Consider the following 44,654-nt stretch of genomic DNA (forward strand, 5'->3'; position numbering starts at 1 on the left):
AAACCAAGGAAGAAATGCCTGAATTCAGCCTGAACAGCAACATCGAAAAAGCAGAAATTTCTGAATTTAATGATGAAAGTAGTATTCTGGATGCACATCTGCATGAGCAAAAAATAGTGGATGAAGAAAGTGCTTTGTCCAATGCTGAAACCATTATTTCTTTGCATATCTATCCGCAAGGCCGTGTACTTTCGGGTGATAAAACCTTGAAGGTTTTATTGAAATATGGCCTGCGTTATGGTGAATTGGCCTGTTTCCACCGTTATAGTGAAGATGGTTCAAAACTGCTGTTTTCGGTATTGCAAATGACCGATACCGGAATGGAAGGCTTTGATCTGGAAACCCTGTCGACTCAGGAAGTGAAAGGTCTGGCATTCTTCCTGGCTTTACCGCATAGCGATGTACAAAATGCGTTTGATACCATGGACAGTATTTCACGTTTGATTGCCCGTGAAGTCGATGGTCTGGTCTATGATCAGAACCAGCAGGAATTTACTCCACAATTACGTGAATTCTGGCGCCATCAGGCTATTGATTATCGTGCTGGACAAGGTACGGAAGTTTAAGGCTGCTTTGTTCAATCTCCAAGTTGAATCTGTAGACTGCAATTTTTATAATAGCCAAAAGCTGAATATTCTACAGGGCGGATTTTCCGCCCTTTTTTATGGTGAAATTATGACCCAAGATGCCACTGTCATTGCGCAAATGCGTCAACTGATTCAACTGCTTGCCAAGCATAACCATGCTTATTATGTGATGGATCAACCGAGCATTGAAGACAGTGAATATGATCAGCTCTTTCATCAGCTCAAAGCCTTAGAACAACAATATCCTGACCTGATCCAGTCCGATAGCCCGACAGATAAAGTGGGTGGGCAGGCGCTTTCAAAATTTGTGACCGTAACACACGCTGTGCCGATGCTGTCATTAGGCAATGTCTTTAATCAGGAAGATCTGCTGGCTTTTGCCCGCCGTATTGAAGAACGTTTGCCAAATCAAAAAATTGAATATGATGTGGAACTGAAATTTGATGGTCTGGCCATTTCACTCTGGTATGAGCATGGCGTATTGACGCGTGGGGTGACACGCGGCGATGGGGAAACCGGTGAAGACATCACCCAGAATGTCAGAACCATTCGCAACCTGCCGAAACTTTTATCTCCGGTGAATGGCATCATTCCCGATTTGTTGGAAGTCCGCGGCGAAGTGTTGATGCCGAAATCCGGTTTTGAAAAACTGAATGCAGCCAATGCCGCCAAAGGTGAAAAGACCTTTGCTAATCCGCGTAATGCTGCGGCAGGAAGTTTGCGTCAGCTGGACCCGAATATTGCTGCCTCGCGGCCATTGGCTTTTTATGCTTATGGGATTGCTCAGTGCGTGCCGCATCATGGACAAACCACTATGTCCGCCAGTCTGGAATGGTTACATCAGTTCGGTTTTGCGGTTGGCGAGCGTCACTTTATTTGTGACAGTATTCAGGACGTGCAAAAGGTCTATGAACAGATTATTGATGAACGTGCCAGTCTCAGTGTCGAAATCGATGGCATGGTAATCAAGGTCAATGACCTGAAACAGCAACAACAGCTTGGTTTCCTGAGCCGTGAACCGCGTTGGGCCACCGCCTATAAATTTCCGGCAGTTGCAGCACTGACCACAGTAGAAAATATTAACTGGCAAGTGGGTCGTACTGGAACATTGACGCCGGTTGCGCGTTTAAATCCAGTTGCTGTCGGTGGAGTAACAGTTTCCAATGTGACGCTGCATAATATCGGCGAAATTCACCGTCTGGATGTGCGTATTGGCGATACAGTTAGTGTTTATCGTAGTGGCGATGTGATTCCTAAAGTTGAAAAAGTCTGGCCGGAATTTCGCCCGGTTGATGCAGTTGAAGTGCATTTGCCTGAGCAATGTCCAGTCTGTGATTCACCCGTGGTGATGCCGGAAGGTGAAGCATTGGCCCGTTGCTCTGGCGAACTCTATTGTGCTGCGCAGCGGATCGAAACCATTCGTCACTTTGTGTCGCGTAAGGCCATGGATATCGAAGGGCTGGGTGATCGCTGGGTAGAGTCACTGCTACATCTAAATCTTTTAAAAGATGTCTCAGATATTTACCATCTGCATGAACATCGTGAGACTTTGCTCGGTATTGAAAAGATGGGCGCCAAATCGGTTCAGAATCTTTTGGATGCCATTGAAAACAGTAAAAAGACCACACTGGCTGCTTTTATCTATGCACTCGGTATTCGTGGGGTGGGTGAAACTACGGCGCGGATGCTGGCCAATACTTTCCAGACGCTGGATGCCTTGCGTCAGGCCGATCTGGAGGCTTTAAAGAAAACTCCGGATGTAGGTGATATCACTGCGGAATGGATTCTGGATTTCTTTCAGGCACCGCATAATCTGGAAGTTCTGGATCGTTTACTGGCTGCCGGTATTCACTGGGATGCACCGATCGCACCGACTCGTCAGCCGTTAAACGGCGAAAGCTGGGTGGTCACCGGGACTTTAAGCAGTATGGGACGAGATGATGCAACCCAGTTATTGCAAGCCTTAGGTGCACGAGTCAGTGGCAGTGTATCCAGCAAAACCAAATGTGTGGTTGCGGGTGAAAAAGCTGGCTCAAAACTGGATAAAGCAGAAAAACTTGGTATTCCAGTGATCAATGAACAACAGTTTATTGGCTTGATGCAAGACTATGGTCAGCTTGAAGCCTAAATCTCTGCACATTTCATGAAAGAATAAGAGTTAAAAAAGCCACCTTCAGGTGGCTTTTTGCATAAAAAGATTAAGGAATATATTTTTTCACAACACCATCATCGAGCAGCTGCTGGAAATGTTCTACCAGACTTTCTTTCACCGGACGATACTCAATACCGAGCTCATCTTTACTTTTCTGCGCATTAAAGAAAATTGGATAACCCATATTCAGTTCTACAAATTTGCGGCTAAAACCTGCTACAGGCCCGAACATTTTGAAGGCTGCCTTCGGCAATTGATTGCGCGGGAACGGAAACTTATTGCCAAAATGTGCCCGCAGAATTTGGCCCATTTCCAGCAGGCTCAAGCTTTCACTACAAATGATATAACGACCGTGCGCTTGCGGATTAAACGCAGCACGGATATGCGCTTCAGCAACATCCTGAACATCGACCACGCCATTCCACATCGGTGGAACGCCAAGTAAAGTCATACCATTGGCAAACTGTTGCAGGACTTCCACACTACCGGATTGGGTATTTGGCGTTAAGGATTGACCAAAAACCAGTGCAGGATTGATACAGACCAGATCCCAGCGATCCTGTGCTTCAGCCATTTCCCAGGCTTTACGCTCTGCCATGACTTTAGAATAAGGATAAGGCTGATGTGTGGCTGAACTGGTGGTATTCCAGCATGATTCATCAAAACTGTTATTTTCAGTTTGTAGAATATCAATGGCATCGCCATAGGTGGATGCGATACTCGATGTGACGATCACGCGTTTCACTGATTCGGTCTGATTGACACTATTCAGTACATTTTCAGTGCCTAATACCGCAGGTTCAATAATATCTTTGACTGCATCTTTATAGTTGGTGACCACAAAAGGTGAGGCCATATGAAAGACAATTTCACAACCTTGCATCGCCTGATCAAAGGAACCCGGGCTTAATAAATTGGCCTGAAATAACTTGAGAGTTCCCGGAGTGCTGTCGGCAATTTTTTCTAAATGGGCAAAGCTTTTACTTTTATTCAGGTCACGTACCGTGGCATGTACGGTATAGCCTTGCGTGAGTAATTTCTGGATAACCCAGCTGGCAATATAACCCGATGCACCGGTAACCAGAACAGGCGCTGTTGTTTGTGGATGTGTCATATCGGAACCGTTGTTGTTTTAAATTTGTGTGAATGATAAGCGAAATTTAAGCATGAAGTACGCCAATGCAGTGATGTTTATACAAAAAGAATGAATCTGTCTGGTCAAAATTAAGATTTACAAATTTTAACGCATGTGTTTATTTGCCAGTTTTAGGTTATTGCCAAGCGTAATGAAAATGCAAAGTGTTGTTTTATAAATGGGATTTCATTAAGAACGAAGTGTAAATGCAAGTATTTCTCATTTTAATTATATAAAAATCAAATATTTAACCATGGTTAAGCTTTGCAAATTTAATTGCTTTTCGCCATAATAGCAAAATATAGGTAGGGAGTTATTCAAATGCGCGGAAATCCAGAAGTCGTAGATTATTTAAATATGTTGATCGGTGGCGAACTGGCTGCTCGTGACCAATACTTGATTCACTCTCGTATGTATGAAGATTGGGGCTTAACCAAAATCTTTGAACGTATCGATCACGAAATGCAAGAAGAGTCCCAGCATGCGGATGCGATTATCCGTCGTGTTCTGTTCCTTGAAGGAACGCCAAACATGCAGCGCGATGACGTTGAGATTGGCGAGGATGTGGTGAGCTGCCTGAAAGCCGATCTAAAACTTGAATATCATGTGCGGGAAAAACTGGCGCAGGGCATCAAACTGTGCGAAGAGAAAGGTGACTATATCAGCCGTGATATGTTACGCCAGCAAATGTCGGATACCGAAGAAGACCATACTTACTGGTTAGAAAAACAATTGCGCTTAATCGAACTGATTGGTCTGCAAAATTATATTCAGTCACAGATGTAAAACCGGATGAATAAAAAACCCAGCACATGCTGGGTTTTTTATATCTTGAAAATACTTAGTTGTTATTACTCATAATGCCAATTTTTTTGACCTCCAGCCTTTGAGCTGCCGCCATGACCATAGCGATATGTTTATATTCAGTGGCACGATCCGCCTTGATTTTAATCTGATCCTGATCCGCTTTTTGCGCTACTGTCTTGAATAAGTTTTCCAGAGCTTGGGTATTTGCTACCGGCTGTTCATTCCAGAAAATCTTACCTTGTGCATCCAGACGTAATTCTACCAGCTCAGGCGGTTTTTCATCGGTTACAGGAGGCGTTCCATTCGGTAGATCGATATTAATCGAGTTATTCGGCAAAGGAATTGTGATAATAAACATAATCAGCAAGACCAGCATGACATCAATCAGTGGCGTCATGTTGACATCTAACATCACATCATCATCTTGATTTGAACCAACATTCATACCCATAAACTTAATCCCTCTTTGTGCTTAAGGTGTAGCGGGCGGAGTGGTGACAAAAGCAATTTTGCCGATACCGGCCTGTTGGGTGGTACTAATCACCTGATCAATTGCTTCATAAGGCGTTATCTGATCACCACGGATATGCACTTCAGGCTGAGGTCGCTTTTGAGCTTCTGCCTGTAATCGGCTCAGTAAAACCGTCTTATCCGGGATATAAGACTCATTCCAGAAAATATCGCCGGTTTTATTGACGGCCAGCTGAACATTTTCTGGCTTGGTTTCATACGGGACATTACGTTCTTCTGGCAGATCGACTGGTACGGTATGAATGGCAACCGGTACAGTAATCAGGAAGATAATGAGCAGAACCAGCATAATATCAACCAAAGGTGTGGTATTAATGGTTCCAATTACCTCATCATCGCTGTCGTTTGAATTGACCATCATTCCCATGGCTGATACCTCACTCTTACTTCACGTCACGATTAACAGGATTGTTGGTCGTAATTTCGCCGCTGAGTAATACTGCGTGTAAATCAGAACCAAAGGTACGTACTTCTTCCATGACCGCTTTATTACGGCGAGTCAACCAGTTGTAGCCGAGTACCGCAGGAACTGCGACTGCCAGACCGATCGCTGTCATGATCAGTGCTTCACCCACTGGACCTGCTACTTTATCAATCGAAGCCTGACCAGAAACACCAATCGCGGTAAGTGCGTGATAGATACCCCAAACCGTACCAAACAGGCCAACAAAGGGCGCAGTAGAACCTACTGTCGCAAGGAAGGCCAGGCCACCACTCAGATGGTTCTGGATTTTGTCGATCGCACGGGAAATTGAGATAGTGACCCAGGTATTGAAATCAATACGCTCAAGTAGTGTACCGCCATGATTTTTAGTTGATTTAATCCCTTTTTCCGCAATAAAACGGTAGACGCTGGCTTCGTCCAGATTCTCGGTTGCATTATCTAGAGAAGATGATTCCCAGAATTGGTGTTCAGCTTCCTTGGCTTGCTTACGGATCTTACTTTGCTGTAAACATTTGCTGATCATGATGTACCAGGTACCGATCGACATAATGACCAGAATGAACAGGGTGACTTTAGATACCATGTCACCTTCTTTCCACATGGCTTCCAGACCATAAGGATTGTGAGCAGGTTCTTCAGCCGCAGCAGGTGCTGGAGGCGTCGGTTCAGCCGCTGTCGCTGGTGTTGCCGCTGTATCCGTTACGGTACTGGTTGGCGTAGCAGACGGTTCGGCAAAAACTGCTTGCAGGGGCAATAAAGTGCTCATGGCAATCACACCAGCAGCAGTCATATTTTTTAAAGGTTTTAGTGATTTTTTCATCATAGATCTCCTGATTTTTTTCTTTATCTGTTGTATCTGTTAGTCAAGGACAAATTCATAGGGAATGTCATACCAAGATTCTTGCGGCTCGCCATTTTTCATTGCTGGCTTGAAAGTACATAAACTGAAGGCCTTGGATGCTGCACGATCCAGCGCACGACTACCGCTCGACTTTTTCACTTTGGCATCCTGGACCTTGCCGGTGGTATTTACATATACAGAGATCAAGACTTCACCTTGTTCTTCATTCATTAGTGCATCACGTGGATAGTCTGGGCGTTTACAACCTGCTTCACCTTGTGAAACACCACGAGTGACACCAGCGGGTGGAGGGGCTGGTGCTGGAGCGGCTGCGACTACTGGAGCCGGTGCTGCTATCGGACTTGGTGAAGGATTCGCTGCAACGGGAGTAGGCACTGCAACAGTTGTCGGTTGGGTTGGCGTTGGAAGTGTTTTCTGTACAGGAACGACTTTTTCAACCGGTTTCACCTCAGGCACTTGTGCCACTTTTTCCACGATTTTTGGTGGTTCAGGTGGTGTTTCTTTTGGTGGCTCAGGTTCAGGCGGCTTAATATCTTGAATAATCATTAGCTCAACCGGCTGTTCCGTCGGTTTAATAATGTCTTTTGCCATACCAGCCATGAGTACCAGGCCAACCAGGATATGCAAAAAAACAACGACCCCAATACCAGTCAGTTTTTTGGCGGAGTTTTTTTCTAAGTCTTCAAACTTTGTGCCCATCATGACTCCTAGAATTTAAGACAAACAGGAAATAGTGCACTGATGAGAATTTTTTTTGATTACAGGCAGCATTATTTTTTGTTTGGCTAAAATTAAACGGGGAAAACCGCAAACACCGCTTGGCAGCAGTGTTTGCGAAGTAATTAATTAAAAGAATTTATAGGTACCACGTAAGAAGTAAGCGCGGCCTGTTGGATCGCTATAACGTGGGTCATAACCGTATTGGAAGTTATCCATTACGTCAGAGGCAGGTGGTTCTGCATCGAACATATTTTTAATACCGGCAGTTAGCTCCAGATTTTTAAATCCTTTGTAAGTGCCAGAAATGTTGTATACGGTGTAGTCAGCAACATCGCGTTCTTCTGAATAGTCTTCATAACCACGAACGAACTGTTGTTCAAACACCATTCTCCAGTTTTCATAAGACCAGTTCACGTTTGCAGTATGTTTCCAGCGAACCACTGCTGGGTCATCATAAACACCGACATAACCTTCCCACTCGCCGCCTGGTTCACTTTGGTAATCCATTTTGATCACATAAGTACCGTCAATACCAAAACCGAAGCGGCCAGTTGCCGTCATTGGAGAAAGATAGTTCAAACTCAAATCAATACCTTGGGTTTTCAAGCCACCGGAGTTAATCAAGTTAGTTGAGATATGATCGATACGACCTTCTGCATTACGAACAAAGTATTGAGCATACTTTTCTGGATCACCAAAAATTGATGCTTCACCAATCGTTCCCACTAAGTTTTCAATTTCGATATTGTAGTAATCGGCAGTGAAAACTAAGTTTTTGATCGGTTCAAAGACAAAACCAGCCATGTAAGATGTTGACTCTTCTGGACCTAGTTCAGAATTGCCGCCTTGTGTACGGATAAACTGGGTATTACATTCAGTTTGGTATCTGGTTTCAGTTGGTGTACCACCCGGGCAAAGAATCGGGTCATTATATCTTGCACCAGTCCAAGTTCTGACCGAAGGAGCATTGACCTCATATAAGCTTGGTGCACGGAAACCAGTACTGTAAGAAGTACGGAACATGAGTTCTTTAGCTGGTTCCCAACGTAAAGCCACTTTAGGATTAAAGGTGTCACCAAAATCGCTATAGTCATCATAACGAGCAGCTAACTGTAATTCCAGGTTGGTCAATAAAGGTACTTGGAGTTCAGTAAATACTGCACTAATGTCACGATCGCCTGAGCTTTTTGGTTTATTTGGATCAATACCACTGCCTGGAACTTGAGCAACAATTTCAGAATTTACAGTTGCTTCCCAGTCTTGTTTGGAGAAACTGCCACCGAGTGCAAAACCGACATCACCTGCAGGCAGTGTGTAGATTGGACGACTCACGGTAAAGTCAATTGTAGTGGATTCTAAAGATGCCTGATTGGTATCGCCTTTGACATCAAAAGTGTTCCATAAGCCGGCATTGGCTGCTGCTTGTGGGCCAAATGGGTTTAAAGTTCCATTATCAAGTGCAGCCTGAACTCTACTGCGGTTTAAATAACCACTTACGAAACTGTCAGTCGCATCACTTTTTGCATAAGTAACACCACCATTCATATCCCAACCGTATGCTTCACCTTCAATCCCTGCAAAGATACGGTTCGATTCGTTAATTGACTTAGAAACACGGTTACCGCCTTGTGAACGTAGATACAGTTGTAATGTGTTAGTCGCCAAGCCATCAACTGCTGGAGTAATACCTTTGCCAGGGTAATATTGACTGGCATAAGGCAAGGTCACACTACGACTATAAACATCAGGCGCAATTGAAGTGGTTACTTCATCACGTGCATAGATATACTCACCAATCGCATTAAAGTTATCTGACAATTTGAAAGTTGCGCGACCTAACGCAGAAAGATTCTCTTGTTCAGGCACAATACCAATAACAGTTTGGGTATTTAAATAACAGAAACCATCTTCAGCAACAGTATCTTTGGTATTTAAACAATTATCCCCATAAGGGTTACCCAAAATACCTGTGATAGGATCGTAGAAGTTTGCAGGGAAAGCATTTGCTGAACTGCCATCAATTCCTAATTCAGGAAGTACCCCACCACGGCGGCTGACTTTACGGTCTTTTGCCCAAATCGTATCTTGTTTTCGGTAATCGATCACACCGTAGACATTAAAACCTTGTTCATCTAGATCGCCATATCCCCCAAAAAGCGAAACGTCAATTTTTTCGCCGCCTTTTTCTTCAGGAATTTGACCACCTAAAGTAATGCCCACGCCTTCATATTGCTTTTTCGTAATAAAGTTGATTACACCACCCACTGCATCTGCACCATAGACTGCAGATGCGCCGTCACGTAAGACTTCAATGCGCTCTACCAATGCGAGAGGGATGTTGTTTAAGTTGGTTGAATCGGTACCAAATGCACTGCTTGCAACACGGCGACCATTAATTAAAACTAAAGTTTTATCCGAACCAAGACCACGTAAATTTGCTGTTGAACCACTGGTATTACTGGCACCGACATTTTGTGCTGTGACATAACTTGCTTGGTTGGCACTGACTTTCATCAATGCTTCTTCTACAGTGGTTACCCCCTGATTCACCAGATCTTCACCTTTAATAATCGTGATTGGTGAGGCGCTTTGTGCAGCTACTCCTTTAATAGATGAACCTGTCACTGTCACTTTTTGAACCTTGGTAGGTTGAGCGGCAGAGTTTTCTGGTTCATCGGCTGCATGTGCCAAAGACAAGCACATCATACTTAAGCTGAGTGCGCTTAACTTGAGTAGTCTTTTGCTGACGGTTGGAGCCCCCATAGATCCGACCAATTTATTTTTTTTCATCGTAAATTTCACCCTTTTGTTATGTGAAGTAGTGCTGGGTTGATCTAAGCAAGGCGGATGCCAACTTATAAAATTTTATATTTTTATATTTTTAAATTATTGAAAAATATTGATTTAATTGAATGAGGTTTGAATTTATCGAGCGATACTGAAGAAAAATTAAGAAGTCTGTGTATCGAATCTGAAGAAAGAAGGAAGTGAGACCCCTGTCAAAGCAATAAATAAATATTTAATGAATAAGAAAGTAGTCCAAAAATGAGAGGGAAATTGAATAAAGTTTAATCATGGTGCATAATTTTTACATAAAATATACAATATTTTTTTAAAATAAATTATTTATAATACAATTACTTGTGTTTATTTATTGTTTACCTAAAGGTATACAATAGTGCAATAAGATGAAACAGGGTTGAGTTATTTTTGTGCGAAATGAACTTCAGTAAGAATTTTGAGGATAAAAATTTAATTAATGATTCATGGAAAATATTATGTTATTCATAATGTTTTAAATAATTAATAAAAATAAGCTTTTTTGAGTTAATAACAGGAAAAAATCGTTATTTTTCGAGGATGGCATGAAATTCGCTTTGTTCATTTTATTCCATCTGTCCAGCTTTGACCCATCCATTGAAGCAAATATGGGATGATGTGTTAAAGACTTCCTATAGCAATAAAACTTCAAGATCAAGAATAGGTACAAATTTGAAATCAGCACTTTTCAGCATGACAATTTTGGCCTTGGCCATGACTACGGGGCAAGCCTCCTGGGCAAAATCATCTGCACATCCGGATAAAGTTTTAAACTTGGCTTTCGAAGCACCTGATGATGGTTTTGATATGGTCAAAACCTATAATTTTTATAGTGGTAGCGTTGCTGAAGCTATTTTTGAGCCTTTGTTGCGTTATGACTATCTGGCCCGGCCTGCAATTTTGGCCCCAAATACCGCCGAGTCTTTACCCGTGGTTGAACAGGATGGCAAAGTTTATACTTTTAAAATCAAGCCAGGAATTTATTTCAGTCCGGATCCGGCCTTTCAGGGCAAGAAGCGTGAACTGGTCGCCCGGGATTATATTTATTCCATGCAAAGGGTGATGGATCCAAAAAATCATTCACCTTCTTTTTCCTTTATTGAAGGCAAAATTCTTGGCGCAGATCAAGTCATTCAGCAGGCCAAAAAAACGGGTAAATTTAACTATGATGCTCCGATTGCCGGTTTAAAAGCTCTAGATAAATATACCTTACAAATTACCTTGACCCGTTCAGACCTGAATTTTCCTTACATTCTGGCCTATGTTGCTTTTAGTGGTACCGCACGGGAAGCGATCGAACATTATGGTCATCGGGCAGGTCAGCATCCGGTTGGAACAGGGGCGTATCAGTTACACAAATATGTGCCGCGTAGCCGTATTGAACTGACTGCCAACCCGAATTATCGCGGTTTTGTCTGGAACTTTAAGGGCGATGGTTCCGAATGGGATCAACGTATTGTCAAAGCCATGCAAGGCAAGCAGATGCCGCAAATTGGCAAGGTCAAAATCAGTATTATTGAAGAGGAACAGTCTCGCTGGCTGGCTTTAAAGTCTGGACAACTGGACTATGACAAACTCACTGCGAGCGGTGCCGAACAGGCACTGGAAAATAAGCAGCTGAAAAGTGAATACAAGAAAAAAGGCATCCTGCATTATCCGAATAAAGAACCGGAAATTACCTATACCATCATGAATATGCGTGATCCGTTAATTGGTGGAAATTCACTGGAAAAAATTGCCTTACGTCGTGCTCTTGCCTTGTCCTATAACCAGAAAGAAGCTATCCAGCAGCTGTACAAAGGTCATGCCGATAAAGCTGAAATGATTTTGCCAGAGGGAGTAGGTGGACATGACCCGACGTATAAAAGCAGTATTGCTTATAACCCATTACTGGCCAATAAACTGCTTGACCGCTTTGGTTATAAGAAAGGCGCTAATGGTTACCGTAGCTTGCCTGATGGCAAGCCTCTGATACTAAAAATGAATTCAACCAGCTCAAGCTCTTCGGTGATTTCTGCAGAATTATGGAAAAAAAATCTGGATGCGATCGGGGTGCGAATTGAGTTCAAGGTCAGTAATTTTGCTGACAATTTAAAGGAAGCCACCCAATGCAAGCATATGATGTGGGGTGGAGCCTGGATTGCGGACTATCCGGAAGGGGAAAACTTTGCCCAGTTACTGTATGGGCCAAATGCGCAGCAAGGCAACCTGAGTTGCTATACCTCCAAAACTTATGATGCACTGTACCAGACCGCGATGAAACTGCCGCCGCAGCAGCGGGCGCCATATTATGAGCAGATGAACCGTCAGATGGAGGCCGATAATCCATGGATTCTGCACAATACTCGTATACGTAACTGGTTGATTCATCCGCATGTACAGGGTTTTAAGGCCCATCCGGTGACCAGAGCAGTTTGGCAATATATGGATATTGAACCTGTTAAAAAATAACTTGAGAAGATTAAGAACCAGTATGAATGTGAATAAAAATACTTTAAAAAAACTGGCCAGTGGGGTGCTAATGGCTGGTTTGATGATGGCAGGGGGCGCGTCCACATGGGCTAGCAATCCTGCCAACCCGAATAAGGTTTTAAAAACAGTATTTCTGGCAGCTGAAACCGGTTTTGATCCTGGTTATATCCATGACCGTTATTCAGCCAAGATTAATGCTGCGATTTTTGAGACCTTATTTACCTATGATTATCTGGCCTCGCCGGCAAAATTAGTGCCATTGACTGCAGTCAGTTTGCCTCAAGTGAGTGCAGACGGTTTGACTTATACCATTAAAGTTAAAAAGGGTATTTACTTTGCCGATGATCCGGTCTTCGGCGGTAAAAAACGTGAACTGACTTCGTATGACTATGCTTATAGCTTGAAACGTCTATTGGACCCAAAGCTGCATTCACCGAACAGCTGGTTGCTGGATGGCCGAATTAAAGGGCTGGACGCATGGATGGCCCTGACCAAAAAGAATGGCAAAGCCTATGAAAATCCGTTTGAAGGTATTCAGACCCCAGACCGCTATACCTTGGTATTAAAGCTGAATAATCCGGATCAGAACTTTCCGATGTTGCTGGCACATGGACCTGCCGCTGCAGTAGCTCGTGAAGTGATTGAAAAATATAAAGACAAGGCGGGTTGGGTCATGAATAGGCCAGTGGGAACTGGCCCTTACGTGCTCAGCCGTTGGACACCAGGCTCACGGATTATCTTAAAACCAAATCCAGCTTATCGTGGTTTTGTCTGGGACTTTAAAGCCAGTGGTGCAGAAGATCAGGCCATTGTAAAAGCCATGCAGGGCAAAAAAATGCCTCAAATCGGCACTATTGATGTGCGTGTTATTGAAGAAGCGCAATCCCGGATGCTGGCATTTAAGAAAAATGAACTGGACCTGCTCGAAATTGAAGGCGATATCGTCGTACAGGCCCTCGATGGTGACAAATTAAAGCCTGAGCTGGCTCAGCAGGGAGTGAAGCTGTCACGTATTTTAGAGCCCTCCATTAGCTACCATTACTGGAATATGCAAAACCCGGTCGTGGGTGGTTTCGCGCCAGAAAAAATTGCCTTACGTCGTGCCATGGCGATGGCATTTTCTGTAGAAAACATGATCAATGTATTACTTAAGGGGGATGGAGCAAAACTGCACATGCCTATCCCCCCAGGAGTAGCAGGCTATTCACCGTCCTATAAAAGCAGTATTCCCTATTCAGTCAAAGCAGCCAACATGTTGCTCGACCGCTATAACTACAAGATCGGTGCAGATGGCTGGCGGAAAACGCCTGAAGGTAAACCTCTGGTGATTGAACTGATTACTGGGAATACCAGTCGGGGCCAGCAACAGGGTGAGTTCTGGAAAAAGACCCTGGACAGTATTCATATTCGATTGACCAGTAAGGCCATGCCATTTGCTGAAGGCATCAAGCTGGAAAAGCAATGTAAAACCATGTTCAAGAGTTCTGCATGGATTGCCGATTATCCGGATGCCGACAATTTTATGCAGCTGTTCTATGGCAAGAATGTCAATGTCACCAACAATGCCTGTTTCAAGCATCCTGAATTTGACCGTCTTTACGAGCAAACCCAGAGCATGCCGCCAGGTCCGGAGCGTGATCTGCTCTATCGCAAAATGACCAGGATTCTCGAAGTCAACATGCCGACCCTGATGCTCTATAGCACCTACCGTAATGCCTTGACCCAACCCCAAATTATTGGACATAAGTCCCATCCGATTCTGTCTTCAGAATGGATGTATATCGATATTAATACGAAAAAGTAAGAAAAAATCTGGAGATGAATATGAAATCAAAATCTTTAAAATTAAGTACCTTATGTTTAATGATGATGGGGGGATATCAAGGTTTAGCGGCAGATACCCAAGTACAGCTGCTGCCATTGTTCAAGGCTGCAGAAATTCCGTCTTTATGTGATGCCAGTCTGGCTTCCATGCAAAAAGATATCCAGATATTTGAAAATAAGAAAATTAAAAATAAAGCCAAGGCAGGGCCTTATCTGGCTGAATGGGATGAGTTGCATGCCAAAGCCCGGGATTTCGGTGCTGCAGTAGGACTATATAGTAATGTCGATCCGGATCCTGCATTGCGTCAGGCAGCCGATGACTGTGAACTTAAAATCAGCAAATACCAGACCACCCTGTATCAGAATCCTAAACTGTATGCCCAGTTCAAGAAACTGAAAGCCAGCGATCCGATTGATCAGAAATTTTTAGAAGATATTCTGGAACAGTTTGAGAATACCGGGGTACAACTCAGTGCAGAAAAACAGAAACGACTGAAAGAAATTATTGAAGAAAGTACCAAACTGGGGCAGGATTTTTCCAAAAATGTGCGGGATAACCCTGAAAAAGTTGAATTTACTCCAGCTGAAATGAAAGGCCTGCCAGAAAGTTACATCGCAAATTTAAAGAAAAATGAAAAGGGCAATTATCTGCTTGGCTTTGATTATCCGGAATACCAGCCTTTTATGGAGCTGGCAGAAAGTGATGAAGCACGCAAACGTTACCAGACCGCTTACACGCGTCGCGGGACCGAACAAAACTTGCAATTCATGAAAAAAGCCATTGATCTGCGTTATGAAATGGCACAACTTTTTGATAAGGAAAGCTATGCCCATTCTGCGCTTGAATTCCGTATGGCCAAAACTCCTGAAGCAGTGAACGGTTTTCTGGATGAGGTTTATGCCAAAGTTGCACCTCTAGAAAAGCAGGATGTAGAACAATTACGCCAGTTCAAGGCTGAAACTTTAAAAGTTCCGTTAGAGAAAGCAGAAATTACACGCTGGAATCAGGGTTATTGGAGTGAAAAACTGCGTCAGGCCAAATACAAGGTAGACCAGGAAAAATTGCGGGATTATTTCCCGACAGAAGCATCGCAAAAATGGTTATTCGCTATTTCTTCGGAACTCTATGGCATTGAGTTCAAGCCGGTGAAAGTCAAGGCCTGGCATGATGAAGTGGAATATTATGCGGTACATGACAAAGCAACGGGCGAATTCTTGGGCGGATTATATGTCGATAAATACCCGCGTGAAGGTAAATATGGGCATGCAGCTGTCTGGGGAGCTTATGGCGGCAGTACCCTGAATCAGCGTCGTCCGGTATCGGTACTGGTGACCAATTTTAACCGTAAGGGCTTGAATAGCAACGAGCTGGAAACCTTTGTGCATGAAATGGGTCATGCCTTGCACGGGATTCTATCGAAAACCCGCTATACAGAACAGTCTGGTACCTCGGTAGAGCGTGACTTTGTAGAAGCACCATCACAGATGTATGAAGAGTGGGCACGCCGTCTGGAAACCTTGTCAAAAGTAGCGGATTACTGTGAGCCGGCATGTCCTCGGGTGGATGCTGCCATGACCGAGCGCTTAAAGAATGTGAAGAATTACGGTCGAGGCCTGCATTACGCCCGTCAGGCTTTATATGCCCAATATGATATGGCCTTGCATGGTAAAGATGCAAAAAACATTGAGCCTTTAAAACTCTGGCAGGATATGGAAGGCAAGACCGCCTTGGGTTATGTCAGCGGTCAGCAGTTCCCGGGACAGTTCGGGCATCTGATGGGCGGCTATCAGGCAGGTTACTACAGCTATATGTGGTCTGAAGTCATTGCCCTGGATATGCTTTCATCCTTTGGTGATCAGCTCATGGACAAGAAAGTCGGTGCGCATTATCGTAATACGGTCCTGGCTCAAGGCGGACAAAAGCATGGCGAGCAAATGGTGAAAGACTTCTTGGGTCGTGATCCGGACAGCAAAGCTTTCTTTAATGAAATCTCTGGAAAAAATTAAGGAAGGCAAGCGATGCTGGCATATATTATTCGACGGCTTTGGCAAATGATCCCGACCATGCTCGGGGTGATTTTGCTGATATTCTTGCTGTTTAACTGGGTAGGCGGAGACCCTGCCTATATTCTGGCCGGTAAAATGGCCAATGCGGAACAGATTGAGAACATCCGTCAGCAACTGGGTGTGGATCAACCGTATTACGTACAACTCTGGATCTTTATCAAGCAGATTTTAACCTTTGATTATGGGGTGAGCTGGAGTACCGGGGAGTCGGTGGCACAGATTATCACCACCCGTTTGGGGCCCTCACTGACCATTCTGATTCCACTGACCATTCTGCAAACCATTATTTCTATCATTCTGGCTTTGGGTGTGGCTTCGGTTCGTGGTTCTTTGACAGATCGCATGATCATGATGCTGTGTACGATCGGCATGTCGATCAGTATTCTGGTTTACATCATCGTGTTCCAGTATTTCCTGGCTTATGAACTGAGTTGGTTTCCGGTACAGGGCTGGAGCGATAATTTCGCTGACAACCTTTTCAAATATGCCTTGTTGCCTGTGCTGATTATGTTGGTGGTAAGTATTGCACCAACACTACGCCTGTATCGTAGCTTTGTACTGGATGAGGTTAATCAGGACTATGTACGTACTGCGCGTGCCAAAGGCCTGGGTGAAAACCGTATCATGGGCGTGCATGTCCTGCGCAATGCCTCGATTCCGATTATTACCGATGTCATGGCAGGACTTCCGGCACTGCTGATCGGTGCTTTCCTGATTGAACGTTTTTTTGGTATTCCTGGAATTGGCCGTGAAGTCATTATTGCGGTAGAACGTTCCGATTTTCCTGTGATTAAAGCCATTACGGTCTATGTTGCTGCTGCGACCATGATATTCAACCTGATTGCCGATCTGATCTATAAATGGGTCGATCCGCGTGTACAGTTGAAGTAGGTGAATTATGCTGAGTGCGATATTTAAAAAAGAACAAGCGGCTGAAGCAGCACCTGAATCGGCTTCAACAGGCTTATGGCAACTGGCCATGCGCCGTTTGAAACGTGACCGGATTGCCATGTTTTCCCTGTATGTGGTGCTGTTTTATCTGCTGCTGCTGGTACTGTCAATGAGCGGCCTGATTGCCAAAGACTGGAATAAAGAAGTAGCGGTCAGCTATGCACCGCCAAGTTTTATCAGTGCAGCGCCAGTTTCGGCTGGATCTGATGCAGAACAGGGTACAGAATCTGTTGCTGTACCGGTCAATCCAGTTGATCCCTTAAAAGATGTCATTGCTGAATTGAATGCTGAAATTGCTGCTGAGCAGGGTGCAGGTGCAAGCATTGATTATTATGGAGTGGTCGATCCGCTGGCAGAAGACATGAAGGCCATTAATCAGGAGCTCGGTGGCCAGCTGATGGATGAAAGTGGGGAACTCAAGCAAAGTCTAGTCTTCGGTGCAGATAAATGGGGACAGGATGTTTTACAGAAAACCATCAAGGGGGCTGAAACCTCGATTCTGGTTGGATTGATTGCAGCCTTTGTCGCTGTACTGATTGGGACTGCACTGGGTGCAATAGCAGGGTATTTTGGTGGTTGGGTCGATGATGTCCTCAACTGGTTTTATAATATCTTTACCTCAATTCCCTATCTGTTGCTGGTTTTGGCCATTGCCGCAGTGTTACAGCAGAAAGGTATTTTATCAATCATCCTGATTTTAGGTCTGACTGGCTGGACCGGGGTCTTCCGTTTGGTTCGTGCCGAATACATGAAACATACGGCACGTGAATATGTGCTGGCTGCCAAGGCGATTGGCGTGAGTAATATGCGTCGTATGTTTGTCCATATTTTTCCCAATGTCAGCCATATTGCCCTGGTACAGATGTCTATTCTGGTGGTGGCATTTATCAAGTCTGAAGTCATTTTGAGCTTCCTTGGTTTCGGTGTGCCTATCGGGGTAGTGTCATGGGGCAGTATGCTAAATGAAGCGCAAAGCGAGCTGATTTTGGGTAAATGGTGGCAACTAGCGGCAGCCTCAATCGCCATGGCGGTATTGGTGACTGCTTTCTCGATGTTTACCGATGCACTCCGTGATGCATTAGATCCAAAACTGAAATAGGAGCGCAACGATGTCTGAAATCAATCCAAGCACAGCACCTGCGCTACTTCGCGTAGAAAATCTGCGAGTCAGTTTTAAAGGTGAAAATAAAGAATATATTGAAACCGTAAAAGGGGTTTCTTTCGAGATTCCGGCCAATACCACAGTTGCACTGGTCGGTGAATCGGGGAGTGGCAAGTCGGTTACTTCCCTCGCCACTATGGGCCTGCTTCCGGCAGAAAGCGCACGTATTTCAGAAGATAGCCAGATCATCTTTGAAGGGAAAAACCTGCTCAAGCTTAAAACCCGTGAAATGCGCCAGATGTGCGGCAAAGACATTGCCATGATTTTTCAGGAGCCAATGTCTTCGCTAAATCCGGTATTTACGGTAGGCATGCAGATTGCAGAAATCCTGCAACTACATTTGGGCATGAATAAAAAACAGGCGCGGCAACGTACCCTGGAGCTCCTCAAAGAAGTGGGTATCCCTACGCCAGAAACTAAAATCGATGCCTATCCGGGGCAGCTTTCCGGTGGACAGCAACAACGGGTCATGATTGCCATGGCCATTGCCTGTGAACCTAAACTGTTGATTGCAGATGAACCGACCACAGCTCTGGATGTGACTATTCAAAAGCAGATTCTGGACTTGCTGGAATCGCTGCGGCAACGTCGCCAGATGTCGATGCTGTTTATTACCCATGATCTGGCATTGGTTGGTGAAATTGCTGATCAGGTGATTGTAATGCGTCATGGGGAAATCCGTGAACAGGGTCCGGTTCGGGAGGTGCTGGACCGGCCTCAAGACATGTATACCAAAGCCTTGTTACACTGCCGTCCACAATTGTCGCAACGTCCGTTACGTTTGCCGATGATCAGCGATTTTATGAAACAGGATGGCTCAACCTGGCTAGAAGATATCCGTCTGAATACTCAGCTTCCGCAACGTTCACGTGGGCTAAAGGGTGGAGAGGAAATTATTCTGGATGTACGGGATCTGAAGAAATCTTTTTATAGTCGTAAAGGACTGTTTGGCAAAGATGAATTTCAGGCAATAAAAGGAGTTTCTTTCCAGCTGGCCAAAGGAAAAACCTTGGGGCTGGTCGGGGAGTCCGGTTCGGGTAAAACCACCATCGGTTTATTACTGATGCGTCTGCAACAGGCTACAGGTGGTAAGGCACTGTTTCAGGGGCGGGATATTCTGGATATGTCGGAAAAGGAATTTACCCAGTATCAACGTAAAATCCAGATCATTTTTCAGAATCCCTATGCTTCGCTGAATCCACGTTTTACTGTTGGACAAATCCTGATGGAACCGATGCAGATTCACAAGATTGGTCAGGATGATGCCGAACGCAAACAAATGGCTTTAGACTTGTTGGAGAGGGTCAGCTTGCCTGCACAGGCTTTTTATCGTTATCCGCATGAGTTTTCTGGTGGTCAGCGTCAGCGGATTGCAATTGCACGTTGTCTGACTTTAAAACCTGAGATTTTAATCTGTGATGAATCGGTCTCGGCACTGGATGTATCAGTACAGGCGCAAGTGCTGAATTTACTACAAGACTTACAGGATGAATTTGGTCTGAGCTATATCTTTATTTCGCATGATTTATCGGTAGTGAAATATATTTCTGATCAGATCATGGTGATGAATCATGGGGAGTTGGTAGAAATCGCCAATTCAGATGAACTGTATCAATCTCCACAGCATGAATATACCAAGCGTTTAATCGGTGCTATCCCGCAAGGGATTCCACAAAGTGCCTGATGCATAAGGCATAAAAAAGTCAGGCAATGTGCCTGACTTTTTTATTTATCTTAATTAAAACTTTTTAAAGCCTTTGTTGACGCCATATGGACGACGCGGCGCATTTTCATCACGCTCTTCACGGCGGCCGAAACCTTGATCAGGACGGTTTTCACGACGTACAAACTGAGTGCCATTCTGGTTTTCAGCTCTGTCACGACGACCATAAGCATTGTCATCACGACGCTCACGGCCAGTATTATTTTGTGGTTGCTCATCACTGTCACGACGTTGCTGACGCAAGAAACCACCACGGCGCGCAGCCATCGGTTTGTCTTGCATACGCTCGTTACGGCGTTTCGCCATACCAAACAAGCCTGTACCTTGACGTGGCTTCAATTCCACAGCTTTGGTCAGGTTGTCGATATCGTTTTTATCCAGTTCAATCCAGCGACCGGTACGCAGTTCGCGTGGCAAAATCACAGTACCATAACGGGTACGCAATAGACGGCTGACTTTCAGGCCTTGTGATTCAAAGATACGACGTACTTCACGGTTACGACCTTCTTTTACTACCACCTGGAACCAACGGTTGATCCCGTCACCGCCCAGTTCAGAGAAAGATTCGAATTTTGCCGGACCATCGTCTAGCACCACGCCTTTAAGCATGTTGTTACGAATTTGTGGCGTTACTTCACCCATGACACGAACTGCATATTCACGTTCGATTTCATTCGATGGGTGCATCAAGCGATTCGCAAGTTCACCATCATTTGTGAACAAGAGTAGACCGGTGGAGTTAATATCCAGACGACCGACCATCACCCAGCGATCGCCCGGAATAGCAGGCAGCTGTTCAAACACGGTCGGACGGTTTTCAGGATCGCTACGTGAGCAGATCTCGCCTTCAGGCTTGTAATAGATAATGACACGACGACGGATTTCGTCTTCAATCTGGAAGGCAACTTTACGACCATCGATGCGAAGCTCATCACCTGGTTCGATTCGTTCACCCACTTGGGCAATTTGCCCGTTGACACTTACACGACCCGCGGCAATGACTTCTTCCATATAACGGCGAGAACCCAAACCAACGCGTGCAAGCACCTTTTGTAACTTTTCACTCATGACAGCATAACCTTAGAAATAATTATCAACAGTTCACCTATTTATGACTTCGGTGCATTCGCATCGAGGGCCATAAAAGCTTCCTTGGCAGCCTGCAGGGGAGGCAATTGGCCCAAACTATTCAGGCCAAACGCATTTAAAAATTGTGGCGTTGTCATTAACAACGCAGGTCTTCCAGGGAGTTCACGAAATCCAGACTCTTTAATCCAGTTCCAGTCAAACAGCGTACGCAAGTTTTGACTGTTATTCGTGACACCACGAATTTGTTCAATATCCGCTCGGGTCACTGGCTGGTGATAAGCAATCACCGCAAGCGTCTCTAGTAATGAAGGCGACAAGCGAGCCGGTCGCTCAGGCCAGGTCTGTGCAATAATATTACGATATTTTGCACGCACTTGAAAACGATAACCTTGTGCTGTTTCAATCAGTTCGATTGAACGGCCATGCATCAGCATGGAAAGTTGTTGTAAATACTGACGTAATTCCTGTTTGCTATAGCGATCTTGAAAAGCTTCTTTCAGACGAGCCAATGAAACCGCAGAGTCGCTGGCAAAAATAATGGCTTCAAGCTGCATTAATACTTCATGCAGATTATCTTCTGCAGATAACAGCGTATTTTGATCGAGTGTCATTGACTGGCTCCTTGAATTGCGAGCGGGGCTTCAATACCTGTAGCAATAATCTGAATTTTTTGTTGTCGGGTCAGTTCCAGCACCGCCATAAAGGTTACCACCATACCCATACGGCCTTGGCTCGGTTTTAACAAGTCCTTAAAGCTGAGTATTGCGCCAGTTTCAATACAACTTTCAATATAGGCAATCCGTTCTTCCAGCAGTACCGGTTCCTGTTGCACCTGATGAATCACGGGTTCAGGACGATTAAATATACAGAGCAAGGCATCACGCAATAAATCGCTTGAATAGCCTTCATTCGGCTGCTGGATGTCTCCCAGACTGACATTAGTGGTGAAAGTGTCTCGTTCCAGAATTGGCATCTGGCCCAGACGTTCTGCTGCCTGTTTAATTCTTAAATAATTTTCTAAACGGTCAATCAGTTCTTGTTTTGGATCCTGCTCAATCGCAGTCAGGCTTTTTGGTTTTGGTAACAGCAAACGCGATTTGAGATCTGCCAGTAAGGCCGCCATCACCATATAGTCGGCCGTCAACTCGATGTTGAGGGATTTCATTGCGTCCATATAAGATAAATACTGTGCTGCTATCGGCGCGATATCGACCTGTAACAGGTCAAAACCGTTTTTTTGAATCAGGTAAATTAAAAAGTCGAGTGGGCCTTCAAAATGTTCTAATAAGATTTCAAATGCCGCTGGAGGAATGTACAGATCCTCTGGAATTGTATCCTGCCATTCATCCAGAACCCGAATGTGCGGAGCAGATTCCATAGTGTTATGGGTAATTTGAGTCATTACAATTATAGGCCACGCGAATTTTCAAAGGCATGCAAAGGCTTGATTTTCGGTATCTGATCGAAAGAAAAGCACAGGATTAAGCGTTGTCATTGTACTGGAAAAGTAACTTTAAATAAATTAAATAAGCCGTCAAAGCCATAAAAACTTAAAAAAATAATGGAATTTATCTACGATTTAAAAATAGCAACGAGAAAAATGACAAAACATAGCTGGAAATGCTACGGTGATTTTTAGATTAAATTGGTTCTCATAATTAAGCGTATCTGGTAGATGATGTGAGTTGATTCACTTCAAAAAAACTCGATCAATACAATGACTCTCATTAAAAGAGAAAATAAGCTAGCTGGCAGGTGTTGAATGATTTTTAAACGGATTTCCCATTAAAAAACATAAAATTAATAAGTATTAATAAAATATTTCCCCGTAATTTTTGGTCAAAAATCCCGCTATACTCTCGAAAAATAGTCAAGAATCACAAAAATCAATAAAAAGGTGAAGAAAGCATGCCACTTATTCTGGTTGTTATTGGGATGATCGCATTCGGGGGATTTTGGGCTTATCCCAAATATCAGATTATGCAGCTTGAAGACGAAGCACGCACAGGACTGAAATCAGGGGGATTCTCGGCTTTTGCCGAACAGGCCCGACCTGTCATGCAGGCCATGAAAATGGATTTTAGTGTGCTGGACCAATATCCCAATATCCGTTTTTACATGCGGCATATGGCCTATGAGGGCGACCAGCTGGATGAGCGGATTAAGCTGGATATGCAAGCCATGTCTTGTGAGTCAATCAATTCCTTTAAAGTCATGGAACCCAAAGCGCGTACAGCGATGCTGAATGTACTGGAAGAAGATCAGATTATTTTTCATGTGTATCTGAAAAATAAACTGGGTGAAGAGCTCATGCATCATGAACAGAAGCTATCGCAATGTCCAAATTTCATTGCGGTTCGTCATTATGAACGTAGTTCAGATTCCTAAACTGTTTTTGCCAGCCACTGCATACCTGCCGAATTGAAAAGAATAAAACTGCAACCTCTCACCATATGCTTTTTTAGATTTTCATGGTGAGGAATGAATGTATTCCTTGGTCGCAAATTCAATGATACGTTGGCAAGTCTCTGCCAGGCATACATTTTGGTTTGAATAGATCTGCAACAACTGTCTCGCTACAGCCAACGTCAGGAAAAATTGGTACTCAGTATGATCAATATTTATAGTGAGATGGGGAGAAGGATGTGCTTCGACCATGACTGCCTTGGATTGCAGTGTCCAAGGCAGTTCTGCATAGATTAAATCCTGTGCAGAAAATTCATGCTGATTTAGCAGGAGATAAAATAAATCCATTCATTTTGACTCCCCGAATGTTTGTAGGAAATTCTCAGACCTCATTTATTCAAAGGCGCTGACATCTCCCATACCACGACGAATCACTTCTGGATGATCACCGGATAAATCTACAATAGAAGTTGTGCTCAACGTGCCTAAACCACTATCTACAAAAACATCAATGCGTTTGCCCAGCTGCATTTCAATATCATAAGGATCATCGAGTGGGTCAGTCTGACCCGGTAAAATCAGGGTAGAGGTCAACAGCGGTTCACCGAGTTCTTTCAGTAACATTTGACACACCGGATTATTTGGAATGCGCAGACCAATGGTTTTTTTCTTGGGATGCATCAACCGACGCGGGACTTCGCTGGTCGCAGGTAAAATAAAGGTCGTGATGGCTGGTGTATTATTTTTCAGCAAACGATACATGGCATTGTCCACCTTGGCATAAGTGGCAATATCGGATAAATCACAGCACAGAATCGCATATTGATGCTTTGGGCCCAGACCACGAATTTGCGCAATCCGCTCCATGGCACTCTTGTTCCCAATCTGGCAACCAATCGCATAGGCCGCATCAGTGGGATAGACCACTACATCACCCGCACGGATACGTTCCACTGCCTGACTGATTAAGCGGGGTTGCGGATTGTCTGGGTGTACGCGTAAATGCAGCATAGAGGCTACTCCAAGCTTGGGCTGATAGTTTATTATGTGGCGCTCAGGCAAGATCTGGCAATCATAAAAAAGGTAGATTTGTGTAATTTAATCAAGTATTTCACGTATAAATTCATCAGATTGTAAACTTTTGCCACCTCTGATGCAGATACAGATACATTGGATAAAGCGCGCTGCATCACGTGGAAGTTTGGCTGTACCATTAAAATAAGCCTGAACTTGGGCATAAACATTATCTTTAAAGCTGGCGCCATCACCGCCATCGCCAGTCAGGTTATCCAAAGAAACCCGGAATTTACGGCCAAAAGCCTGGGCAAACATCCACTCAATTGCCTGTGGCTTGATTTCGACCTGTTCAAATAAAGCCTGCTGTTCGCGGGTACGGCCATCCGGGGCATACCAGTATCCCAGATCAGGCAGCAGACGGCGTTTGTCTCCGGCAATGGTCCAGTGACTGATTTCATGCAGGGCACTATTAAAGAAACCATGCGCAAACTGGATCCGGGCAGGACGGTCTACGCTTGCAGGGAAATATTCTGGTTCAAATTCGCCGCGCACTAAAGTGACATTTAAATGGGAAAACCAGTGATTAAAGTGTAAGATGAGCCAGTCCACCTGCTGCGCTTCTGACGATAAATTCGCCCATGGCGAGAGTTGCACTTGTTGTGTTGAACTGTCAGAATCAAGGCTTGGAATTGTGCTAACGAGTGATGAAACATTCACTTCTGTTTGCGGCTGCAACAGATGCATGACTTGAGTTACCCAAATGGTCTGTCGAAATAAGTACAAAATTGTATCTTAATCTTTGACAGAGTACTGATGAATTTGTAGAATTGCCGCCTTAATTATGTCAGCAAATACCTTTCCGGCACAGATTGAGCCGTTTAAATGGGCTGAACAGGGCTTTAAATGGTCAGGTCAACTGCCTTTATCCCGCTTTGTTCGTATCGCTCGTGAAGCTGTTGGATCAATTGATGATCAATTGATTAACATAGACTGTAAGCTATCAATGGATGCCTATCATCGTATTGCATGGCTAGATGGTCACGTTGAAACAAAAGTTCCTATGGAATGCCAGCGCTGTCTGGAAACCGTAGAAATTGAACTGGTTTCTTCGTTCCATTTGGCACTTGTGGATGATGAGTCACTGATAGAGCGCTTGGATGAGGATGCTGATTTCATCGTCCTAGGTGAAAGTGAAGCAACGACCAAAGGTGATTATGATGCACCGGCGACCGCTGATTTGCTCGCGCTGATAGAAGATGAACTGTTATTGTTGATGCCGTTGTCACCTAAACATGAGTTTTGTGAACATAAGCATCAACCTGCCGTAGAAGAAGTGGCTGAAGAAAAACGGGACAACCCGTTTGAAGTTTTGGCTGCTTTGAAGGGTAAACTTAACTAATTTTTGTGTTATACTCTTGTGTATAAGACAATCGAATTTGTTCTGATCCATTTTTTCGATCTTTGTAAGGAGCCATCATGGCCGTTCAGCAAAACCGTAAAAGTCGCTCTCGCCGTGACATGCGCCGTTCACATGACGCTTTAACCGAGAATGCATTAACTGTAGACCAAGCTACTGGCGAGACTCACCGTCGTCACCACGTATCTAAAGATGGTATCTACCGTGGTCGTCAATTATTCGCTAAAGCATCTGCTGAATAATTGGTGATGTATTAAGCGTCAAGCTTAGTAGAAAAAATGGGAGCATTTAGCTCCCTTTTTTTTGTCTTTGATTTTTAGGTGTATCGGTTTTTTGTTGTATTTGGCAATTACCGCCAGCAAAATTACATGCTAAATTGCGCTCCACAATGATTTAGGTGGTCTTATTGGTCAGTCTTCTGGTTAGGATTGAAGAAGCACACCTCTTGAATGAAAGGATTTTATTATGTCTGCTACACCACTCGAACAAGCAGCACCCGCAACGAAAACTGCATTTGTGTTTCCGGGTCAGGGCTCACAGAAAGCCGGTATGCTGGCTGAGCTTGCAGAACAGTTTGCGAGTATTCGCGAGACATTTGCAGAAGCATCTGAAGCCGTCGGTTTTGATCTGTGGCAGATTGCGCAAACTGGCGAAGGTCTGGATCAAACCGAATTTACCCAGCCGGTATTGCTGACTGCAAGTATTGCCTTATGGCGCGTGTGGTTGGAATCTGGCGGTGTAGCACCGAAATATCTGGCAGGCCATTCACTGGGTGAATATAGCGCACTGGTCGCATCGGGTGCTTTAAGCCTAGGTGATGCTGCGAAGCTGGTGAACCTGCGTGGCAAATTGATGCAAACTGCTGTACCTCAGGGTGTAGGCGCAATGGCTGCCATTTTGGGTCTGGACGATGCCAAAGTGATTGAGCTGTGTGCACAAGCAACTGCAGCAGGCGAAGGCTCTGTCGAAGCAGCGAACTATAATGCGCAAGGGCAAGTAGTCGTTGCAGGCAATAAAGATCGCGTTGAAGCAGTGATGGCATTGGCCAAAGAAAACGGCGGAAAAGCCATTGCATTGCCAGTATCGGTTCCATCGCATTGTTCATTAATGAAACCTGCTGCTGAACAGTTTGCTCCGGCATTGGAACAAACCGCCATTGAGCTGCCACGCATTCCTGTATTACAAAATGTAGGCGCGCAAGCAGCAACCAATGTAGATGAATTGCGTCAGGCGTTGACCGCGCAACTTTATGAGTCGGTACAATGGACTAAAACCTTACAATTCCTTCAAGATGAAGGTGTTGAGTACATCGTAGAATGTGGTCCGGGTAATGTATTGACCAACTTGGCGAAACGCTTGCCGAATATTCAAAAAGCACTTCCGCTGGACAGTCAATCCCGTCTGGAAGATGCATTAAACACCGTATTGGCGGCAGAAGGGAAAAGTGCATGACACAGGAACGTAAAGTTGCTCTGGTAACAGGTGCAAGTCGTGGTATTGGTGCTGCGATCGCACAACAGTTGATTCAAGACGGTTATTTTGTCGTAGGTACTGCAACCTCTGAAGCAGGTGCGGAAAAATTATCTGCACAGTTTGCTGAAAATGGCGCTGGAAAAGTACTAGACGTACGTGACGGTGCTGCGATTGATGCGCTGGTAACGGACATCGAACAGAATTATGGTCCAGTCCTTACGTTGGTCAATAATGCTGGTATTACCAAAGACAATTTGCTGCTGCGTATGTCTGAAGATGATTGGGATGATATTTTAAATATTCACCTGAAAGCAGTTTACCGTTTGTCTAAGCGTGTACTCAAAGGCATGACCAAGGCGCGTTTCGGCCGCATCATCAACATCAGTTCTGTGGTGGCACACTTTGCCAACCCCGGTCAGGCCAACTATTCTGCTGCTAAAGCAGGTATTGAAGCATTTAGCCGTAGCCTTGCCAAAGAAATGGGTAGCCGTCAGATTACCGTAAACTCGGTAGCACCAGGTTTTATTGCGACTGAAATGACTGAGCAGCTAAGCGAAGAAATTCGTAAAAAGATGACTGAGCAGGTGGCATTAAACCGTTTAGGTGATCCGCAGGATATCGCAAATGCCGTAAGTTTCCTGGCTTCAGATAAAGCCAGTTACATTACTGGTACAGTTATGCATGTAAATGGGGGCTTATACATGAGCTAAGCTCAAGTATAAACTTTCCAAATTTTTTAGATTCAATTAAACTAACGGCATTAAAAACGCCACAAGCAATGAGGAGAATTCCTGTGAGCGATATCGAACAACGTGTTAAGCAAGCAGTTGCAGAACAACTTGGTATCAAAATCGAAGAGATTAAAAACGAAGCGTCTTTCATGGATGACTTAGGTGCAGATTCTCTAGATCTAGTTGAACTTGTTATGTCTTTCGAAAATGATTTCGACATCACGATTCCTGATGAAGATTCTAACGAAATCACAACTGTTCAATCTGCAATTGACTACGTTTCTAAGAAACTAGGTTAATCGCCGATTTCAGCTTTGCTGAACATAAAGACCACCCTTGAGGTGGTTTTTTTGTGTCTGCTTTTCACATGAATGAAGGTTTTACAATCCATTACCTTTCTGTCACCAATGACTAACTATCTCTATAGAGTTTTCATTATAAAAATAAGAGTGATGTGACATTAACAACAAGAATGGAGTCCGCTATGGGTCTTTTTGATTTTGTAAAAGGTATCGGTAAGAAAAATACAGCTGCTGCGGAACCACAGGCTGCCCCTACAACGACAACGCCGGCTGCAGCACAACCTGCAGAGCCTTCTGCTCAGGAAGTGGCAAATAAATTACTCGGCCATGTGAAAAGTCTGGGCCTTCCGATCACTGGTTTATCCATCAGTTATAACTCCGCTTCGGATCTGGCGACGGTCAGAGGTCAGGTACAAAGTCAGGCCGATCGTGAAAAGATTGTTCTGGCTGTGGGTAATATTGATCATGTCGCCAAAGTAGATGATCAGCTTACGGTGAGCAGTCCTCAACCAGAAAGTAAATTTTACACGGTGAAATCAGGTGACAGCTTGTCGAAAATCTCAAAAGAATTTTATGGTGATGCCAATCAGTATAATAAAATTTTTGAAGCCAACCGTCCGTTGCTCAAAGATGCAGATGATATTTTTCCGGGACAGGTGCTCCGCATTCCTGCTTGATTTTTAATAAGTCCAATCAATGTTCGATCTCAAAGCCCCGTTTGGGGCTTTGTTGTTTTTGCCAGTAGCTTTAAAAAGCCATCATTACTAAATACCCAAGTCCAGATATAAACTTTCTTTGACTTCTTCCATCACCACATAGCTGTGCGAGGAGGCAGAGGCGGGTAGTTTTTTCAGTAAATCTCCCAGTAAACGCCGATAAGCACTCATTTCTTTTAAACGTGCTTTGACCAGATAATCAAAATCACCGGAAATTAAATGGCATTCCAGGACTTCCGGGATTTCGGTTAGGTTACGTGCCACCTGATCAAAGACATCACCTGATTTGGCAGAGAGTTTGATTTCCAGAAAAACCAGCAAACTACGTTCTAGCATTTCCGGATTTAGACGGGCGTAATAGCCCATGATAATGCCTTCGCGCTCTAGCCGTTTTACCCGTTCTGAACAGGGCGTGGTCGATAGATTGACGCGTGCTGCAAGTTCGCTAATGGCAATCCGGCCATCGCGTTGCAGGATATCCAGAATCATGCGGTCAATGCGGTCTAATTTGCGCATCAATATTTCCCTCTTTTTTTTAATTCTGCCCGAAAAAATATTTATTCCACTGAATATACAGTCTGAATATAGTGAATTTAACTATTAAAGCAAAAATATACTAGTGAAATAAACTGAAAAGATGTTTGAGGGTTAAGGTAATGCGCGTATTAGTTTTGGGTAGTGGTGTGATTGGTGTGGCAAGCGCTTACTATCTGGCGCAGCAGGGAGCAACTGTGACTGTGCTGGATCGTCAGGCAGGTCCGGCGCAAGAAACCAGCTTCGGTAATGCCGGGCAGATTTCTCCAGGATACTCGACCCCTTGGGCTGCACCAGGTATTCCGTTTAAGGCAGTCAAATGGATGTTTCAGCATCATGCACCGTTGGCGATTAATGTCGATGGCAGCTTGTGGCAATTGCAGTGGATGGCACAAATGCTGAAAAACTGTAATGCGCAGCATTATGCAGTCAATAAAGAACGGATGGTGCGTGTGGCTGAATATAGCCGTGACTGTTTGCGTAATTTGCGCCGTGATATTGGCATCTCTTATGAAAACCGCGCGAAAGGTACTTTGCAGATTTTCCGTAAAGATGCGCAGCTGGATGCGGTGCAGCGCGATATTGAAGTTCTGAAAGAAACCGGAGTTGAATTTGAACTACTGGACCGCGATGGATTGGCGCGTGTAGAACCGGCATTGGCACAGGCAAAAGACAAACTGGTAGGCGGTCTGCATTTACCCAATGATGAAACAGGTGACTGCTATCTGTTTACCAATGCCCTGGCAGAACATGCCAAAGGGATGGGTGTAGAGTTTAAGTTCAATCAAAACGTTGAAAAGCTGATTGTAGAAGGTGACCAGATCAAAGGTGTTCTGGTGAATGGTCAGGTGCTCACGGCAGATAAATATGTGCTGGCCTTTGGTAGTTATTCACGTGATTTCCTCAAACCGCTTGAACTGAATTTACCGGTCTATCCGGTGAAAGGTTATTCACTGACCATTCCGATTTTAGATCCGGCCTATGCACCACAATCTACAGTACTGGATGAAACCTATAAAATTGCGATTACCCGTTTCGACCAGCGCATTCGCGTAGGGGGAATGGCTGAACTGAGCGGTTTTAATCTGGGATTAAATGAAGACCGTCGCGGCACGCTGGAAATGGTGACCCGTGATTTATTCCCGGGGGGTGACATGAATCAGGCCAGCTTCTGGACAGGCCTGCGTCCAATGACCCCGGACAGTACGCCAATTATTGGGAAAACCCGTTTTAAAAACCTGTTCCTGAATACTGGACATGGCACGCTGGGCTGGACCATGGCCTGCGGTTCAGGGAAATTAATCAGCGATCTGGTCTTGGCCCGTGATCCTGAAATCAGCACCGAAGGTCTGTCATTGGCGCGCTATCACCAGGCGGCCTAAGACCATCTGAGGCGGAATATTCAAGGAGGAATGTATGCCACGTCCCATTACTGCGATCATTCATCAGCAGGCGCTTGCGCATAATTTAAGTGTGGCGCGCCAATGTATGCCCAATAGTCAGGTATTTGCCGTGGTCAAGGCTAATGCCTATGGGCACGGGATTGAACGGGTCTATGCTGCACTTCAAGGTGCAGACGGTTTTGCTTTTCTGGATATTGAAGAGGGCACGCGCCTACGTGCGCTGGGATGCAAGAAGCCGCTGCTGTTGCTCGAAGGTATTTTCGCTCTCGCGGATTTATTTGAATGTGCGAAGCATGAAATGAGCTTTGCCATTCATTCCCGGCATCAAGTGCAATGGCTAAAACAGTTTGCCGAAATAGCGCCGGATGCACAGTTTGATGTGTACTTGAAAATGAACAGCGGCATGAACCGTCTGGGTTTCGAGCCACAGCAATATGCAGAAATCTGGCAGGAGCTGCACCAGCTAAATAATGTCCGTTCAATCACGCATATGACCCATTTCTCTGATGCGGATGGTGAGCGTTTTGGACAGGACGGGATTCAGCATCAAAACCTGATTTTTAGCCAGACCATTCAGGGACTTGAGGGTAAAACCTCACTCAGCAATAGTGCAGCCATTCTGCGGCATCATCAAACCCTTCATTCCGATATTGTACGTAGCGGCATCATGCTGTATGGCAGTTCACCAGATTATCCAACACACACGATTCAAGACTGGAATCTGCAACCGAGCATGAGCTTACGCAGTGAAATTATCGCCATTCAAATGATCCAGTCAGGTCAGAGCATTGGCTATGGTTCCAAATTTATTGCCACGCAGGAAATGCGGATCGGGATTGTGGCCTGTGGTTATGCGGATGGTTATCAACGACTATCGGCGACGGGTACGCCTGTGCTGGTCGATTCAATGAAAACACAGACATTGGGTCGAATCAGTATGGATATGCTGGCTGTAGATCTGACTGCACTGCCGCAGGCGAATGTGGGTAGTGAAGTGGCGCTTTGGGGGCAATCTTCCCAAGGTGCACTTTTGCCAATTGATGAAGTGGCGGCTAGCTCAGGCACCATCGGCTATGAGCTGATGTGTGCGGTGACCGCTCGGGTTCATTTCCAGATTGACGCTTAAATTTTTAATTTAAATTTTATTTAAATATCCCAAACAAGGAAGATCAACATGACACAGGACAATACAGCCATTCAGCGACTCAACAGCAATCAAATCATGAGTGCGGTGACGATTCATCATCAAACCGTCTATCTGTCAGGTCAGGTGCCGAATAGCACGGATATGGATGTACGCGGCCAAACACTGGAAGTCTTTGCAAAAATTGAGGAATTGCTTGCATTGGCCAATACTGATAAAAGCCAGCTGCTTTCTGCACAACTGTTCGTGAAAAATCTGGATGATTTTCAAACTGTGAATCAGCTTTGGGTGGAATGGTTACAAGGTCATGGCACGCCGGCACGTGCCACGATTCAGGCAGATTTGGTTAATCCGGACTGGCTGATTGAAATTGCAGTCATTGCAGCTCAAGCTTAATTTAATTTTTAATGTTGAAATCTCCCCTGCAATAATTCAGCTGGTTTGAGGGTAGTAAACCTCACTGAACAGTCGAGTAAAAAGCAGTAAAAAGTATGGAAATGTCATAATAAGCGTTCGAGGACTGAACGTTGTAAATTCAGCTTGATGCTGTTGTAAAGATTAAAAAGGATGTAAAAATGAAAACCACCCCGGGCACAGAAGACGTAAAATCGTCGCCGCATGAGTTGCAACGAAAACTCTCTAACCGACATTTGCAGTTAATCGCCATTGGTGGCTGTATCGGTACTGGCCTGTTTATGGGATCGGGAAAAACCATCTCCCTGGCAGGTCCTTCAATTTTGATCATTTATATGATCATTGGTGGCATGTTCTTCTTCCTGATGCGTGCGTTGGGTGAAATGCTGCTGTCCAATCTGCATTACAAATCCTTTATTGATATGGCCCATGACCTGATCGGGCCGGGTGCTGGCTATTATATTGGTTGGTCATACTGGCTGGGTTGGGTGCTGGTAGGGATTGCCGATCTCGCGGCGATTATTAACTACTTGAGTTTCTGGCTGCCCGAAGGCATGGCTTTTACCCCGATTGGGCAGGCGATGATTAGTGTGGGTTGTGTGCTGTTTATTCTCGCGATTAACCTAGTGACGGTCAAACTGTTTGGTGAGATTGAATTCTGGTTTGCACTAATCAAGATTTTAGCCATCCTTGGTTTGATCTTTGTCGGTGGCTATATGGTGTTTAGCGGTTTTCAGGCACCGAGTGGCGCTGTCGCCAGCTTTAGTAATGTCTGGGCACATGGTGGCTTATTTCCCAAAGGCTTTACCGGTTTTCTAGCAGGTTTCCAGATTGCCATGTTTGCCTTTGTCGGGGTGGAACTGCTCGGCACGATGGCGGCAGAAACCAAAGATCCGGAAAAGAATTTACCCAAAGCGGTCAACGCCATTCCTACGCGGATCATTCTGTTTTATGTATTGTCATTGCTGATGATCATGTCGGTCACGCCATGGCATCTGATTCCTGCGGATCAAAGCCCATTTGTGAGTTTGTTCCTGTATGCCGGTATTCCAACTTCAGCCATTATCATGAACCTAGTGGTATTGTCGTCAGTGATGTCCTCTATGAACAGTGGCGTATTCTCGACCAGTCGTATGTTGTTTGGTTTGGCACGTGATGGACAGGCGCCTCAAGCTTTGGCGCGGTTATCTAGTCGGGCAGTACCAGCCACAGGGTTATTTTTCTCCTGTGCTTTTATTATGTTGGGGGCAGCATTTCAGTATTTTGTGCCAAACACCATGGAAGCCTTTACTCTGGCGAGTTCGCTGTGTGTGATCCTGTTTATTAGTATCTGGAGCATCATTATGGTGTGCTACATCCGTTACCGTAAGCAGCAACCGCAAAAGCATGCCGCCTCGACCTTTAAAATGCCGGGTGGAGTGTGGATGTCTTATGTGGTATTGACATTCCTGTTATTCGCCTTGATTATTTTAAGTCTGGAACCCGATACCTTAAAGGCTCTGATGATCAGTCCTTTATGGTTAATTATTCTGGCAGTGACCTATCGTTTGCTGTATAAGCCGCGTATGCGTCAGCGTGGTAATCCTTAAATATTCAGACATAAAAAAATCCCCGACTGATCGGGGATTTTTTTATTGTAAGCAGAATAATTTGTGAATCATCCTTCCTCTATTTTCTAAAAAAGCCAAATCATCATTCAGATAATTAAAGTTGAGGAACACAGCGCTGATAAAATTTACTTTGATTGGATGTATATTCGAAATAAATTAAACAGGTATAAATACATAGAATAAATAATGCAAGCCTTGCTACTGGCGAAACAAACAAAGATGATAAAAGGATGATGAGCAAACACGGGATTATCCATACCAATACACGTTTCTTTTTTTGTTTTACAACGACTTGAATTTCCTGATTTGACATTGGTTTAGTCTGATTTTTCCACAATTCGATTTTTATTGGCTCATTGCTAAACTTAAGTTGTCGGTATTCACTATAAGCGGACTGTAAGGCATCATGCTTCATAAAAAAATCCGAATATGAGGCAAAAATATAATTTTCGATCTGCTCTAAACTTGGTGATGCTGTGCTAACACTAAAATCCTGATTCAAATCTTGAAAGACAAGCTGAAAATTTCCAGCGTATTCATTGCGGATAAAATGAATCGATAACATGGATTCTGGATAAAAATAACTTGGGTGCAGTAGATAATTTTCATGCCGTTGCCACAGTGGGTGTTTGTGGAAATTATGGGTGAAAATTGGCAATTCGTCAGGGTTGGGATGATAAGCACGTATTTGTAAAATAAGAGCTAAATCAGGTGTAAGGCACACTTCAACTGATTGACCTACAAGTTGTTCAAGTTTAACTTCTATGGGTTGTAAAATTAAGAAATCGGGATAGCGAATATTAAAAGTCTTTTTATGGGTTTCATTTTTTAAATCATAAAATTTAAGTTCAATATTAAGCTGCTTTAATTTGGGATCATATTTTGAAACTTTGGTGATCTTGCCAAATGTCTTGAGGTATTGGTCGGAATATTGTTTTCGTGTTTTTCGAGCATATAGCCATAGATACAAACCCTCTATTTCATTTAATAGATCTCTTTCATAAATCAAAAAATGATCTTCTTTTTGGTTAATATTTACACTCCAGATTTCTTGGCATTCGTGCATAATCTGCGGATGAAATATATCGATTCAAACAAGCTTTCTGATCCTCAGTTCAAGCGATACACGGGCATCTCATGGTCAACTTTTTATTTGATGGTTGAGCAATTGAAGAAACATGTCCCTGCCAAAGGCAGACCGCCCAAGTTAAGCCTGGAGGATCAGGTTCTGCTCTGCCTGAGCTATTGGCGGGAATACCGAACCTTATTTCACGTTGCGACGAGTTACGGGGTTTCAGAGCCCACAGCCTCAAGAATTGTCCGTCATGTTGAAGACTGCCTGATTCGATCCAATCTGTTTAATTTACCCAAAGATTTACCCGAGGGCGAAGGCATCGACTGGAATGTTGTGATCGTGGATGCCACAGAAATTCCAATCCAAAGGCCTAAAAAAACAGAAGAAAAGCTATAGCGGCAAGAAAAAGACCCATACCTTTAAAGTACAGGCCATGATTCACTACAAGACTCAGCAAATTCTGAGTTTATGTACCAGTCGCGGTGCAGTGCATGATTTCGAGTTGTTCAAACGCAATTTAAACCAGATTCCTTCAGGAGCCTTTGTTCTTGCGGATAAAGGTTATCAGGGGATTTATACTTTGTATCCCAATAGCCTGTTGCCTTTAAAAGCCAAAAGACGCTGTAAATTGGATCCTGAACTAAAAATCTATAATCAGGAAATCAATAAAAGAAGAATAGGGGTTGAGCATGTATTTGGCAGTCTAAAAACTTTTAAGATCCTTGCGGAACGTTATCGCAATAGAGCTAAAAGACTTGGTTTGAGATTTAGTTTAATCGCTGGAATTTATAACTTGGAGCTGAGTAAAAAATGATTTATGAAAGAGGTCTAATGTAAACAGCCCAAGAAAAAGTACAGAAATAGTCAGTTGTGGATTATTAGAATTCCATACAAGATAAATCGCGCCAATAGCAAAAATCCAATGAAAGCGAGCTTTTATTTTTTGATGAAGCTTAAGCTTTGGGCCATGCAATTTTTTAAAGTTTTTCACAGCATCTGAATATAATTTTTGAGCTTCAGGTGTTGAGGCTGTTTTAATTTCTGCGGATGAAAAGTTCTGCATAATTGACCTTTTATTTTTCATGATCTTGTTTTTGTGTTAGCTAAAGGAAAGAGTCCGTTCAGAAATATCCAGATTACTCTTTTTTTGTTGTGTACATGAGTCTGATTTCATTTTTATAGTATTTTGATTTTTAAGATATTATATTAAAAATTGAATAAAAATAAAGTAATCAAGTTTTCAAAATACAGGTAATTTTCTCAAAAAGAGGAAGAGTTATGTATAGTGCAGTCATTTCCAAGACACAAACTTTCTGAATTGAATCTTAAAACGGACAGCTGTGTGCAGATTTAAATATTCAGACATAAAAAAATCCCCGACTGATCGGGGATTTTTTTATTGTGCAGGTGAATTAGAAAGTAGGTTTAACCACGACTAAAATCACCACTGCAAATAAGATCAGGGTTGGCATCTCATTAAAATAACGCCAAAACTTGTGTGACTTGTAATGTGCATTATCAATCAGCTTCTTGCGGTAATAACCACACACCAGATGGTAAATCACCAATAAACCGACCAGGCCGACTTTAAGGTAAAACCATAAGGCTTCATGATAGTGACGCGTTGCATCACCCCAGTCGACCAGAAAGTGCGCCGTAATCAAGGTAGCCAACATGGCTGGCCACATGATGCCACGGTACAGCTTACGTTCCATGACTTCAAAGCGTTGATGACTGACGGCATCTTCGCTCATGGCATGATAAACATACAGCCGTGGCAAGTAGAACAAAGCCGCGAACCAGCAAACCACTGCAATAATATGTAATGCTTTTACCCACAAGAAAGCATCAGAAGGAGCATCCATCAAGTCACCCTAAACTGGGCAGCTTAGCCTTCCCATTTTTTGAAAATGAGACAAGCATTTACGCCGCCGAAACCGAAACTGTTACTCATCACAGTATTCAATTTTGCGTCACGTTTTTCAAGCACGATATCAAACGGTTTCGCGCCTTCATCCAGCTCGGTCACGTTGATGTTTGGAGCAATAAAGTCATTCTGCATCATCAGAACTGAATAAATCGCTTCCTGAACACCAGCAGCACCAAGACTGTGACCTGTCATTGACTTGGTTGAGCTGAGTGGAGGAACCTGACCTTCACCAAAAGCACGTTCCATTGCTTTAAGTTCTGTGATGTCGCCCGCTGGAGTAGAAGTACCATGTGTATTTACATAGTCAATTTTATCGACACCGTGTTGCTTTGCTTCTTCTAAAGCCATCAGTACGCAACGTGTTGCACCTTCACCAGATGGTGCAACCATATCAGCACCATCACTGTTTGCAGCATAACCAACCACTTCAGCTAAGATATTTGCGCCACGCGCTTGCGCATGTTCCAAAGACTCAAGGATCACAAAACCACCACCACCGGCAATCACGAAACCGTCACGGTCTGCAGAATAAGGGCGTGATGCTGTTTCAGGGCTGTCATTGTATTTAGAGCAAAGTGCGCCCATCGCATCAAACAACAAGCTTTGTGACCAGTGATCTTCTTCACCGCCACCTGCCAGCATTAAATCTTGTTTACCGAGTTGAATCAGGTTGTAGGCATAACCAATCGCATCGGCAGAGGTTGCACATGCGCTGGTAATGGTATGCGCCACACCTTGTAATTTGAATGCAACGCCAACGTTAGCCGTAATGGTGTTGGTCATATTACGTGGTACAAAGAAAGGACCGACTTTACGTGCACCTTTGGTTTGCAATAATTCGTTCATTTCAATAACGGAAGCAGTTGAACCGCCACCTGAACCACCCGCAATACCATAGCGTGGGTTGCCAGCTAGATCTTCAACTTTTAAACCGGCATTTTCAACTGCAGCAAGAGCTGAGTTATATGCATACATCGCACATACGCCCATAAAGCGTTTCAGTTTGCGGTCGATCCCGTCGAAATCCTGCTCGGCTGCAGCACTGACATGACTTTTGAAATTGAGTTCAGCATAAGTCGGATTAAAACGTGTTCCTGAAATCCCGTTTTGTAAAGAATGGTTTACATCCTCTAATGTATTACCAATACACGAGTTAATACCCATGCCAGTGATGACAACACGTTTCATCTACAGATCCTTATAGTTTGCTCTATGCTCAGCGCAGATATCTGGGTTTTAAAATCGCCCAATCCAGCGCTTAGCCTTATTTCATGATGGGGAACATGATAGCAGAAAGACTTTTGAAATCTTATGGCAAATGTTATGCCGTGTGACAGTCGGTTGAGTTTGTGAGTCGGCATGTAGGGGTTTTACTAAATGAAACAGAATAAAGTTGAGATAAACGTTGACTACACCTAGTATTTATACCAAATACAAGCACATGAATGCTGAGGTAAAAAATGGTAAATGCTAATAATAAACAATCTAATGGTCTGATTTCGAATGCCTTTGGAGTGGCGAAAAAGTTCAGTTCAACTGGATTGGATTTATTGAATCATGTTGCGCCGGATTCGGTGACTAAAGCGCTGAAGCCTTCCAGCTCCGATCAGGTGATTGACGGTTCGGCGAAGACGAAAAGCGCTTTTTCAGCTAAAAAATATGACAATCCTCAGCAAATGCTTCGTGAGCATCTTCCAAATGTGTCTCGTCAACTTCTCGGGCGCCGCTTTAATACCGTGAATAATGTCGCGCATTTTGTTTCTCCAGACTTAACCGAAAAAGTGTCTAACTACTTTTATGACCGTCTCAATCAATTCAGTAATCAAACCAGTTCGGTTGATGCCATTCTGAATGAAGCGGGAGCGAAAGATTTAGAGGAACTCACTCAGGACGTCGATCGATCCAAGCGAATTTCACAGGCTTTAGGTGAACAAAACAAATGGATTGCAACGGTGCAGGGTGCAGTAAGTGGTGCTTCAGGGATGCTTGGTACTGCCATTGATATTCCAGCCTCTTTGCTCATGGCATTGCGTACCATCTATCAAGTCGGTCGCTCTTATGGTTTTGACCTGAGTAAAGAAGATGATCAGGAAATCGTTCAGCATATCTTTAGACAGATTGACCTGAGCCTGATTGCGGAAAAACAGACCTTATTATTAGGTTTAAAAGCTTTAAGTAATACACTTAAAACTCATGATATCTCGCAGTTACAAGCCATGCTAGGTTCTGATAATGATGTCAGCGCCATCAAGCAATGGTTAAGTCGTCATGAGGGAGAGGCTAAATGGGAATGGATGAATCATCTGCCAAAAATTTCGATTCTGGAGCGATTAACCAAACTGACGCCTCTGGCGAGTGCTGGTATTGGCGCTGTATATAGCCATCGTTTTGTCGAGGATGTAAATCAGAAAGCTCAGGAAGCATTCTCGCATGCACGTCAATACCTGATTCAGCATCAGGATTCGCAATTGTCTCCTTATGCTGCCTATGAAAAAGCAGCCAGTTTGTTACAACAGGCAACTCCGAAACTCCTAAATGGTGCCTCTCACGAAGTTGAGCTTTCGAAAGATAAGCCGATCATGGATAAAGATATTGCGATTGAAGGCAATAACACGATTACCCAAGTCAAGCTGGTCAAAAAAGAGCAGAATGATCTAAGCTCTGAAGAAGCAGAAGTGAAGAAAGATGAAAAGGTGAGTAAAGGGCTGGAGGCACTCAACGATGAGTTGGTTGAACCTGCGGTAGATAAGCAGTCGCAACAACCGGCTTTATCCAAAACTTCATTTGATCCGGAAATCGAAGCTGAACTGCATCCAGAAGCTGCTGACGAGGCGGAAGCTGCTACAGAGACTTCACAGCAGGGTGCAGAGGATCAAGAAAACTCGGAAACTAAATCTGAAGCTCAAGACGTGACCAAAAAAGCTGGTAAAAATTCAAAAAAATAAGCGAATTTTGAAGGTAAATAAAAGCAAGTAAATGTCGTGAGAAACGGCATTTGCTTGGCTTGAGTAGGTTGACCAATTTTGCATCTTGAATTACAATTGCATGCCCTCAAAAAGTAGTAGTTTTTTGGGGCTTTTTATTAACGGGAGAATTGCCAAATGGCAACAACAAATCAGTTGATCCGCAAGGGTCGTACGACTTTAGTTGAAAAATCTAAAGTTCCTGCGTTGAAGGCTTGTCCACAGCGCCGTGGTGTTTGTACACGTGTTTACACAACTACACCTAAAAAACCTAACTCAGCAATGCGTAAAGTTTGCCGTGTTCGCTTAACTTCAGGTTTCGAAGTTTCTAGCTACATCGGTGGTGAAGGCCATAACCTACAAGAGCACAGTGTTGTTCTTATCCGTGGTGGTCGTGTTAAAGACTTACCAGGTGTACGTTACCATACCGTTCGTGGTTCTTTAGACTGTGCTGGTGTTAAAGATCGTAACCAGTCTCGTTCTAAATACGGTACTAAACGTCCTAAGAAATAATTCGTTAAGAATTAAATTTTAAGAACGTAGAACCGCAATCCTTTATCGTCTCGCTTGTCTGATTTCTGCATTAATTTTGTGAAAATTCCAAGCGACGTATAGTAAGGCCAGCGAGTAGTACATGACACTTTGTACTCATGCTGGATAAACCTGAAGTGTCATCTTTATAGGTAGTTTAAAATGCCAAGACGTCGCGTAGTCGCTGCTCGTGAAATCCTTCCGGATCCTAAGTTCAGCAGCCAAACAATCGCTAAATTCATGAACCACGTAATGCAAGATGGTAAAAAATCTATTGCTGAAAGTATCGTTTACGGTGCTTTAGACCGCGTTCAAGAAAAATCTAAAGTAGACCCAGTTGAATTTTTCGAGACTACTCTTGAAAAAGTTCGTCCTATGGTCGAAGTAAAAGCACGCCGTGTTGGTGGTGCTACATACCAAGTTCCTATGGAAGTACGCCCATCCCGTCGTACTGCTCTAGCGATGCGTTGGTTAGTAGATGCTGCTGCTAAGCGTTCTGAAAAAACTATGGCTTTACGTCTTGCTGGCGAGTTGCTTGATGCATCTGAAGGCAAAGGCGCTGCGGTTAAGAAACGTGAAGATGTGCACCGTATGGCTGAAGCCAACAAAGCATTCTCTCACTACCGTTTCTAAGCAGATAAAACAGGCCCTATTCAGGAGGGTGATAAGACCGTCATGGTTCTGTCACCAAAGCGCTTTAAGTTGCTATGCAGCTTAAAGCGTCCTGTTTTAAACAACAAAATTTAGGAATGCAAGAAATCATGGCACGTCAAACCCCAATTTCTCGTTACCGTAATATTGGTATTTCTGCGCACATTGATGCTGGTAAAACCACGACTACAGAACGTATTTTGTTCTACACAGGTGTATCTCACAAAATCGGTGAAGTGCATGATGGTGCAGCAACAATGGACTGGATGGAACAGGAGCAGGAACGTGGTATTACCATTACTTCTGCTGCGACAACTACATTCTGGTCAGGTATGTCTAAGCAATTCCCTGAACACCGTATCAACGTAATTGATACCCCGGGACACGTTGACTTCACGATCGAAGTTGAGCGTTCTATGCGTGTTCTTGACGGTGCATGTATGGTTTACTGTGCTGTAGGTGGTGTTCAGCCGCAGTCAGAAACTGTATGGCGTCAAGCGAACAAATACCAAGTACCTCGTTTAGCATTCGTGAACAAGATGGACCGTACAGGTGCAAACTTCTTCCGTGTTGTTGAGCAAATGAAAACTCGTTTAGGCGCTTCTCCAGTGCCAATCGTTGTACCAATCGGCGCTGAAGAAAACTTCCAAGGCGTTATCGACTTAATCGAAATGAAAGCGATCATTTGGGATGAAGCATCTCAAGGTATGCAGTTCGAATATGGCGAGATTCCAGCTGAGCTAGTTGATACTGCTACTGAATGGCGTACTAACATGGTGGAAGCGGCTGCAGAAGCTTCTGAAGAACTCATGGACAAGTACTTGGAAGAAGGCGATCTTTCTAAAGAAGATATCATTGCTGGTCTACGTGTCCAAACTTTGGCTTGTCAAATTCAACCGATGCTTTGTGGTACAGCATTCAAAAACAAAGGTGTTCAACGTATGTTGGATGCTGTAATTGAATTCTTGCCGTCGCCTACAGAAGTTAAAGCGATCGAAGGTGTTCTTGACGATAAAGCTGAAACTAAAGCGATTCGTGAAGCATCTGACGAAGCTCCGTTCTCCGCACTTGCGTTCAAAATTATGAACGACAAGTTCGTGGGTAACTTGACATTCGTACGTGTTTATTCTGGTGTACTTAAACAAGGTGACTCTGTTTATAACCCAGTGAAAGCTAAGCGTGAACGTATCGGCCGTATCGTGCAAATGCACGCGAACGATCGTCAAGACGTTGAAGAAATTCGTGCGGGTGACATCGCGGCATGTGTAGGTCTTAAAGATGTAACTACAGGTGATACACTTTGTGATGAGAAAAATGTCATCACACTTGAGCGTATGGAATTCCCAGAGCCAGTAATTGCATTGGCTGTTGAACCAAAAACTAAAGCTGACCAAGAAAAAATGTCAATCGCTTTAGGGCGTTTAGCTAAGGAAGATCCATCATTCCGCGTTCGTACAGACGAAGAATCAGGTCAAACGATTATTGCTGGTATGGGTGAGCTTCACCTTGACATCATTGTTGACCGTATGAAGCGTGAATTCGGTGTTGAAGCTAACATTGGTAAGCCAATGGTTTCTTACCGTGAAACGATCAAAAAGTCTGTTGAGCAAGAAGGTAAATTCGTACGTCAAACAGGTGGTAAGGGTAAATTCGGTCACGTATATGTACGTTTAGAACCGATGGATCCTGAGTCTGAAAAAGATTACGAATTCGTTGAAGAAGTTGTAGGTGGTGTTGTACCTAAAGAATTCTTCGGCGCGGTTGACAAAGGTATTCAAGAACGTATGAAGAATGGCGTTTTGGCTGGCTACCCAGTAGTTGGCATTAAAGCGACATTGTTTGATGGTTCTTACCATGACGTCGACTCTGACGAATTGTCGTTCAAAATGGCGGGTTCTTATGCCTTCCGTGATGGTTTCATGAAAGCGGATCCTATCCTTCTTGAACCGATCATGAAAGTTGAAGTAGAAACTCCAGAAGACTACATGGGCGATATCATGGGTGACTTAAACCGTCGTCGTGGTATGGTTCAGGGTATGGACGATCTTCCTGGTGGTACTAAAGCCATTCGTGCTGAAGTTCCATTGGCTGAGATGTTTGGTTACGCAACTTCTATGCGTTCTATGTCTCAAGGTCGTGCGACTTATTCTATGGAATTTGCTAAATATGCTGAAACTCCACGTAACGTGGCTGAAGGCATCATTTCTAAGTTCCAATCTGGCGGTAAAAAAGGTGACGACGAGTAATCTTTCGATTACTATAAGCCCAAACTAATTCATAGTTAAACCCAAGTGCTCATGCAGTGATCCTGCATGAGTAGTTTAAAAAGGAAGATCTCATGGCTAAGGCTAAGTTTGAACGTAATAAGCCACACGTTAACGTGGGCACAATTGGTCACGTTGACCATGGTAAAACAACTTTAACAGCTGCAATTGCAACTGTATGTGCGAAGAAATTCGGTGGCGAAGCGAAAGACTACGCTGCAATCGACTCTGCACCAGAAGAAAAAGCACGTGGTATTACAATTAATACTTCACACGTAGAATACGATTCTCCAACTCGTCACTACGCTCACGTAGACTGCCCGGGTCACGCCGATTATGTTAAAAACATGATTACTGGTGCTGCTCAGATGGACGGCGCGATCCTTGTGTGTGCTGCGACTGATGGTCCTATGCCACAGACTCGTGAACACATCCTGCTTTCTCGTCAGGTAGGTGTACCTTACATCGTTGTATTCTTGAACAAATGCGACCTTGTAGACGACGAAGAGCTTCTTGAGCTAGTTGAAATGGAAGTTCGTGAACTTCTTTCTACTTACGACTTCCCGGGTGATGACACTCCAGTAATTCGTGGTTCTGCTCTTCTTGCGCTTAACGGTGATGACAGCCAATACGGCGAGCCAGCGGTAGTTGCGCTTGTTGAAGCACTTGACTCTTACATTCCAGAGCCAGAGCGTGCAATTGACCTTCCATTCCTTATGCCAATTG

General features: G+C 44.0%; 44 protein-coding genes (1 of these 44 only partly in view). 27 read left to right on the plus strand and 17 right to left on the minus strand.

The window, feature by feature from the left end; all coding sequences use genetic code 11:
• Together BFN00_RS10045 and ligA are read left to right on the plus strand one after the other, a co-directional pair.
• Positions 1-566, plus strand: partial view of a cell division protein ZipA C-terminal FtsZ-binding domain-containing protein gene (locus BFN00_RS10045; protein ID WP_071851439.1) — the 3' portion only. Its footprint begins 400 nt before the window's first position; only the last 566 of its 966 coding nucleotides appear in the window; its start codon lies off the left edge, out of view; the stop codon is at positions 564-566.
• A gap of 109 nt (positions 567-675) precedes the next feature.
• Positions 676-2,715 (plus strand): NAD-dependent DNA ligase LigA, encoded by a 2,040-nt coding sequence (gene ligA, locus BFN00_RS10050; protein ID WP_071851490.1) that lies wholly within the window; start codon positions 676-678, stop codon positions 2,713-2,715.
• A 70-nt stretch (positions 2,716-2,785) separates the two neighbouring features.
• Here ligA and BFN00_RS10055 read toward each other — a convergent pair whose 3' ends face one another.
• A complete protein-coding gene (locus BFN00_RS10055) occupies positions 2,786-3,853 on the minus strand; it encodes an SDR family oxidoreductase (RefSeq protein ID WP_071851441.1) in 1,068 nt (355 codons plus the stop codon).
• Between the two features lie 342 nt (positions 3,854-4,195).
• On the opposite strand from BFN00_RS10055, the gene ftn reads away from it, so the two are divergent.
• Positions 4,196-4,660: a heteropolymeric bacterioferritin subunit Ftn gene (gene ftn / locus BFN00_RS10060; protein ID WP_004279207.1), complete on the plus strand. Its 465-nt coding sequence runs from the start codon at positions 4,196-4,198 to the stop codon at positions 4,658-4,660.
• Positions 4,661-4,715: 55 nt separating this feature from the next.
• On the opposite strand, the gene BFN00_RS10065 is transcribed toward ftn, so the two are convergent.
• The 5 genes from BFN00_RS10065 to BFN00_RS10085 all read right to left on the minus strand — a co-directional run bounded on the left by BFN00_RS10065 (position 4,716) and on the right by BFN00_RS10085 (position 10,029).
• Positions 4,716-5,132, minus strand: coding sequence for an ExbD/TolR family protein (locus tag BFN00_RS10065; RefSeq protein WP_004279208.1), 417 nt, complete (start codon positions 5,130-5,132; stop codon positions 4,716-4,718).
• Positions 5,133-5,153: 21 nt separating this feature from the next.
• A complete protein-coding gene (locus BFN00_RS10070) occupies positions 5,154-5,579 on the minus strand; it encodes an ExbD/TolR family protein (RefSeq protein WP_004730650.1) in 426 nt (141 codons plus the stop codon).
• Between the two features lie 16 nt (positions 5,580-5,595).
• Positions 5,596-6,480 (minus strand): MotA/TolQ/ExbB proton channel family protein, encoded by an 885-nt coding sequence (locus tag BFN00_RS10075; protein ID WP_171260784.1) that lies wholly within the window; start codon positions 6,478-6,480, stop codon positions 5,596-5,598.
• A gap of 36 nt (positions 6,481-6,516) precedes the next feature.
• On the minus strand, positions 6,517-7,218 hold the full coding sequence (locus BFN00_RS10080) for an energy transducer TonB (protein WP_005107731.1): 702 nt from the start codon (positions 7,216-7,218) through the stop codon (positions 6,517-6,519).
• A gap of 147 nt (positions 7,219-7,365) precedes the next feature.
• Positions 7,366-10,029 (minus strand): TonB-dependent receptor, encoded by a 2,664-nt coding sequence (locus BFN00_RS10085; RefSeq protein WP_071851445.1) that lies wholly within the window; start codon positions 10,027-10,029, stop codon positions 7,366-7,368.
• Between the two features lie 723 nt (positions 10,030-10,752).
• Between BFN00_RS10085 and BFN00_RS10090 the strand changes: the two genes are divergently transcribed.
• The 6 genes from BFN00_RS10090 to BFN00_RS10115 are packed head-to-tail and all read left to right on the plus strand — an operon-like array spanning position 10,753 to position 20,219.
• Positions 10,753-12,510: an ABC transporter substrate-binding protein gene (locus tag BFN00_RS10090; RefSeq protein ID WP_004646086.1), complete on the plus strand. Its 1,758-nt coding sequence runs from the start codon at positions 10,753-10,755 to the stop codon at positions 12,508-12,510.
• Between the two features lie 22 nt (positions 12,511-12,532).
• Complete coding sequence (locus BFN00_RS10095; RefSeq protein ID WP_071851447.1) at positions 12,533-14,335, plus strand: ABC transporter substrate-binding protein; 1,803 nt, start codon at positions 12,533-12,535, stop codon at positions 14,333-14,335.
• 20 nt (positions 14,336-14,355) lie between these two features.
• The gene (locus tag BFN00_RS10100) at positions 14,356-16,362 is read left to right on the plus strand and encodes a M3 family metallopeptidase (RefSeq protein WP_071851453.1); all 2,007 of its coding nucleotides are present in this window, start codon (positions 14,356-14,358) and stop codon (positions 16,360-16,362) included.
• A 12-nt stretch (positions 16,363-16,374) separates the two neighbouring features.
• The gene (locus tag BFN00_RS10105; RefSeq protein ID WP_004279216.1) at positions 16,375-17,313 is read left to right on the plus strand and encodes an ABC transporter permease; all 939 of its coding nucleotides are present in this window, start codon (positions 16,375-16,377) and stop codon (positions 17,311-17,313) included.
• A gap of 7 nt (positions 17,314-17,320) precedes the next feature.
• A complete protein-coding gene (locus tag BFN00_RS10110; RefSeq protein WP_071851454.1) occupies positions 17,321-18,472 on the plus strand; it encodes an ABC transporter permease in 1,152 nt (383 codons plus the stop codon).
• Positions 18,473-18,482: 10 nt separating this feature from the next.
• Positions 18,483-20,219, plus strand: a complete 1,737-nt coding sequence (locus tag BFN00_RS10115; RefSeq protein WP_071851456.1) for an ABC transporter ATP-binding protein — start codon at positions 18,483-18,485, stop codon at positions 20,217-20,219.
• Between the two features lie 54 nt (positions 20,220-20,273).
• Here the strand turns inward: BFN00_RS10115 and rluB are convergent, their stop codons facing one another.
• The 3 genes from rluB to BFN00_RS10130 are packed head-to-tail and all read right to left on the minus strand — an operon-like array spanning position 20,274 to position 22,749.
• On the minus strand, positions 20,274-21,326 hold the full coding sequence (gene rluB / locus BFN00_RS10120) for a 23S rRNA pseudouridine(2605) synthase RluB (RefSeq protein ID WP_005107723.1): 1,053 nt from the start codon (positions 21,324-21,326) through the stop codon (positions 20,274-20,276).
• A gap of 41 nt (positions 21,327-21,367) precedes the next feature.
• A complete protein-coding gene (gene scpB, locus BFN00_RS10125; protein ID WP_071851459.1) occupies positions 21,368-21,958 on the minus strand; it encodes an SMC-Scp complex subunit ScpB in 591 nt (196 codons plus the stop codon).
• Positions 21,955-22,749: a segregation and condensation protein A gene (locus BFN00_RS10130; RefSeq protein WP_071851461.1), complete on the minus strand. Its 795-nt coding sequence runs from the start codon at positions 22,747-22,749 to the stop codon at positions 21,955-21,957. Before BFN00_RS10130 ends, scpB begins: the two co-directional genes overlap by 4 nt.
• Before the next feature lie 506 nt (positions 22,750-23,255).
• Between BFN00_RS10130 and BFN00_RS10135 the strand changes: the two genes are divergently transcribed.
• Positions 23,256-23,735: a hypothetical protein gene (locus tag BFN00_RS10135; protein ID WP_071851463.1), complete on the plus strand. Its 480-nt coding sequence runs from the start codon at positions 23,256-23,258 to the stop codon at positions 23,733-23,735.
• A gap of 81 nt (positions 23,736-23,816) precedes the next feature.
• Here BFN00_RS10135 and BFN00_RS10140 read toward each other — a convergent pair whose 3' ends face one another.
• From BFN00_RS10140 to BFN00_RS10150, 3 genes are all read right to left on the minus strand, one after another.
• Complete coding sequence (locus BFN00_RS10140; RefSeq protein ID WP_071851465.1) at positions 23,817-24,101, minus strand: hypothetical protein; 285 nt, start codon at positions 24,099-24,101, stop codon at positions 23,817-23,819.
• Positions 24,102-24,146: 45 nt separating this feature from the next.
• Positions 24,147-24,764, minus strand: a complete 618-nt coding sequence (locus BFN00_RS10145; RefSeq protein WP_004646095.1) for an L-threonylcarbamoyladenylate synthase — start codon at positions 24,762-24,764, stop codon at positions 24,147-24,149.
• Positions 24,765-24,851: 87 nt separating this feature from the next.
• Positions 24,852-25,514, minus strand: a complete 663-nt coding sequence (locus BFN00_RS10150) for an elongation factor P hydroxylase (RefSeq protein ID WP_071851467.1) — start codon at positions 25,512-25,514, stop codon at positions 24,852-24,854.
• Positions 25,515-25,611: 97 nt separating this feature from the next.
• Between BFN00_RS10150 and BFN00_RS10155 the strand changes: the two genes are divergently transcribed.
• The 6 genes from BFN00_RS10155 to lysM all read left to right on the plus strand — a co-directional run bounded on the left by BFN00_RS10155 (position 25,612) and on the right by lysM (position 29,370).
• The gene (locus BFN00_RS10155; protein ID WP_004279226.1) at positions 25,612-26,169 is read left to right on the plus strand and encodes a YceD family protein; all 558 of its coding nucleotides are present in this window, start codon (positions 25,612-25,614) and stop codon (positions 26,167-26,169) included.
• A 77-nt stretch (positions 26,170-26,246) separates the two neighbouring features.
• A complete protein-coding gene (rpmF, locus tag BFN00_RS10160) occupies positions 26,247-26,429 on the plus strand; it encodes a 50S ribosomal protein L32 (RefSeq protein WP_004279227.1) in 183 nt (60 codons plus the stop codon).
• A 223-nt stretch (positions 26,430-26,652) separates the two neighbouring features.
• Positions 26,653-27,639 (plus strand): ACP S-malonyltransferase, encoded by a 987-nt coding sequence (gene fabD / locus BFN00_RS10165; RefSeq protein ID WP_071851468.1) that lies wholly within the window; start codon positions 26,653-26,655, stop codon positions 27,637-27,639.
• Positions 27,636-28,370, plus strand: a complete 735-nt coding sequence (gene fabG, locus BFN00_RS10170) for a 3-oxoacyl-ACP reductase FabG (protein ID WP_071851470.1) — start codon at positions 27,636-27,638, stop codon at positions 28,368-28,370. Before fabD ends, fabG begins: the two co-directional genes overlap by 4 nt.
• 83 nt (positions 28,371-28,453) lie before the next feature.
• Positions 28,454-28,690 carry an acyl carrier protein gene (acpP, locus tag BFN00_RS10175; RefSeq protein WP_004646101.1) on the plus strand — a complete coding sequence of 79 codons (237 nt, stop codon included), beginning with the start codon at positions 28,454-28,456 and terminating at the stop codon, positions 28,688-28,690.
• Positions 28,691-28,875: 185 nt separating this feature from the next.
• Complete coding sequence (gene lysM, locus BFN00_RS10180) at positions 28,876-29,370, plus strand: peptidoglycan-binding protein LysM (protein ID WP_071851472.1); 495 nt, start codon at positions 28,876-28,878, stop codon at positions 29,368-29,370.
• An 87-nt stretch (positions 29,371-29,457) separates the two neighbouring features.
• Here lysM and BFN00_RS10185 read toward each other — a convergent pair whose 3' ends face one another.
• Complete coding sequence (locus BFN00_RS10185; protein ID WP_004279232.1) at positions 29,458-29,925, minus strand: Lrp/AsnC ligand binding domain-containing protein; 468 nt, start codon at positions 29,923-29,925, stop codon at positions 29,458-29,460.
• A 140-nt stretch (positions 29,926-30,065) separates the two neighbouring features.
• On the opposite strand from BFN00_RS10185, the gene BFN00_RS10190 reads away from it, so the two are divergent.
• From BFN00_RS10190 to BFN00_RS10205, 4 genes are all read left to right on the plus strand, one after another.
• Positions 30,066-31,325 (plus strand): D-amino acid dehydrogenase, encoded by a 1,260-nt coding sequence (locus BFN00_RS10190; RefSeq protein WP_039901981.1) that lies wholly within the window; start codon positions 30,066-30,068, stop codon positions 31,323-31,325.
• Between the two features lie 34 nt (positions 31,326-31,359).
• The gene (gene alr, locus BFN00_RS10195; protein ID WP_071851474.1) at positions 31,360-32,472 is read left to right on the plus strand and encodes an alanine racemase; all 1,113 of its coding nucleotides are present in this window, start codon (positions 31,360-31,362) and stop codon (positions 32,470-32,472) included.
• A 48-nt stretch (positions 32,473-32,520) separates the two neighbouring features.
• Positions 32,521-32,886, plus strand: coding sequence for a RidA family protein (locus tag BFN00_RS10200; RefSeq protein WP_005104825.1), 366 nt, complete (start codon positions 32,521-32,523; stop codon positions 32,884-32,886).
• A gap of 179 nt (positions 32,887-33,065) precedes the next feature.
• Positions 33,066-34,493 carry an amino acid permease gene (locus tag BFN00_RS10205; protein WP_071851476.1) on the plus strand — a complete coding sequence of 476 codons (1,428 nt, stop codon included), beginning with the start codon at positions 33,066-33,068 and terminating at the stop codon, positions 34,491-34,493.
• A 115-nt stretch (positions 34,494-34,608) separates the two neighbouring features.
• Here the strand turns inward: BFN00_RS10205 and BFN00_RS10210 are convergent, their stop codons facing one another.
• On the minus strand, positions 34,609-35,580 hold the full coding sequence (locus BFN00_RS10210; protein ID WP_071851478.1) for a hypothetical protein: 972 nt from the start codon (positions 35,578-35,580) through the stop codon (positions 34,609-34,611).
• A 102-nt stretch (positions 35,581-35,682) separates the two neighbouring features.
• Here BFN00_RS10210 and BFN00_RS10215 point away from each other — a divergent pair, with 102 nt between their 5' ends.
• Positions 35,683-35,985: a transposase family protein gene (locus tag BFN00_RS10215; protein ID WP_171260786.1), complete on the plus strand. Its 303-nt coding sequence runs from the start codon at positions 35,683-35,685 to the stop codon at positions 35,983-35,985.
• Positions 35,933-36,403, plus strand: a complete 471-nt coding sequence (locus BFN00_RS10220) for an IS5/IS1182 family transposase (protein WP_071851482.1) — start codon at positions 35,933-35,935, stop codon at positions 36,401-36,403. The genes BFN00_RS10215 and BFN00_RS10220 overlap by 53 nt, the downstream gene beginning before the upstream one ends.
• On the opposite strand, the gene BFN00_RS10225 is transcribed toward BFN00_RS10220, so the two are convergent.
• From BFN00_RS10225 to BFN00_RS10235, 3 genes are all read right to left on the minus strand, one after another.
• Complete coding sequence (locus tag BFN00_RS10225) at positions 36,362-36,652, minus strand: hypothetical protein (protein WP_071851484.1); 291 nt, start codon at positions 36,650-36,652, stop codon at positions 36,362-36,364. The two genes, BFN00_RS10220 and BFN00_RS10225, sit on opposite strands and share 42 nt — an antisense overlap.
• Before the next feature lie 349 nt (positions 36,653-37,001).
• A complete protein-coding gene (locus BFN00_RS10230) occupies positions 37,002-37,454 on the minus strand; it encodes a CopD family protein (RefSeq protein ID WP_004279237.1) in 453 nt (150 codons plus the stop codon).
• 23 nt (positions 37,455-37,477) lie between these two features.
• The gene (locus BFN00_RS10235) at positions 37,478-38,707 is read right to left on the minus strand and encodes a beta-ketoacyl synthase N-terminal-like domain-containing protein (RefSeq protein ID WP_071851486.1); all 1,230 of its coding nucleotides are present in this window, start codon (positions 38,705-38,707) and stop codon (positions 37,478-37,480) included.
• 272 nt (positions 38,708-38,979) lie between these two features.
• On the opposite strand from BFN00_RS10235, the gene BFN00_RS10240 reads away from it, so the two are divergent.
• From BFN00_RS10240 to BFN00_RS10260, 5 genes are all read left to right on the plus strand, one after another.
• Positions 38,980-40,464, plus strand: a complete 1,485-nt coding sequence (locus BFN00_RS10240; RefSeq protein ID WP_071851488.1) for an EcsC family protein — start codon at positions 38,980-38,982, stop codon at positions 40,462-40,464.
• Positions 40,465-40,620: 156 nt separating this feature from the next.
• Positions 40,621-40,995: a 30S ribosomal protein S12 gene (gene rpsL / locus BFN00_RS10245; RefSeq protein WP_002050319.1), complete on the plus strand. Its 375-nt coding sequence runs from the start codon at positions 40,621-40,623 to the stop codon at positions 40,993-40,995.
• A 180-nt stretch (positions 40,996-41,175) separates the two neighbouring features.
• Positions 41,176-41,646 carry a 30S ribosomal protein S7 gene (gene rpsG, locus BFN00_RS10250; protein ID WP_004279240.1) on the plus strand — a complete coding sequence of 157 codons (471 nt, stop codon included), beginning with the start codon at positions 41,176-41,178 and terminating at the stop codon, positions 41,644-41,646.
• Positions 41,647-41,774: 128 nt separating this feature from the next.
• Positions 41,775-43,910 (plus strand): elongation factor G, encoded by a 2,136-nt coding sequence (gene fusA / locus BFN00_RS10255; protein ID WP_071851492.1) that lies wholly within the window; start codon positions 41,775-41,777, stop codon positions 43,908-43,910.
• Positions 43,911-44,002: 92 nt separating this feature from the next.
• A partial coding sequence (locus BFN00_RS10260; protein ID WP_143115424.1) for a GTP-binding protein occupies positions 44,003-44,654 on the plus strand: 652 nt, incomplete at its 3' end.

The organism is Acinetobacter sp. AR2-3 (assembly GCF_001878775.1).
Lineage (GTDB): Bacteria > Pseudomonadota > Gammaproteobacteria > Pseudomonadales > Moraxellaceae > Acinetobacter > Acinetobacter lwoffii_D.

Bases quoted from the DNA above. Each gene is read 5' to 3' on its own strand.
- ligA (WP_071851490.1), top strand. From the start codon at position 676: ATGACCCAAGATGCCACTGTCATTGCGCAAATGCGTCAACTGATTCAA.
- BFN00_RS10055 (WP_071851441.1), bottom strand. From the start codon at position 3,853: ATGACACATCCACAAACAACAGCGCCTGTTCTGGTTACCGGTGCATCG.
- ftn (WP_004279207.1), top strand. From the start codon at position 4,196: ATGCGCGGAAATCCAGAAGTCGTAGATTATTTAAATATGTTGATCGGT.
- BFN00_RS10065 (WP_004279208.1), bottom strand. From the start codon at position 5,132: ATGGGTATGAATGTTGGTTCAAATCAAGATGATGATGTGATGTTAGAT.
- BFN00_RS10070 (WP_004730650.1), bottom strand. From the start codon at position 5,579: ATGGGAATGATGGTCAATTCAAACGACAGCGATGATGAGGTAATTGGA.
- BFN00_RS10075 (WP_171260784.1), bottom strand. From the start codon at position 6,480: ATGATGAAAAAATCACTAAAACCTTTAAAAAATATGACTGCTGCTGGT.
- BFN00_RS10080 (WP_005107731.1), bottom strand. From the start codon at position 7,218: ATGGGCACAAAGTTTGAAGACTTAGAAAAAAACTCCGCCAAAAAACTG.
- BFN00_RS10085 (WP_071851445.1), bottom strand. From the start codon at position 10,029: ATGAAAAAAAATAAATTGGTCGGATCTATGGGGGCTCCAACCGTCAGC.
- BFN00_RS10090 (WP_004646086.1), top strand. From the start codon at position 10,753: ATGACAATTTTGGCCTTGGCCATGACTACGGGGCAAGCCTCCTGGGCA.
- BFN00_RS10095 (WP_071851447.1), top strand. From the start codon at position 12,533: ATGAATGTGAATAAAAATACTTTAAAAAAACTGGCCAGTGGGGTGCTA.
- BFN00_RS10100 (WP_071851453.1), top strand. From the start codon at position 14,356: ATGAAATCAAAATCTTTAAAATTAAGTACCTTATGTTTAATGATGATG.
- BFN00_RS10105 (WP_004279216.1), top strand. From the start codon at position 16,375: ATGCTGGCATATATTATTCGACGGCTTTGGCAAATGATCCCGACCATG.
- BFN00_RS10110 (WP_071851454.1), top strand. From the start codon at position 17,321: ATGCTGAGTGCGATATTTAAAAAAGAACAAGCGGCTGAAGCAGCACCT.
- BFN00_RS10115 (WP_071851456.1), top strand. From the start codon at position 18,483: ATGTCTGAAATCAATCCAAGCACAGCACCTGCGCTACTTCGCGTAGAA.
- rluB (WP_005107723.1), bottom strand. From the start codon at position 21,326: ATGAGTGAAAAGTTACAAAAGGTGCTTGCACGCGTTGGTTTGGGTTCT.
- scpB (WP_071851459.1), bottom strand. From the start codon at position 21,958: ATGACACTCGATCAAAATACGCTGTTATCTGCAGAAGATAATCTGCAT.
- BFN00_RS10130 (WP_071851461.1), bottom strand. From the start codon at position 22,749: ATGACTCAAATTACCCATAACACTATGGAATCTGCTCCGCACATTCGG.
- BFN00_RS10135 (WP_071851463.1), top strand. From the start codon at position 23,256: ATGCCACTTATTCTGGTTGTTATTGGGATGATCGCATTCGGGGGATTT.
- BFN00_RS10140 (WP_071851465.1), bottom strand. From the start codon at position 24,101: ATGGATTTATTTTATCTCCTGCTAAATCAGCATGAATTTTCTGCACAG.
- BFN00_RS10145 (WP_004646095.1), bottom strand. From the start codon at position 24,764: ATGCTGCATTTACGCGTACACCCAGACAATCCGCAACCCCGCTTAATC.
- BFN00_RS10150 (WP_071851467.1), bottom strand. From the start codon at position 25,514: ATGCATCTGTTGCAGCCGCAAACAGAAGTGAATGTTTCATCACTCGTT.
- BFN00_RS10155 (WP_004279226.1), top strand. From the start codon at position 25,612: ATGTCAGCAAATACCTTTCCGGCACAGATTGAGCCGTTTAAATGGGCT.
- rpmF (WP_004279227.1), top strand. From the start codon at position 26,247: ATGGCCGTTCAGCAAAACCGTAAAAGTCGCTCTCGCCGTGACATGCGC.
- fabD (WP_071851468.1), top strand. From the start codon at position 26,653: ATGTCTGCTACACCACTCGAACAAGCAGCACCCGCAACGAAAACTGCA.
- fabG (WP_071851470.1), top strand. From the start codon at position 27,636: ATGACACAGGAACGTAAAGTTGCTCTGGTAACAGGTGCAAGTCGTGGT.
- lysM (WP_071851472.1), top strand. From the start codon at position 28,876: ATGGGTCTTTTTGATTTTGTAAAAGGTATCGGTAAGAAAAATACAGCT.
- BFN00_RS10185 (WP_004279232.1), bottom strand. From the start codon at position 29,925: ATGCGCAAATTAGACCGCATTGACCGCATGATTCTGGATATCCTGCAA.
- BFN00_RS10190 (WP_039901981.1), top strand. From the start codon at position 30,066: ATGCGCGTATTAGTTTTGGGTAGTGGTGTGATTGGTGTGGCAAGCGCT.
- alr (WP_071851474.1), top strand. From the start codon at position 31,360: ATGCCACGTCCCATTACTGCGATCATTCATCAGCAGGCGCTTGCGCAT.
- BFN00_RS10200 (WP_005104825.1), top strand. From the start codon at position 32,521: ATGACACAGGACAATACAGCCATTCAGCGACTCAACAGCAATCAAATC.
- BFN00_RS10205 (WP_071851476.1), top strand. From the start codon at position 33,066: ATGAAAACCACCCCGGGCACAGAAGACGTAAAATCGTCGCCGCATGAG.
- BFN00_RS10210 (WP_071851478.1), bottom strand. From the start codon at position 35,580: ATGCACGAATGCCAAGAAATCTGGAGTGTAAATATTAACCAAAAAGAA.
- BFN00_RS10220 (WP_071851482.1), top strand. From the start codon at position 35,933: ATGCCACAGAAATTCCAATCCAAAGGCCTAAAAAAACAGAAGAAAAGC.
- BFN00_RS10225 (WP_071851484.1), bottom strand. From the start codon at position 36,652: ATGCAGAACTTTTCATCCGCAGAAATTAAAACAGCCTCAACACCTGAA.
- BFN00_RS10230 (WP_004279237.1), bottom strand. From the start codon at position 37,454: ATGGATGCTCCTTCTGATGCTTTCTTGTGGGTAAAAGCATTACATATT.
- BFN00_RS10235 (WP_071851486.1), bottom strand. From the start codon at position 38,707: ATGAAACGTGTTGTCATCACTGGCATGGGTATTAACTCGTGTATTGGT.
- BFN00_RS10240 (WP_071851488.1), top strand. From the start codon at position 38,980: ATGGTAAATGCTAATAATAAACAATCTAATGGTCTGATTTCGAATGCC.
- rpsL (WP_002050319.1), top strand. From the start codon at position 40,621: ATGGCAACAACAAATCAGTTGATCCGCAAGGGTCGTACGACTTTAGTT.
- rpsG (WP_004279240.1), top strand. From the start codon at position 41,176: ATGCCAAGACGTCGCGTAGTCGCTGCTCGTGAAATCCTTCCGGATCCT.
- fusA (WP_071851492.1), top strand. From the start codon at position 41,775: ATGGCACGTCAAACCCCAATTTCTCGTTACCGTAATATTGGTATTTCT.